A 57671-nucleotide genomic window follows, 5' to 3' on the forward strand; every position below is an offset into this window, starting at 1 on the left:
GAAAGAATCTTTGTTTTTCGAATGTATGGTCAGATTTGGCGTAATTTTCAAAATTCAACCCCTGCTTGAACAAACCGGGAACTGTCTCAGGCTTTTCCCCAAGGGATACCTTTGGTGCAGCCTGCCGGCAGGAATTGGTTCTTCCACCCAGGGCGAGGCTCTGGGCTGTGATATTTCAGGCTGAAAGCCTGTTACAACTTAGCTTGGGGCAATGCCCCAAGTCTACATGCGGAATCCTGCAAGCAGGCTGAAAGCCTGTGACAGTCTCTACGTCTTCTGATTTCAAAATAAATGTTTTGGACAGATATGATTTAAATCTCAAAATTGGTTTGGACAGATATGTTATGCGATATTAAAAAAGAATAGATTGCTGTTTTATGAACTTGAATGATAGTTGTACATTGTCCGGGAAAAGACTGAATAAATCAGATTGGTGTGATTATCAGAAAAATTGTGAGTGAGATTAAGTGATTCCTCGAATTTTATCCAATTACCATAAGAGAAGGTACTTATTAGACCATTGTTCAGCACTCCATGTGTAACAAACAGTTTTTCAGATGTGAATTTTTTTCACAAAGCCTGGAGTTTCAAATTCTTATAGAAAACCTCTCATTATTTGCTTATGATTAAGTCGTTTTTATTACGGTGCTTTCGCATTTCAAAAGGTTTGGGGTTACCGGGCGGCATTAAATTCAATAACCATAGTACACATTCTGATAGTTCTGAATCAGAACAGTTAAGGAGAGAATCTTTCGTGTTCCCATTCACAAATCAGTTAATGAAATACTACAGTTCATTAACACTTTTTCTAAGTATTTCTTTAGTCTTTATTTCATGTACGAATGGGGGAAAGATATATCCCCAGGCACCCATAGGTTTAACATGTGAGTTACTGCAGGCACCTGAAGAAGCCGTTATCACAGATGCGAACCCGGAATTTGGTTGGATTGTAAATGATTCACGAAATGGAGCAATGCAGTCTGCCTGGCAGGTATTGGTGAGTTCAGACAAGAATCTTATTCAGAATGACAACGGTGATATGTGGGATTCAGGCAAAACCGATTCAGATTTCTCAACAAATATTTCCTATGCCGGTAAACAATTGCAAGCTAACACAGCGTATTGGTGGAAGGTACGCACCTGGGATCAACATGGAGAGGTAAGTGCTTACAGCTCTCCACAAAGGTTTAATACAGGTGATTTTAATAACACAGATAGAAACTGGCCGGGTGAAAGCCTTTGGGATCAGGTGGAAGTAGATGGTGAGACGAAGTATGTCTTCGAGAACAGGCATCCGATACGATACCATGAGGTGAAGCCGGTATCGGTGGCCAGGAATTCATCAAACAACCATTTTATCCGCTTTGAAAAGGCAGCTTTCGGTGCACTTAAACTTACAATTGATTCTCCTGAAAATGCAGATACGCTTGTTGTGCATTTGGGAGAAGATAATACGGAAAACCAGGTAAACAGGGATCCGGGAGGATCAATCAGCTATAACCGCATCGAGGTTGCGCTTGAACCCGGTAAAGAAGATTATATTGTTGAGATTCCAAGATTTGTATCAAACTATCCAAACAGCCAGGTACTTGCTGATCATATGCCCGAAGTAACGGCCTTCCGATATGCAGAAATAGAAGGCCTGGAAGGTGATCTGAAGCCTGAACAGGTACGTCAGCTTGCATTGCTTTACCAATTTGATGATGAGGCATCTCATTTTAACTCATCAAGTGAAAACCTGAACCAAATATGGGAACTCAGCAAACATACGCTCAAAGTAACGCCCTTTATGGGTGTATATATTGATGGGGGTGCCCGTGAAAGGATGCCTTATGAGGCCGATGCCTATGTTCAGCAGATTAGTCATTATAGTGTAGACCGTGAATTTGCCATACAGCGTTATACGGCAAACTTTCTGATTTTCAATCCCAGCTGGCCTACAGAATGGCATCTGCATATGGTTCTTATGGCCTGGGCTGATTATATGGCAACCGGTAACGCAGAATTTCTGGAGAAATATTATGATGAACTCAGAAAGAAAACAATGCTCCCGCTGGCAAGAGAGGATGGATTAATCAGTACCCGCACAGGGTTGGTTACCGAAGAGTTCCTTTCAAGTATTCATTACCATGGTGATATTTTCAGGGATATTGTGGATTGGCCACAGGGTACTCCGGCAAATGAAACTGAGCTAAGGAGTGGGCACGGTAGTGTAACGTTAGCCGGAGAAACGGACCGTTACATTTTTTCAGACATTAATACTGTGGTTAATGCTTTTCACTACCGAAACCTTGTATTAATGGCCAAAATTGCCGGGGTATTAAACAACATAGAAGATGAAATATTTTTTAACGAAAGATCTGAACTTGTTAAAGAATCAATGAATGAAAAACTTCTGGATAAGAATACAGGTTTGTACAGGGATGGCGAGGGAGTAGATCATCATGCTTTTCATGCCAGTATGTTCCCTGTGGCTTTTGGTATAGCTCCGGAGGAAAATTATCCCCAACTACGAGATTTTTTGATCTCCAAAGGAATGGCCAGCAGCCCATATGGAGCTCCATATTTGTTTGATGCTCTTTATAAACTGGGGGCTGAGGATTATGCGTTTGAACTTCTGACCTCCGAAACGGACCGCAGCTGGATGAATATGATCCGCTTTGGTACCACGATTACATCTGAAGCATGGGATCTGAAGTATAAACAGAATATGACCTGGAACCATGCATGGGGTGCCTCTCCGGCATATATAATAACTCGGGGTTTATTTGGGATAGAACCGCTTGAGCCTGCATACAGGTCTGTACTTATAAAACCCCGGCCGGGAGCGCTCCAAAGCGCTGAAATTAAGAGTCCTACAATCAGGGGGCCTATACATGCAAAATTCAATAAGGAACCCGGAGTATTTCGTATGGAGCTTGTTATACCCGCAAACACAAATGCAAAGGTATTGCTACCCAAACCCGAGATAGAGGATTTTACGTTTCGATTAAATGGAAATGAAGTTCCTTTTACTATTGAAGAAGAATCAGTTTCAATTGATAATCTTCAAGCCGGCAATTATCTGCTGGAATTGCGATAAAATTCTCTAATAATTGGAATTAAAAAATACAATTGATAAAAGGATTTTTTGGATTGATCTCATATTCTAATTTGATAAAAAACCGCTTTCATCAGATAAAATTTTCGTTTATCGTTACAGTAATGATTTAAAACAATAACAGTAAAAAATTACTGAAAACCTTACTACCATGACCAAATTTACACGCCGTCAATTTATCAAAACTTCAGGAAGTGCAATTGCGGGAGCGAGCCTCGCTCCATTAGCGGGACTTAAAAATCTAACCGTTGCTCCATCAGATACCGTAAATGTGGCCCTGATTGGATGCCGATCCATGGGATTTGGTGATTTAACCAATGCTATTAATGTGGAGGGTGTAAATTGTATCGGATTGTGTGATGTAGACCAGAATGTTTTGGAGGACCGTGCCGCTGATGTTGAGCAGATGACAGGATCAACACCGCAATTATATGGTGATTACCGTAAACTACTCGAAAACCCTGATCTGGATGCTGTTATTATCGGTACACCGGATCACTGGCATTGCCTGCAAACAGTCCATGCACTTGAAGCCGGCAAGCATGTATATGTTGAAAAGCCTTTGGCCAACAATATTGCAGAAATTAATGTGATGAAAAAAGCTGCAAATTATTATGGGCACGTTGTCCAGGTGGGGCAGCAGCAAAGAAGTGGTGCCCACTGGCAACATGTGGTTGATCTTGTTCAATCCGGGCACCTTGGCAAAATTCGACAGGTAGATCTTTGGGGGAATTTTGGTTACGGAGTAGGCGCAAATCCGGTTGAAGACAGTCCCGTTCCTGAGGGCGTTGATTATGATATGTGGTTAGGTCCCGCACCGGATCGAGCATTCAATCAAAATAGATACCATGGATCTTGGAGATTTTTCTGGCATTATGGTGGCGGTGTACAGACCGATTGGGGGGTCCACCTGCTGGATATTGCACTCTGGGCGATGGAGATTGATGGAATGCCACACTCGGTTCACTCAATAGGGGGTATTTTTTCAGGAATGGACCGGGCTATAGAGATGGCCGATACGCAAACCACAACTTACGCATTCGATGATTTTAACATGGAATGGAAACACACCGGCGGACTGGAAATGGGCCCATACAACCGGCACTATGGAATAGCGTTTGTGGGAAATAAAGGCACGCTTGTTGTGAACCGTGATAGCTGGGAGATTATTCCTGTTGAGGGTGAAGATGATCAACCACTTGTTGAACGAGTTTCTGAACAGGGAGACAGCTCTTATCATGATATTCATGCGAAAAATTTCATCGAAAGCATCCGTGGTAATGAAACGGAAGCGGCTCCCATTGAAGCTGGTCATTTAGCTGCGATGTACGCTCACTTGGGTAACCTCTCCTACCAGACAGGTGATACACTTAAGTTTTATAATACCGGTCAGTTGGTTGATGAAAGCAAATATATGGATATCATCAAACCGGATTACAGAAATCCCTGGACATTTCCAAGTGTTTAAATCTTCTTCAGTTATCGGATGAGTGTTTAATTTTGTATTGCATAATTTACTATTATTACTCATCCGATGATTTTATCAATTGCCATTCACAATTATAAACAACAGTAAATCACTCTATGAATATTATACTTAAGCCCACGTTTATCACACTTGTTACAATAATTCTTTTCTTTGGAGTTGCAGCAGTTTCCTGTGCTCAAGACCAACAGATGGAACCGGAAGAGACAGAATTTTATGAACCTGAAGTGGAAAAAGTTGAACCGGGTGAAGATATTTTTATAGACCCTCCTGAGGATGCAATAATATTATTTGATGGATCTGACTTAGGCCAATGGGAATCCATAAACGGGGGCGAAGCAGAGTGGGAAATTGAAGATGACGGAGCAGTTACTGTTGTACCGGGAACCGGAAATATTCAAACCAAGGAATCTTTTGGAGATGTGCAGCTATATGTGGAATGGAGATCGCCCATGAATATGGAACACAGAGGCCAAGACAGAGGTAACAGTGGTATTTTCTTACAAAAAAGGTATGAATTGCAGGTTCTCGATGCATGGAATAATCCAACCTATATTAATGGTATGGCCGGAAGTATCTATAAGCAAACATCCCCTTTTGTGAATCCCGCAAAAAGGCCGGGCGAATGGGAATCTTACAATATTTCTTATAAAGCACCCAGGTTTAATGAAGATGGTACTCTGAATGAACCGGCTCGTATTACTGTAATTTGGAATGGAGTAGTCGTTCAAAACAACACAAAGATCTATGGGCCTACCGAATATATAGGTTATCCGGAGTACAGTGCTCATGGTGAAGCCCCGATCATGTTACAGGACCATAACTCAAAAGTAAGTTATCGAAATATCTGGATTCGTCCGCTAGACAATGAACAATTCAGTATCGAAGACCATATGGAGTAAGGAGTTTGGGGATATAAAAATCTATAAGCGTACGGATCCCGACAGCTGTCGGGAGAAGTTCCTTGAAGCGTTGTGAATAAAGGTTACAAGTGCATTGTTGAAGCTTGGTTCCTAATAAACCTCAAACGATTCAGAACCTTTGGTGATTTACTGTTTTTACTAACTCGGGAAGAATACAAAATCTAAATCCTGAATAATTGTGTCAAAACCGAACATTCAAATAGTCTACGGTATGAAACGTCTCTTTTCTATTACTCTTTTCCTCTCTCTTCTATTGATATGTAGTTCACTGGGATTTGCCCAGCAACAACCGGAGAATGTAATTTTTATTCTGAGTGATGACCACCGGTATGATTACATGGGATTTCATCCCGATAGTCCCGACTTTCTTGAAACACCCGCAATGGACCGTATGGCAGCAGAAGGTGCTCATCTTGCAAATGCGTTTGTAAGTACATCTCTTTGTTCTCCAAGTCGTGCTTCGATTCTGACGGGTCAGTATCCTTTTAGGCACCAGGTGGTCGATAACAGTAATGCAATGCCGGAAGGCACTCCGTTGGTTTCGCAGGCACTTCAACAGGCAGGATATCAAACCGGTTATTTTGGAAAATGGCATATTGGTAATGAGACTGCCGATCCGCAGCCCGGTTTTGACAAGTGGGTAAGTTTCCGCGGGCAAGGTGTTTATTATAACCCGACATTGAATATTGATGGTGAAGAAGGTAATTATGAAGGATATGTCACGGATTTGTTGACTGATTATACAATCGAATGGCTGGATGAAATTGATCGCGATCAGCCCTTTTTCGCGTATCTTTCACACAAAGCCGTTCACGCTGAATTTGAACCGGCAGAACGCCATGAGGGAATGTATGCGGATGCGGAGCTGGAGTTTCCTCAGTCCATGAAGTATATCGAAGAAAATTACGAGGGCAAACCGGATTGGGTAAAAGAACAGCGGTTTAGCTGGCATGGCGTGGATTATATGTACCACAATCGCGACGATCACCCTCAAAGCCTTGAAGAGATTATCACACGATACAGCGAATCCCTTTCAGCAGTTGATGAGAGTATTGCAAGGGTCATCAACTACCTTGAAGAGGAGGGACTTGCCGAAGAGACTCTTGTCATCTATATGGGAGACAACGGATTCATGCTTGGTGAGCATGGGTTGATTGACAAGCGGCAGGCATATGAAGAATCGATGCGTGTTCCGTTATTGGCATGGGCCCCGGGATTTATTGAACCGGGTACGGTGATCGAGGAAAATATCATGAATATTGATATGACACCAACCTTCCTGGATATAGCCGGTGGTTCGATGCCCGAGGGACATACAGTTGACGGTGAATCATTTTTACCATTTTTGGCCGGCGAGACGATTAATGACTGGCGAACCGCATTTGTTTATCAATACTTTTGGGAAGATGCATTTCCACAAACTCCAACAACCTATGCAATTCGGGGTGATCGGTACAAATATATCTACTACCATGGTTTATGGGATAAGAATGAGTTCTATGATTTAGAAACCGACCCCAATGAAATGCATAACCTGATTAATGCTCCTGAACACCAGGAACGCATTCGACAGATGAAAAACAGGATGTTTGATATCTTTGAAGAGAATGGCGCAACAGATGTTAAATTCAGGCGTCCGTCTCCTTTCCGTGCAGACGAGAAACTTATTCACGAAGATTAGGTTTAATATATCTACAGACTTACAGACTAGTATCATCAATTGTAAAAACGTACATCGCTATGTTCAAGAAATTGAATTCAACACGTTTAAACGAAATCGTGAGCCCTGACGTAGCCATTTTGCTCTTAAGAATTGGAGCTGCATGCCTGGTTATGACGCATGGAATTCCAAAACTCATGAGAATCCTGGATGGTAATTTTGGATTTAGTGATCCGATAGGGTTTGGTCCCACAGTGTCTCTTTTCCTAGTAGCATTTGCTGAAGGTATTTGTGCTATTTTTGTACTTCTGGGCCTTTGGACGAGGGTAGCACTTATTCCGCTCATTATTAATTTTATAGTGGTTGTTTTTGTTGCACATGCTAACGACCCATTTGGTGATAAAGAGTTAGGATTGTTCTTCCTAATAACATTTGTAACATTGTTTTTGACTGGAGCAGGGAAGTATTCTCTTGATGGCGGTCTCAGTAAGCGTAATAGGCGTTATTAATTTTAAATAATTGTTAATATTACAAGTTGTAAATATTCGGAAGACGAAGTGTGTCTCCCTTATCATCTACAATCTCTAAATCGTAACGAATGACAATTCGTGTTCCTATTGGTGCATGATAATAGATATACCATGCAGCCGCTTCAGAAATACCAATGCAACCATTAGAGTAAGCCTTACCCAGAGTTTCGATGTTAGTAGTAGGGTGGATAAGCTGCCCGTAGCGCATCCCATTAGTTTCTGTAACCAGCCATGGAATGTTGGGCAAATCTGTAAAAATTCCATCATCTCGCTGGGTTACAAAATATCTGTGATTGTTGGTCGGATTAATGAACTTGGGTTCTTTACTGTGCTCAACAATAGTTCCCACTCCTGTTCGAGTTCTAAGGTCTACAACTCCTTCAGCCATAGCCAGATATTTTCGTTCATTGCGACCTACTCTCACCGGAAATTCGTAGATAATACTATCCCTCTGTAGAACCCGTAGTTTAAATTCTGGTATATTGAGATCCAGGTGGATATTCTCAAAAAGATACTCCAGGCTGTCCACTGCAGCAGAATCAGGAATGATAAGTTGATCTCCCGGTTTAAAGATCAGTAATTCTTTTGGGTTAAGGTTAATGATCCCGTGATCCTTTAAATGGTAATAATCTGAGGCAGCAAGCGAATCGATTACCCAGGGGTTATTGCGTATAATCAAATGCTCTGAAACCTGATGAGCGAGAATGGAATTGTACCTCTCAACAATACTATCTACAACTTTAAAGTAGTCTTTGATTTTTACAGTTTCTTTGAAGGTATAAACAGGCAGAAAAATATCTGTAGTTATTTCCTCACGACTGTAATCAATGGAACCGGTTAAATTCCTTTCTCTGAAAGGAAGCAAAAACAGAATAGCGGTAAACGAAAGAATCAATATGTATCGAAAGAGTGACATAATTCAACTTTTCTTCTTAAGAATATCAACCTTATAAAGTATTATATCTTATTTATACAAAATTTTATGTACGATTTTTAAGTACAAATGTGTAATCAATTAGAAGAGTAGTTAATTTTCTTTGCAGTTGGCGCGCAAATAAATTTTTCTAAATATTTTGAAAGAATGGACGGTCAATATCAGAAAAAAAGGGTTGGTAAACAGCGTTTATCATCATATTTTTACTGATCTGAACTAAAGCCAAAATTTAGAATAAACAATAGCAGTTAGTGTACTGCTATTTTTATTTTAAAGAAGACCAAGATGAATTATGAAAAAAAATTATCTATCAAAAGAAGGATACGAAAAGTTAGATAAGGAATTAAGAGACCTGAAAACACGTGGCAGAAAAGAAATTGCTCAAGAAATTGCCGAAGCACGTGCAAAAGGTGATTTGAGTGAAAATGCTGAATATGATGCAGCAAAAGAGGCACAGGGCCACCTGGAGACAAAAATTGCAAAACTTGAGAATACGCTTGCCACATCAACTATTATTGAGAAAGATGATATCGACACATCAAAAGCATATCTCCTGTCGACTGTTACTATTCTTAACAAGAATACCGACAAAGAGATGAAATACACATTGGTTTCAAAAGATGAAGCTGATTTTAAACAAGGAAAAATTTCTGTGGATTCTCCCATAGGACAAGCTATTCTCGGAACAGAAGTTGGAGAAGAAATTACCGTGGATGTACCGGTAGGAACTTTAGAACTTGAAATACTAAACATTGAGCGTTGATAAATGAAAATAGGTGTGATTGGTACCGGCTATGTTGGCCTTGTAACAGGAACATGTTTTGCAGATAGCGGAAATGATGTTATCTGTGTGGATATTGATGAAAAGAAAGTTCAACGAATGCAAAATGGTGAAGTACCGATCTACGAGCCGGGTCTAAATCGCGTGTTCGACAGAGCCATTCGGGAAAAACGACTCCATTTTACAACCCGCATTGAGGAAGCATTTAAAGAGTCGGAAATTATTTTTCTTTGCTTGCCTACACCTCCCGGTGCAAACGGACAGGCCGATTTAAGTTTCGTGCTGGATGTTGCCAATGATTTGGGAGATTTATTTAATAAGTACCCCGGCTACAAAGTTATTGTTAATAAAAGCACTGTGCCTGTTGGAACTGCCGATAAGGTGAAAGAGAAGATCGCTCAAAAAACAGATACTGAGTTCGATGTTGTTTCCAATCCTGAATTTTTGCGTGAAGGTGCAGCTGTAGAAGATTTCATGAAACCCGAACGGGTTGTGGTTGGCACCACCAGTGAAAAGGCAGCGGATTTAATGACAACCCTTTATGAGCCGTTTGTTCGCAGCGGTAACCCGATCATCATAATGGATGAACGAAGCTCTGAACTGACCAAATATGCTGCCAATGCCATGTTAGCTACAAAAATTACTTTTATGAATGAGATAGCTAATGTGTGTGAAAAGGTAGGGGCCAATGTAGATAATGTTCGGCGTGGAATCGGTACCGACACACGAATTGGTAAGCGATTTCTTTTTGCAGGAATTGGTTACGGCGGGAGTTGTTTTCCGAAAGATGTTCAGGCGATTCATCACACGGCAGATGAATATGGATATGAGTTCAAGATTCTTGATTCAGTGATGAAAGTGAACGAATCTCAAAAAGTATCCATCGTAGATAAAATGAAACTCTACTACAATGGAAATTTAGAGGGAAAAACAGTGGGAATTTGGGGACTATCCTTCAAGCCCGAAACAGATGATATTCGTGAAGCTCCCTCCCTCTATATAACAGAACAATTGGCAAAAATGGGCGTTTCAATGAAAGCCTATGATCCGGAAGCGATAGAAACGTTTAAAGAAGCTTCATCAGACGAAACACTTTCAAAGATGCAATTTGTGGAAGATCGTGATAGTGTAATTGATGGAGTAGATGCGCTGATTATTTGTACGGAATGGAACGAATTCAGGCGTCCGGATATGGATCGATTTGCTGAGGTGATGAACGAACCGGTTATTTTTGATGGCCGGAACCTTTATGATCTAGACAGAGCCAGAGATGCTGGACTCACTTATATAAGTGTGGGACGCCCCAGTGTGAACATATAGCAGGATTTTATAATCAAGTCTTGCTTCAACTCAACTATACAGATTGTGGAAAAAAGAATACTTATAACCGGTGGAGCAGGGTTTTTAGGATCTCATTTGTGTGACAGATATCACAAAGATGGATGGGATGTAATCTGCATGGATAATCTTATCACAGGTGCAGAGAGTAATATAGCTCATCTTGTCGGTAAAGAGCGGTTTACTTTTGTAAAGTATGATGTTACCAACTATCTGTATGTAGATGGCCCGGTAGACTTGATCCTTCACTTTGCCTCTCCGGCATCACCTATAGATTATCTCGAGATGCCCATTCAAACTTTAAAAGTGGGCTCACTTGGTACTCATAAGGCACTTGGGCTGGCACGTGCGAAAAAAGCAAAATTTTTACTCGCATCCACCAGCGAAGTTTACGGTGATCCGCTAGAACATCCTCAAAAAGAAACCTATTGGGGGCATGTAAATCCTACCGGCCTGCGCGGAGTTTATGATGAAGCCAAACGTTTTGCTGAGGCAATGACAATGGCCTATCATCGCTATCATGATATTGACACCCGAATTGTTCGAATTTTCAATACGTACGGTTCAAGAATGCGTCTTAAAGATGGACGCGCACTACCAACTTTTTTCCGCCAGGCACTGCGAAATAAGCCACTTACCGTATTTGGAGACGGAAGCCAAACACGCTCATTTACTTATGTGGATGATTTAATCGAAGGTATTATCCGCCTGTCAGAAAGTGACGAAGTGGAACCTGTGAATATTGGCAATCCAGAAGAGGTATCAATCCTTGATTTTGCAAAAGAGATTATCGAAGTGACGGGCAGCAGTAGTGAGATTGAATACCGTGAACTCCCGGCAGATGATCCGCAGGTTCGCCAACCGGATATTTCGAAGGCAAAGCGGGTGTTGGATTGGGAGCCAAAAACCAACCGTAGAGACGGCCTTGAAAAAACAATGAAATATTTTAAAAAACAGGTTTTAAGGAATGGGTGACAAAAAGCTCATTGATCTTTATCCATATCGACTCCTGGAAAACAAAGTGGAGTTTTTGTTGTTAAAACGCGCGAAGGGAGAAAAATATGATGGTCAGTGGCGAATGATCGGAGGAAAGGTTGAGAAAGGGGAAACGCACTGGGAAGGTGCACTTCGAGAACTCGATGAGGAAACGGGATTGTATCCGGAAACATTTTGGACGATTCCCAGCCTGAATCATTTTTACGAATGGAATACTGATAAAATTTTACTGATCCCGGCTTTTGCAGCGGAAATAAGATCTTCCGATTCAGTAACTTTGAATAAGGAACATAGCACAGCAAAATGGTTTGATATTGTTGAAGCTACTGATCTGATAATCTGGCCGGAACAACGACGATTATTAAAACTATTGCACAACATTGTAACCTCCAATCAAATTCTTGACGATTGGCTCGTATCACAAAACTGATTCTATCGCTGTTACTTATCCTGCCGTTCATTTTCTTAAGCAGAAATGTTGAAGCACAGAGTGCAGGGTATGAGCTACTTCCCGCACCGGATGCCTGGTATAACGACGTGGATGGAATCCGGCTGGGACTCCGCATTAAAGGACAGGTTCCCGGTACATTTAATGATGGCCCACACCGACTGGATGCCGGAGTTTGGCTCGGAACATGGTTCCCGGATCTTCCGGTTTCCTATTACCTGTCTTTTACTGAACCGATTCCGAAATGGTCTGATTTTGGGAGCGAAGCCAGTGTTCAACTGCGAAGTTCAGTTCGAACTGGATATCATAATCATGGGGTGGCGTTTAATAAACGATGGCAGCAAGGTTTTGATGAGCGGCGATATCGAGAGTTGAGATTTTACCAATCCTATCAAAAAAGATTTGAAGATGAATATACTCCCTTTCCTTTTCTTTGGAGCGATGAGGATAAGTTCCTTTCAACATTAACACTTCGCCTACAGGATGATAATCCACTTGGATGGTTCCAGGTAGAAACGACGGGTAGCGTTCAATATCTGAATGATACCTATTCGGTCTTTTCGCTAACCGCTCTTCAAAATATTCCGATTAACGAAAACTGGGGATTTCGAATTCGGTCTTTTACCGGCCTTACTTCTGATCAGGCTGATCCTGAGTATCTTTTTCCTCTAAGCAGCAAACCAGCGATACACTGGATGGAAAATGGTATCACCCGGGCTAAGGGAACCATTCCGCAGCCATGGATGGATAGCGGTTATCTGCAGGTTTCCGGCGGAGCAAATCTGAGGGGATATACAAAACGGGAAATCAGCGGATTTGTAAATCTCGAGGATGAAGATATCAATATACCACTTGCAAAATCTATTACGGCAATCAATGCTGAATTTGATTACTGGAATCCAATTGGAATACTCTTCCAAAAAATTCCTTATGTATCAGACTTTTTGACCTTCAATTCCTACCTGTTTTTTGATGCAGGTACGGAACTTGGAACTGAATCAATGAATTCTGATAAATGGTTAGCAGACGCAGGTACCGGTTTTTCATTATCTTTAAATATACCCGATAACCTCGGGAAACCGCGTGGTTTTCTGATCCGCTTTGATATGCCGTTCTGGTTGTCTGATTCTGGTACAGAAGATGCATTTAAATTTAGGCACCTGTTTGGCATTGGTGGGGTTATCTCACTGTAAATCTGGTTTGCTATGAAACGGTCGTTTCTTTTTTTAATCTGCTTGTTCCTTACAAGCGCCTGTTCTTCAAGCCGATGGGTGGTTACGGATCAGAATTCCATAAATACAGGAAGTGACCCTGTTATTCTGAGTGAAAAGCATATATTACTTCTCGAAAAAGAGCCTACCGTCGATGATCCAGTGATCAGTTTTGGTACTTACTCAGTCGTAGAAAAACAATACGAAGAGAGGGTATTGGTTGAGCGTACTGTTCAGAAGTACAGGCCGAAATGGCAGTTTTTGTTGTTGGGCATCTCGGGTGCCGTTTTTGCAGTTACAGCCGGAAATACCGACTTGATTCTTCCCTCAGTATCTGTTGGTCAGCAGGTAGCGTTTAATATTGCTGCGGCAGTGTTAGGTGGTTTGTCTTTCACAAACATGGAACCGGTAGGAGATCCTATATATACAGGGGAGACACGCTTACAACGCAGAAGTGGTACGGAAGTGCTTAATGATACTACCCAAACAGAATCTTTTGAAGAGGATATGAATATCAGCCTTAACATCTTATACCAGGATGAGGAGGTATTTTCAGAATCGGATATAATACTGGAGAACGGTAGTTTCGATCTCAACCTTGCATCTTTTGTTGAATATATCGGCAGCGATGTTGACGATGAATCTTCACTGAGTGTTGAACTTGCCTATAACGGTTTTGAGTCGTCTTATACGATTCCGGTTATGGACTTTCTGGCTCCTTTTTTGAGGGTCACCGAACCGGTAGCAGTGATCCGAAATGCTCCAACTGTAAATGAGCTGAATGTGGTCACTGAAGTTGGAAATGGAAGTTCTCTTGAACTGATTGGTGAATACTCTGATCAGTGGTATCGTGTGAGGTTTGGTGGTTCAGAAGTATTTGTGTCTAAAAATGCCGGGGAAATTCAGTGGATGTCGGAAGCTCAGTCCGGTTCGCCTGATATATTTGAATTTGCAGAGGTGCCTTTTGGTGAGATTGACGTAGAGAATTCAGTTCCGGTACTCAAACCGAATAACCCGGATGATCGCGCAGTAATTCTCACAAATGGATTTTCTGAGGAGTCTGAACCTCGTCAGTATTTAGCGCGAGATCATGACCTGTTTCAGTTCTATATGAGGTATGCCCTTCAGATGGATAATGATCAAATCACTGAGATTGAGATGGATTCAACAGGAAATTGGCGGGATCAACTTTCTAATATATCGGCGATGGATTCCACGGGAACTCTCTTTATTTATCTATCAGGATCGGCTTTTATTGATGATTCGAACTCTCTTTATTTGAGCCGGGAACGAAAAGAGGAAGGTGAATCTGAATTGGAATCTGAAATCCTTGATACATTTGAGGAATTGGAACCGTCGTCCCTGGTGCTGTTTGCTGATCTCGAGTTTATCATAAATGACTCAAATAACGGACTAAACAGTGACAAAAGTTATCAACTTGCTTTGCAGAATTTTTCAAATACTCTATTGAGAAGAATTCCGAATAGTGCTGTCGTTTTTAGTCACCGCCCGGGTCAGCAGTCCTCACTTTATATTGGTGGTGATACTGAGAATAAGCGTCATCACATCTTTCCATATTTCCTGGCCGATGCTCTAAAGAAAAGAAATGTAGAACTCTCTGAAATTGTCAGACACCTCGAGAACAATGTGGATTATACCTCAAGAAGGCTGCATGACCGCCCCCAGGAGATCCAGGTATTTGGTAATCTGACGATAGATGTCGTAGAATGATGGCTGGCTGGATCTATATCGTTCTATCTACGATATCATCCGTATTAATTGCTCATTTTTTTAAAATTTCGGAAGGTAGAAAGCTGAATACAATTCGTGTAATTACAGTCAACTACTTGATTGCCTTTCCATCTGCTTTTCTTCTTTATGGGAGTCAAGATCGGGCGGATGTTCTATTAAACGAGATGGTTGTTCCTGTATTAATGGCTGTTGTGGTGGGAGTTGTATTTATTTTCAATTTCTTCATCTACAGTAAATCTGTGAACTTGAATGGGGTTGGAATCAGTATTGCAGCGATGAGAATCTCGCTGATAGTTCCTGTTATGATCTCCACCATATGGTACCTGGAGCTGTTAACGCTAAACCAGTGGTTCGGTCTGTTGCTGGTTTTTGTTGTTTTGTATCTACTTCTGCCAAATAAAAAATCCCTTTTAAAAGGTTCATTGAGTGCCGGTTGGCTGTTGCCATTACTGTTTCTATGTACGGGGATTGGAGATGGGTCGCTAAAAATTTATGAGTCGGAATTCAATCAAATCCTGTCTAAAGGAGAGTTTATGGGATTGGTTTTTCTGACCGCATTTTTAGTTGGGGTAATAACAGTTATTTACAAAAGGAAATGGCAATTCAAAAAAATGGAAATTTTTATCGGAGCCTGCATTGGCATTCCAAACATGTTGTCTGCTGTTTTTGTAATCGAAGCACTGGAACGGATGAATGGTGCAGTTGTATATAGCTTGGTAAATGTATTGTCAGTGATAGGCGGTACATTTCTTGGGGTCGTATTTTGGGGAGATCGATTTACGAAAATGCAATGGCTGGGTATTGTATTGACAATCAGTTCAATTTTATTACTTCTCTAATGTAAGATGAGTACAATAAATCAGATAAGATATTTATCAGAATCTAATAAACACACAGTAAACCGTATAAGCATTGAACGTGCCAGGGCATGAAATTAATGGCTTGTTTATGCAACAAACGAGTCCATTCAGTTAGCTTTCAGTAAAGATTCTCAATATTATTTTTGAAAAGTCACATTGAAAAAAAATAAGAATGAAAACATACCAAACAATCAGCAAGTTTTATACGGAGAGATTTTTAAGGAACAAGTTTGAGGTTTCTTGATTGCAAATCTATTTATTAGTTCAATAAGCTTTGGTATTTCGTTACAAATCATATCATATTAACAATCAAATGGTAATTTAGCATCAAAAAAAATGAGCATAATTTCAGACATACGATCGAAAGCAAAAAGCCTTGGTAGACGAGTACTGCTGCCGGAAGCTGAACAAGACATTAGAGTGATACGGGCTGCAAACATTATCCGGGAAAATGGCCTTGCAACCCCAGTTCTTATTGGGAACGACAATAATATTTATGAACTTGCAGAGAAGCATGATGTAAAGATATCGGATAAAATTTCGGTTCTACCTGTTAACGATTACCAGTCAGAACAAGAGAAAACTCATTTTTTTAAAGAAAAATTGGCACACAAGAATCCTACGGAAGAACAGGTTCAGGCTCTTTGCCGAGACCCACTCTTTACTGCAGGCTGGTTGTTGGAAAAGGGAGAAGCCGATACCGTTATAGCGGGTTCAATTGCGTCAACACCTGATGTAATTCGAGCCGCGTTGAGAACAGTGGGGGTGGCGAGCGGTTCTTCTATCATATCCAGTACCTTTTTAATGGAGATGCCCAACGGTAAAGTATTTACATACGCAGACTGTGGCGTAGTGCCTTATCCCGATTCAAAACAGCTTGCTTCCATTGCTCTTGATTCAGGTAAAACACATCAACTTTTGACAGGTGTAGAGCCACGAATTGCATTTCTATCCTTTTCAACGAAGGGAAGTGCCCAACATGAACGGGTTGATCTTGTCAGAGAAGCTTTTGAATTAGCCCGTAAACAGAACGAAACCTGGGATATGGATGGAGAACTTCAGTTTGATGCAGCGTATATGTCAGAAATCGCCCATCGTAAAGCTCCCGATTCACCTCTTGCAGGCAGGACGAACGTATTTATTTTTCCAAACCTGGATGCCGGCAATATCGCCTATAAAATAACGGAAAGATTGGCAGGTGCAGTAGCTACAGGGCCCATTTTACAAGGTTTATCGAAACCTTACCTGGACCTTTCAAGGGGATGCTCGGTAGATGACATTGTAAATGCAGCTTCTGTTGGAGCTCTCTTGAGCACAAAATAACTGAAATTTACAATTAGATAATCTAAAGATCTTTTTAATGTGATATAGATTCTTAAATGTAGAATCTATTGCGTTGATAACCTCTTTCAATTGGTATTTCAGACGGGGATGTCCTTTCTTTAAAATTAGTTAAGAAAATTTTATTGCAGAATTGATTTTGCTTATATTGATTAAGTCCAAATAAAGAGTTCAAATCGAATTTGCTGTGAACTACCGACAGTTTTCAGTTGTTCTACCTTTCAAATGAGAAGATAAATCACAGAGTAAATACTTATGAGCGAGACAAAAGCTTTAGAATCCATGATTGGCGAGGAGTACAAGTATGGATTCACCACGGATGTTGAATATGAAGAGTTTCCAACCGGACTTAATGAGGACGTTGTTCGTCTAATTTCAGAAAAGAAAGAGGAACCGGAATGGATGTTAGAGTTTCGGTTAAAGGCATATCGTGCATGGACGGAGATGGAGGAACCGGATTGGTTTAATGCTACATATGAAAGTCCTAAGTTTGATGATCTTCAATATTATTCAGCACCAAAAAAGAAGCCTAAATTAAATAGTTTAGATGAAGTTGATCCAAACATTCGGGAGACGTATGAGAAACTCGGAATCCCCCTGGAAGAGCAGAAAATGCTCTCAGGTGTGGCTGTTGATGCCGTTTTTGATAGTGTCTCGATCTTTACGTCATTTAAAGAGAAGTTGGCTGAAGCAGGTGTAATTTTCTGTTCTATATCAGAAGCAGTAAAAGAGCATCCTGAATTAGTGAAAAAATATATGGGCTCAGTTGTACCGGCACGCGATAATTTCTATGCCGCATTAAACTCAGCAGTGTTTTCAGACGGATCGTTTTGCTACGTACCGAAGGATACAATCTGCCCAATGGAGCTGTCCACGTATTTCCGAATCAACAATATGAATTCAGGCCAGTTTGAACGGACATTGATCATTGCTGAAGACAACAGCCATGTAAGTTATCTTGAGGGCTGTACTGCCCCCATGTATGATGAGCACCAACTTCATGCTGCTGTTGTTGAACTTGTAGCTATGGAAAATGCCGAAATTAAATACTCCACCATCCAAAACTGGTACTCCGGTGATGAAGATGGAAAAGGCGGAATTTATAACTTTGTAACTAAACGAGGAGCTTGCCGCGGAGATAATTCAAAAATCTCATGGACGCAGCTCGAAACCGGTTCAGCGGTAACTTTGAAATACCCAAGTGTAATTTTGCAGGGTGATAATTCCGTTGGAGAATTTTTCTCCGTTGCTGTAACAAATAAAAGACAGCAGGCCGATACAGGTACGAAGATGATTCACATCGGGAAAAACACGAAAAGTACTATTATATCGAAAGGAATTTCAGCTGGCAGATCTGATAACAGTTATCGTGGTGAGGTTAAAATCAGCAAAAAAGCGGATAAAGCACGGAATTATTCACAATGCGATTCTATGTTGATTGGCCAAACATGTGGTGCACATACTTTCCCATACATTGAATCTTCTAACCCAACAGCAAAAGTTGAACACGAAGCAACTACCTCCCGTGTAGGCGAAGATCAAATTTTCTACTTGCAACAACGAGGAATCAGTGAAGATGATGCCATTTCGCTCATTGTGAATGGATTCTGTAAAGAAGTGCTCAAAGAACTGCCGATGGAGTTCGCAGTAGAAGCAAATAAACTGCTCGGCATCAAACTCGAAGGTAGTGTTGGGTAATAAGTAGCGATATTGAGTCATGCTGAACTTGATTCAGCATCTCCAACCTTTTTGGCAACAGGAGATTCCGGGTCAAGCCCGGAATGACGAAAATGAAATCAGCTATTGCAAAACGATTTTAAAACAAAACATAAAACGAATAAAAACAAGTGTTAGAACTAAAGAATTTACATGTTGAAGTTGAGGAAGATGGAACAGAGATCCTCAAAGGAGTAAACCTGACAATTAATAAAGGAGAAATCCATGCTATCATGGGCCCGAATGGGAGCGGCAAAAGTACGCTTGCCAAAGCTGTATCGGGGCATCCGGAATACGAAGTTACTGAAGGTGATATCCTTTTTAACGGTGAGAGTATTTTAGAGATGGATCCTGACGAAAGAGCTCATGCAGGTGTATTTCTTGCGTTTCAGTACCCGGTAGAAGTTCCAGGTGTTACCAATACCACACTGCTTCGGGAATCATACAATACGATCGCGGCATCACGCGGACGAGAAGAACTAGATCCGCTCCAGTTCGATGATTATATCCGCGAAAAACTTGATCTGGTAGAAATGAAACCCGATTTCCTGGAGCGAAGTGTAAATACAGGATTCTCAGGCGGGGAGAAGAAACGAAATGAGATTTTCCAGATGGCAGTACTTGAACCGGCATTGGCACTTCTCGATGAAACCGACTCTGGGCTTGACATTGACGCACTTAAAGTTGTGGCTAATGGAATTAACAAACTTCATGGTGATGATGATGCTGTTGTTCTTATTACACACTACCAGCGCCTGCTGAACTACATTGTACCTGATTTTGTGCATGTAATGATTGGCGGTAAGATTGTTAAATCCGGCGATAAAGGCCTTGCGTTAACTCTTGAAGATCAAGGGTATGATTGGTTAGAAGCACATGCAACTGTAAATGGTGAGGCGAAGTAATGGCACTACCTACAAAAGTAGAACCATCGATTTTACATCAACTTGCGAAAGGAGTTGCTGAGAATGGCGAGACGAAGTGGAAGGATCTCCGTGAGAAAAGCCTTGAAGAACTGAATACGACCGCATTTCCTCATAAAAAAATTGAGGAGTGGAGATTCACGGATCTACGACCTATTACACGTACAGATTTTGTAAATCTCGACGAAGCCGGAACACTTCCTGCAACGAATATAGAACAGTATTTTATCCCTGAGTCGGACAGGAGCCGGTTGGTTTTCATCAATGGGAAATTTCATGAGAAGTATTCATCCATTGGCGGGTTGGGTAAAGGAGTAACAGTCGGAAATCTTTCTGATCACTCTGAGGATGAAACTGTTAAGGAATATCTGAACCAGTTGGTAAATTACGAAAAAGATCTATTTGTACCATACAATGGATTGATGTTTGAAGACGGAGCTTACATCCACCTCGAAAAAGGCGCGAAAGCGGAAGCCCCCATCCAGGTATTGAATATCTATACAGATGCAAAAGAACCATATGTCACTACTCCGCGAATGTTGGTTGTGGCTGAGGAAGAATCAGATGTAACGATTGTTGAAGATCATATTGGTCTTTCTGAGAACAGGTATATGACGATACCGGTTTCTGAAGTGAAGGTGAAAAAGGGTGCGCATATTCATCATGTACGTATTCAACGCGACAGCAGAGATGCCATTCATGTCGCAAGGCCGATTGCATATGTGGAGAAAAATTCTGAATACCACGCCTACACTATTACCTTGGGCGGAAAACTCACACGGAATGAACCACGGGTTATTCAGGAAGATGAAGAAGTAGATTTCACCTTGGATGGGCTTGTGTTAATTGACGGTGATCAAGTTGCGGATACGCACTCAGTAATGGATCACCGGTTCTCGCATGCTGAGAGCCACCAGTTGCATAAAGTTGTGGTGAATGGTAATGCACACAGCATTTTCAATGGAAAGATTTTTGTAAGGCGTGATGCTCAAAAAATCGACTCATTCCAGGAAAACAGAAACCTACTTCTTTCGTTAGATGGATTGGTGAATGCAAAACCTCAGTTAGAGATTTTTGCTGATGATGTTCTCTGCTCACACGGAGCAACCGTTGGTCAACTCGATCCTGAAGAAGTATTTTACCTGCAAAGCCGCGGTATGACTGAAGAGAAGGCAAAAGAGGTTCTAACATACGCATTTGCACTTGAAACAATTGAAAATGTGAAAGTGGAATCGGTTCACAAACTTCTGATTGACGAAGTGTACCGATACACGAAAGCGAACAATGTAGAGAAGGTGTCTGCGTAGGGAGATCTCTCCGCCAGCTGGCGGAAGTATAACGAAGCGCAGCGAAGGCGAGGGGTGTACATCCCCCGAGTTCACACGACATTCGTCGTGCTCACTTTCCCCCTTCAAAGGGGGACTTAAACTAATAAAGCTTTAAAACATAATGCCACAGGCAGTAAAAGACATACCGGCAGTAGATTTTGATAAGATCAGGGATGACTTTCCCGTTCTTCAGCAAGAGATGAACGGGCATCCTTTGGTCTACCTGGATAATGCTGCATCCAGCCAGATGCCGAAAAAAGTGGCGGACCGGATTGATCATTACCACCGGTATGAGCACGCTAATGTGCATCGTGGGATTCATACACTGAGTCAGAAAGCTACTGATGCCTATGAAGAAGCACGGTGGAAAGTGCGGGATCTCATCAATGCTGAAAATCAACATGAGATCATCTACACAACCGGGACAACCGATTCATTGAATTTGGTTGTGAACAGTTATGGGTATAAAAACCTCTCCGAAGGTGATGAAATTATCCTGACAGAGATGGAACACCACGCGAACATTGTTCCCTGGCAGATGATGGCCAAGGAAACCGGTGCTGTGATAAAAGTGATACCGGTGACTGATTCCGGCGACCTGGATATGGAAGCTTATAAAGCGCTATTGAACGATCGTACAAAAATTGTATCAGTCGTTCATGTTTCAAATGCGCTTGGAACGACCAATCCCGTGAAAGAGATTGCTGCCCTTGCTCATGAATATGACGCTGTTTGTGTTGTTGACGGTGCTCAAGCCGTACCTCACAAAAGCATTGATGTCCGGGATTTAGACGTCGATTTCTACGCTTTATCTGCTCATAAAATGTGCGGACCTACAGGGTTCGGAATCCTTTACGGGAAAAAGCATCTGCTTGATGAGATGCCTCCATACCGTGGTGGCGGTGATATGATTGATAAAGTGAGTTTTGAAGAGACAACTTATAACGTGGTTCCTTTTCGGTTTGAAGCCGGTACACCACCGATTGCAGCCTCCATCGGTTTTAGCGCTGCGATTGACTATCTATCAAACATTGGTATGGAACTGATTGAGGAACGAGAATATGAGCTGGTAGAATATGCTGTAGAAAAGGTTTCGGGAATTGATGGGTTGAGACTGATTGGAAAATCGGATACTCGTGCTTCAGTCGTATCGTTTGTTTTTGATGATATCCATGCATCCGATATCGGAACCATTCTCGATAAAAGAGGGATCGCTGTGAGAACGGGCCATCACTGTGCTCAACCTATACTTCGTAGATTTGAAGTCCCGGCAACAACACGGGCATCGATCTCGTTTTATAACACGAAAGAGGATATTGACCGACTCGTGGATGGAATTGAATATGCAAAGACATTTTTTGAATAAAACATACACATTATGCCAAAGATTAAAGAAATAGAACGTACACCGAATCCAGATGCAATGCGATTTGTTCTCGCGGAACCACTCACGAATGGCGTCACCCGTTCATTCGAAAACAGTGGAGAAGCTGAAGGAGATGAATTGGCAAGCGCATTGTTTAAGATCGATCATGTGATCAATGTATACTATGTAGATCGCTATGTAACCGTTACACAAGACGGTAATGCTGTTTGGTCTGAACTTTTGAGGAAACTCGCACCACCAATCCGACAGTCAAAAGCCCAGGAAAATGTCGAGGAAGATGATGAAGTTCATGCAACCAAAGAGGTTCAGGAATCAGATGATCCGCGTTTGATCCAAATCAACCAGTTGCTGGATGAACAGGTTCGTCCCTACTTACTGGCTGATGGCGGTGGTTTGAAAATTCTTGGGCTTGATGGAAATCGCCTGAAAGTTCACTACCAGGGAGCTTGTGGAACCTGTCCTACTGCTACTTCAGGTACACTTTACGCCATCGAAAGCATGGTGAAGAGAATTGACCCTGAAATCCAGGTAATCTCTGTTTAATTGAAGTTTGAGTTGACTTAAGACTTGAAGGAAATTCAACTATGTCGATAACAATAAGTGAAAGTGCGGCTGAGCGCATTCAACGAATTCGTGAGGAGCAACATATTGCATCAGATGCACCATTGCGTGTATCCGTTGTAAGTGGTGGTTGCTCCGGTCTGACGTATGATCTTGATTTTGATTCACAAGATAATCCTGAAGATGGAGATAAAACTTTTGAAGATCACGGGGTCAAAATTGTCGTAGATATGCGAAGTTTCTTATATCTCTCGGGCACGGAACTGGATTATTCAGAAGGACTGAGCGGGCAGGGATTCCATTTTCACAATCCTAACGCTTCGAGAAGTTGTTCGTGCGGAGAATCATTTTCTCTTTAATAATTAGTAGTAAGTATTGAGTATTAAGTAGTGAGATGGTTTGGTTTATAAATACAAAAAAATAAACCTGAGGATAGCGCGAGCCTCTTGCTCGTGTTTCTAATTAGCGCATCCCGACCCTTCGGGGCGCCATCAGAACCACTTTTACTCAACTATTTATTCTGAATCGAATCTCAGTACTCAATACTTCCTACTCAATACTACTCATATGTCAGAAATTGTCAACAAAATTAAGCAATCCAAACTTGAGACCATAGACCTTGAAAAGCTTGCAGCTGACGTAAAAGTCTATGAGCTTGATCTCAAAGATTTCCTCTTTAAAGAGATGATTTTGAAGGAGGCTGAATTTCGAGAGAAAATGGAGGCCCATGATTGGAGTCAGTATGAAGACGGTTATTTGACAGTCTACTGCTCAACAGATGCCATCATCCCCAAATGGGCGTATATGCTCGTTGTTCAGCATGCAAAGGATCATACCAAAGATGTTTTATCCGGAACAAAGAGGGAAGCACTGAGCCAGATTTTCAGGCAAAAAATGGATCAAACCGATTGGCAACAATATGAAGACCGGTTTGTACTTTTGAAAGGATGCAGTAAAATGGATGTACCCCCCGATGTCTACATGTATGCCACAAAAAAACTGATGCCTCATGTCAAGAAACTGATGTACGGTGAAGCATGCTCTAACGTGCCAATCTATCGAAAAAAGAGATCTTAATTGAATTTAAAGATGGGAAATGACACTCCTGTAAAACACGCTATCGTCACTGGTGCATCAAGAGGAATTGGTTCTGAAATCGCTAAAAAGCTTCTCCAAAAGGGATTTAAAGTAACGGGAACAGCGAGAAAATCGGAGTTTTCGACCGATCTCTCATCAAACAAAAACTTTTCTGGTATTCATGTTGATTTGGGAGATGAGGAGGATATTAAATCTCAGCTCAAACCACTTTTTTCAGAAACTGGCGGAGTAGATGTTCTGATTAACAATGCAGGCATTTCTGTGGATTCTGACTTTTCTGATGATGATCAGAAGTGGCTGGAAGTCTGGGATCGAACGTTGGATGTAAATCTTCGATCCTCAGCGCTCTTGAGTAAATGGTTTGTGAACTCACACATTGAAAATGAGACAAATGGCGTTCTGATTAACATCGCATCCCGGGCGGCTTATCGCGGAGATACGCAAGAGTTTGCAGCATATGCAGCATCCAAAGCGGGAATGGTAGCGTTTACAAAAAGCATTGCGAGAAATTTCAGTAAGAAAGGAATAAGCGCATACTCAATCGCTCCCGGATTTATAGATACAGATATGGCCTCCGAGGCGAAAGCAATTCATGGCGAAGACTATCTCACCCAGGGCTCCGCATTTGGTGAAATAACCAGTCCCCAAGAAGTCGCTGATCTTGTAGCTTTTCTTGCAAAAGGTGATGTTCCACATATGTCGGGCCAGACGTTTCATATCAATGGCGGCTCATACATGATTTGATTTGTGAGAAATGGGGATTTGGGATATACTAATTCATTATTCTAATTTATTTCTTTAAAAGTCATCGGGTCAGTGTACTGGAATAAGAACAAATATTTGGCTTAAATACTCATCCGATGACTGAAACTCTGCTGTCATGAAAAAAAATACTTTGTCTGCTACTTTTTTTCTCATGCTATTGATTGGATTTTTTTCTCAATCTTTCGCTCAAAAGAAATATGAAATTCACGTCTCAGCCGGTGCTTTTGACCGGTCGGAAACTGTTGTTTCTTTTTATTTTCCTGACTCAGTAGAGCCTGGTGTTTATCATTTAGTAAGTAGTTCAGGTGATCGTCCAATTTTGCAGGTGGATGACTCCAACAGAGGTTGGTTTATGTTGCATAAACTGGCTTCAGGTGAATCGAGAGAATATGAATTGACTGCGACTCCGATCAAATCAGAAAATCATGTCTCAAACAAAATAGATTCAACTCAGATCACTTTTTTGTCTAATGGCAGAAGGGTTTTGTCATATTATCACGGGGATAATAATCCCACAGAGTTAGATGAAAGATATAAACGCGGTGGTTATATTCACCCGGTGTATTCGCCAAACGGTACTGTGCTTACGGCTCATTTGAATCCACTTCATCCTCATCAATCGGGAATTTGGTCGGCGTGGACCAAGACAGAATTCGAAGGCAGGACTCCCGACTTCTGGAATATTCACAACAATACAGGACGGGTTGATCAGGCTGATTCTCTGCGAGATGCATGGAAAGGCCCGGTACATGCAGGCTTCCACAATAGGCATTTCTTCAAAGATCTCTCAGCTCCTGATCCTGTCATTACAGTCAACGAGGAATGGAATCTGTATGTCTATAGAGCTCCTGAAGATCATTCGTATCAAATATTTGATATAGTTTCGACGCAAAGTGTGAATACCGGTAAACCGTTGATCTTGCCTGAATATCATTATGGCGGTATTGGATTCAGAGGAAACAGACAGTGGGATGACCCGGAGAATACGACTTTTTTAACGTCAGATGGATTAGGGAGAGAAGGAAATACCACCCGGCCAAAATGGACGCATGTAGGCGGGGTCGTTGATGGCGAATTAGCCGGAATTACAGTGATGGACCACCCCGAGAATTTTCGGTATCCTCAACCTGTTCGAATTCATCCGGAAGAGCCCTATTTCGTATATGCCCCAATGCAGCTTGGAGAGATGCGAATCGAACCGGGTTCACCCTACAGTACCCGTTACCGATATGTAACGTATGATGGTATGCCTGATCCTGAGAAGCTTACTCGGCTTTGGAATGATTACGCTTACCCGCCGGGGGTTACAGTTAAAGTGAAGTAACAAAGCTCCCTTATAGAGAGGGGACAGATCATAGAACGTTGAGCAGCGGTCTCAATAGGGGGTGTTCAAGTCTGTGAAGGCATCGAATCATGTAAACCCACCCATCGTCAAATCTCTGAACGAGATTTAACTTTTCTCCTCCCAAGAGGGGAAATACACTACTCATCAACCCGTTCAATGACCATCTCTTCATCTCCGGTTTTAATTTTTTTTCCAGCATAACGGCTGGCGAAGAAGGAGACGATAAGGGTCGCAATCAGCCCGATAAGAGTTACCGCGATATTAACACGAACAACCTGTTTTTGAAGATCGTAAATAGCCATAATTACAATCGATTTGGCTGAATCTTCCTTATATCGAATAGGTATGATTTCAGAATCCATGATCACCTGGGCAAACTGAACAGGGAGTGACAGTTGCTGTTCAATTGTTTCGCCATCGGCGGGAGTGAATTGCAGAACTACATATCCGTTAGTTTGAGCCGCAATCTGTTTTACATCGAAGTCAGTGACTTTCGCCACGTAACTTTCTCCATTGTTATAAGTTGACTGGATTCCAAAATATGTATACACCTGGTAACCGGATTGAAAAAGAAAATAAACCGGTAATAACCAGATCAAAAAAATGAAGTAGTATTTATTCATTCGGCGTCATTAAATTTGTTTTATTTGCCACAGAAACACAGAAAGGTGGATTCACTGTTTAAGAAATTCTCTGTGTCTCAGTGGCAGTTATTTTGTTGGTAGAAAAATAAGCATCTATCAAATTACTCATTTTGATTTTCAACAACTTTATACATCTGATCGATCATAGCCGGATCATAAATCATTCGCTGCATAAAATCCTGGTGCATCTGACTTCCCGATGCATGAAACCAAAAACCGATGGGAAGTTGATCGAGATATAAAGCCTGGACCGATGTATCGCCCGTGTAGGCTGAAGTGCCAAAGTCGATTCCGTTCATCAGTCCCATACGGTTATCATAGATCGCCCCATAGCGAAGAAAATCTTGATCAATCCTCGGCTGATTATCCATCGGCCAGTCCAGATAGTTTTTTACAGTTTGACTTACTGAATCATTAATCAATGAATCCTGAACTATTTTTTGTAGAGTACCTGTCATCTCTTTTGCAGTTGTCTTTGGAAAAAGACGCATGGCATCACGCTCTTCCATGAAAGTGTTGCCTAGTCGATTATCTTCCAGATAGCTTTGAACGGTGGTTCGAAAATCTGAGTCGTCCAGGTAAGATGATGACAATTCAATTACATGATCTTTCCACTTTTCTGATTTTCGATTTCTCCAATGATCAATGAGTTCTTGATTTTCCATCCCGGACAAGCCGGGAGAGATCGCCTGGTAGAGTCCGGAATAAGGCAGAGGCATTTCAGTTGAACTCAATTCAAGCCTTTCCATCAAATCATTCCAATCAAATTGACCTACATTCCACCAGAGATAATCTGCAAGGGCCAAATCCCCAAATTCAGCTAAAAGCGCCAGTGAGTTTTGAAGTGTAATTGAGCCATCCTGTATCCATCCTCGTTCTTCAGCTGCGGTAAGTGCTTGTGCATGGATCGATTCTTCTACTTCCGGCAGTTGGTATCTGGATATTTGCTCCCATTCAATGTATTCACCAGGGTTCAAAGCTCCCGAATCAAACTGTTCAGCGTAAGCAATCAGTATAAAAATGTTTGCCGTTGTTCCCATGATCCGAGGTTCACTTTCCCGGTAGTAGAGCGATGAGTCAGGGTGGTTCACTACGATACTTGCTATTGATGAATACTCTGGCGTTTCACCAATAAACTCAGATAAACCTTTCAGGGATCCTGTATTGGAAACCCATTCAGTTCCCTCCATCATACCTTTTCGGTTCTCAAAAAAGGTGTTAAATGCATCCCAGTTCCAGCCAATTACAAACCCAAAGAGTACCAGGGCTGTTAATATAAAGGCACTAAGAAATTTTAGTATTCTCATTCTTAATCAGATAAAAAAGATTGAACTTGTAAGAGGCGGTAATAAAAATTATTGGGATCTCTCATATACACAAACGCATGATACTGCTGACGGTTGCTTGTGAACTGTTCATCAAAGTGGAGATCATTAATTTCGTTCCCATCTACTAACACATATTTGTATTTATACTCTCCCTCTTTGATGATTTGGTTTGCCTCCCATCGTCGGGTATCATCATCGTATTGTAGTTTGTTATTGGAACTGACCGCCCAATTGTTGAAATCACCCAAAAGGTGAAGAGATTCTGTAGAATCAGGTTTGCTTTCCGGTTCAAACCGAAAGACTACATTTCCATATCCTGCTCTGAGATTCATATCGGGATCACCAAAGGGTCCCAACCTGTCGAGATTGATAAAACCTGAGGCTCCAAAACCCTCTGCATCATCTCGAAGAATCAGTCGAGGGGGGATTTCGTTTGGAAATGCTTCGAATACATTATTATCACTTTGGGATAGTTCATCAAGGGTAAGAGTTCGAAATTCGTAGTCGCCGATAAATGCTTCATCAGAACTCAATTCAAATTGTACATGGTCTGGGGCTGAAAAATCCAACTCATCGGCCTGTTTGGTTCGGCCCCAGAAGCGATTTTGTGCAAAATAGAACTCAAGATCGAATTGAGGCTGATCTACAAAATCAGGCAGATTGAATTGGCTTACCGGCCTGTGCAGGCGTCTTAGATTTTGACGCGGAACCGACAGTTGTACTACTGAAGATGTGATGGATCCCTCGTTCTCGTAAACAAAAAATGGGAGTGTCATTACAAGAAAGCCGGTATCCGCATCTTCGATCTTAACCAGGTAGTTCCCGCTTTTAGTGATTTGAAATTGTTCGGTTGGAAATGTAAATGAATATTGCCTGTAGGATGGACGATTGTTCTGGCTCACTTTACCGCTGTTCAAAGTTAAATTAAAGAAGCCATTCACATAACGTTCCGGTGGTAAACTTGATCGACTCCAGTCGGGGTTGTGATGTGTTAATGAAACTCTGAACTGTTTTGAATCGAAAGTGAGATGTTCAAACCGAAGTAGCAGTTGATCGTTACTCTCCAGGTTCAATATGGGAGCTGAAGCAGGATTTCCAAGACGATGAAACTGAATGGTCCGGATGGATTCATCAGCCACGATCTGGGCGTGAATGTTAAACAGGTTTTCCGGTTCAGCAGGCTGAGTTTGACCATTTTGAGATGAACCGGCAAATGAACCACAACCGGTAAAACTAACCAAAAAAATCAAACCAAGGATGGTAAAAAATTTTTCTGAGTAATAAATACGGGGAATTTTAAAAACGTTGAACATATTTCTTCTACGCTTTACTGTGCCTGTCTGGCGAAGATAGCACAGGCAGGCTCAACATGACGTTATTTTGAGTACAATGAGAAGAAAAGACGAATGAAGACGAAAACAAGACACCCTTTTTAAAAATTTTATTACAGATAATATTGCCCTTCGAAAACAAATGTGGCAGGTCCTTCCAGTTTGATATTTGTGTATGATTCATTCCTTTTGTTGAACGAAAAATGAACCATTAGAGTGCCTCCTTTTACTTGCACGTGATATTTGAAATTGCCATTCTCTGCCTGCTGAAGATGATGCCATGCCAGTGCGGAAGCGATGGCCCCAGTACCACATGCCAGGGTTAGATTTTCAACTCCCCGTTCATACGTTTGAAGATTTAGGGTTTCATTGTCTGTTCCTGAAATAAAATTTACATTTGTTCCAATGGGTTGAAAATCAGGATGATTACGTAAAAAACGTCCCTGGTTAATAAGGGTTTGCTCGTTTTCAAGTTCGTTTGGTTGAACGGTACAAACCACATGCTCTGTATTGGTGTATACATTGAGAAGAGCTTCATCGGCAACCGTTAGTTCCTGCACGGACGTTTCGAGCGGAAATTCGATAACTATACTCTGATCTTTAACATTTGCTTTGTACACCTTGTTGTGTACACGGAATGTAAATTTTTTTGGTGAACCGAGAGTCTCAGCGAAAGCTGAGAAACAACGAGCCCCGTTTCCACACATGCCCGCGTCACTGCCATCGGGATTTTTGTAGAGCATCACCAAATCAGCTTTTTTGGTTTCGTCGAATTGAAGGGCTATGATTCCATCGGATCCAACGCCAAATTTCCGATTGCAGATAGCCGGTGCTAATTGAGCAAGCTCTTGCTCAGTCAGTTTCAGGGTGCGGTTGTCGAAGAGAACAAAATCATTCCCCGCTCCATGCATCTTTGTAAAATTTAAGGATGAAATATTCATGGTATTAATTAATCAGTGCCGGTAGATGTTTCCAACTGCTCTCGCTGTCAATTGCCGGATCGAGCCCGCGCATTAAACGGGTAAACCTTAGTGATAATGCAGTGCCTATATATTTAAACTGCACATTTTGGTAAAGCAACCCTTTTAGCTGTTGAATGTTGTCGATCATCTCCTCCAACCGTGCTTCTGTCATAGAGGTACAAAACTTTTTGATTACATCAAGCTGATCAATATTTGTAATTAAAGATTCATTTTCTGTCTCCCGGTACACAGTAATATCACGGAGTAACTGCTCGAGAGTGTTGCAAAGTGCGATCTGGTTTTCCTTGTTCAGATTTTTATTCCAATTATTGATCAAATTTAGCAATTCCGGAACATCCTGGGTGTATGAAAATCTCAGAAACTCAACCGATTCATTTCGAATTTGTTGAAGTGTTTCGATATCTAAAAAACGGCAGGTTGAATAATTTCCGCCTGAAAGACGTGCAAGCAGTTCAGCATCATTCTTATCAACACCATCATGATTGATGAGCCCCTCAGCAACTTCATACTTTGATAATGGATGGAGACGGATCTGCTGGCACCGTGAAATGATCGTCGGTAAAAGCTGATCGGGTTGAGAGGCCGTTAAAATAAAGAGAATATTGCCGGATGGTTCTTCCAATAATTTCAAGAATGCATTTGCGGTCTCTTTTCGCATCGTATCTACATTCGTCAATACAATGACTGTTCGCCGTCCCTCATTTGGTTTGTATACAGACTTTGGTCGAATCTCATTGTGATAATAATCAATCGGGTAAAACGCCCGCCTGTTTTTGGATGATTCGGCATCATTCAAAGCCGGCCTGAGAGTAAAATCAACAATTTCATAGGGGTCTTTCGCAAGAAGCTCAAGCCGGGACTGTAGTTCATCACTCCCCACAGTAGATGGAAGCGGGATAAATACATGAATATCGGGATGCGTAAACCAGCTCGACTTTTTGGAAATGGTTAAATCTTTCAAATCCGTCAAATGGTTTACACCATTTACTACTTCGGCAAGGGCAAGAGAAAAAGCTGTTTTGCCTGACCCATCAGGCCCGGTAATCAGGTAGGAGTGTGCAAGTCGGTCAGAAAGCAAAATTCGTTCGATCTGGTGTTTCGCTTTTTCCTGTCCAACGAGCCTTCGGTCGCCAAAAGAGATATGTTCATTGATGATGTTCATCTATTCATCCCAGATGTAATCAAAAAGTAAAATTCCTGCCGTGATAGTTACTCCGCAGTAACCAATCAGTGCGGTTAAGTCATTTAAAGCGTCAGCGGTTGGCCCTTCAATCAAGGCAAATCTTGTAACTCTCGTTAAGATAAGAAGAAGTGGTACAACAAGCGGAATGCAAAGTACAGAAAAGAGTGCCCCTTTCCGGTCGGCCTGAGCAATCATAGCCGAAGTAAGTGTTGTAATGGCCGATAATCCGCCTGCTCCGAAGAAAATTGCACATAAGAAATAAAGATGGCTCTGAATTGATAAATCCATCATAATCAGGTAGAAAAAGAACGTAAACAGGTGAAGAATCAGCAGAAAGAGGAAGTTGTATATCAGCTTGCCGAGGTATACTTCTGTTGCGTTGGCATGCAGCTGCAGGAAAGCCCATGTTTTCTTTTCAGCTTCCTGTACGAAAGATCGGGTCATTCCAGCCATAGAGGCAAAAAGAATGATGATCCACACCAACCCGCTTTTTGGAGTTGGGTCCATCTGCTGAGCCCTGAGTGTGAATAAAATCAGCAGGAGGGAGGCACCGGTAAACGCAAGAATGGTATTGAGAGCATATTTGGTACGAAGCTCCTGGGTGATCTCTTTTTTTAATATTGCTGCAGCAGATTGAATCATGAAACGGCTAAAAAGATTAGATAGAAAAGTACTAAAAAAGGAGGCCTCAAGAAATGGGAAATGTAGATTGTAGGTGGTTAGTTGTCAGTGGTTAGTATGTTTCCTGAATAACTTAAGATGAATCCAAAAATCTCGACTAACAGAACATGAAAATAACGAACAACAAACAACTGACAACAGGCGTAACAATCGATAGATTAATCATAAAACGGAATTCAGTATTTAACATTTTTCATTCTTACCTTTGTGTGAAGCAGTAAAGGCACGTACCTTCCACTCTTAACCAAAAAATGTGATTTGAACGACTTTTATGAATATCTATTCACTCATTAACACATCAACAATTTTGGCAGATTTTGAGATTGACAATAAAGAAGAACTTCTCCATAAAATGGTTGATGTTCTGAAAGAAGAGGTCAATGATAAACAACTGGAGGATATTAGGGACGCTGTCTTTGAGAGGGAAAAAATTATGTCCACCGGTGTGGGTAAGAGTCTTGCCATACCGCATGGAAAAGTTGAATCCATAGAAAAGAATTATGCCAGTTTTGCTGTTCTAAAAGAACCCATTGAGTATGATTCTATCGATGATCAACCGGTAAATATGGCTTTTCTACTGGTTGGGCCTGCAGGTGAAAATCGACTGCACATTAAACTGTTGAGCAGGATTTCACGTTTAATGAACAGTACATCTTTCCGGGAAACACTATCCGAATGCAAAACAGCCGATGAGATTTATGATGCATTTCATAAAGAAGAAGTTAAATATTTTGGTAACTGAGATTTTGGTGTTCATACCCGTTTCAACAATGTCCCGATGTCTCTCCTTTGATATCATTCTGAATGATTGATCGTACTTCATATTTACTTATGAAAACCCGTACAGCTTTGTTCGGTTTGATAACTTGTCTGTTACTCCTCTTTTTTTCTGCGGATGCAAATGCCCAGATCTCTGAACCCATTCTGAATTTGATTGAAAATAACAGGGCTGAGAATGCTTTGTGGGTGGTTCAGGTGCGAGACTCAAGCGGATCTGTATTGGAGAGTTATAATGCTGATAAGATTATTCGGCCGGCATCCAACCTTAAACTAATCAGTTCCGGCGCATATTTAGAGTTTCTTGGGGCTGACTATAAATTCAGAACAAGATTATATGGCGAAGGTGAACAAGCAGGAGATACCTGGTCGGGCGACATGGTTGTACAGGGATCGGGTGATCCGTCAATCAGTGGTGAGTTTTACCAGGATAACCCGCTGTTTTTGTTTGAGAAGTGGGCTGACCTGCTTATTGATAAGGGCATTCAGAAGATTGACGGAAATCTAATCGGCCACACCGGCCTCTTTGATGATATTCCCTACCCCGAAGGTTGGGAGTGGAGCGATCTGTCGTTTTATTATGCTCCCGAGATTAGTGCGCTGTCATTCAACGGAAATGTGGTAAACCTGGAAGTAGTTGCGGATGGACCCGTTGGCTCGGCACCGGAAATTCAATGGTTTCCATTTAACACTCCCTATGTTGAATTTATAAATGAACAGCAGATCACCCCGAGGGGCAGCAAATACGATGAGTCCTATCGCCGGGTTCTTGGAACCAACACCATAATCCTTCGAAGTACACTTCCACAGGGGTATTACGAAACCGAACCTCTCTCAATCCTGGAACCGGCGTACTATTTTATGGATACCTTTAAGCGGTATCTGGTAGAAAGGGGAGTTGAGGTGACGGGACAGATTTTTATAGATCATAATTACGAATTTTACAGTGAAAATGGATTACAGCTCTTGGATGAACATCAGTCCGAACCACTCCATGAATTAATTCAATGGATGAACCGTGAGAGTGATAACTTTTATACGGAGATGTTTCTGAAAAAAGCCGTCACGGAGGTTTACGGTGTCCAGGGTTCTACTGATTTAGGACTGGAGATGATGAAGTCGTATATGCAAGAGATGGCGTTTGATACTAGTCAGGTGAGTCTCAAAGATGCATCGGGGATGGCACCGGCCACGCTTTTGAAGGCAAGTGACTTGAATCGATACCTTTTAAAGGTACAGGAGAAAGAGTATTTTCCATACTTATACGAATCACTCTCTGTGGGTGGAAGAAACGGAACCCTGAGTTACAGGTTCAACAATAGTCCCGTATGGGGAAATTTTAATGGGAAAACCGGTTTTGTAACAGGAGTCCGGTCCCTTTCGGGTTACCTGGAAACAGAATCAGGACAGCGTCTGATCGTATCTATTTTTACAAATAATTATACAGCAAAGACCTCGCATGTTGATTTAATTCATCAGCGAATCCTCGAATACCTTCATTCAGCATATTAAATATGAGCTCAAAGACTACCATCCTGATTACCGACGATGAGCAGAGCATCCGCAATGTCCTGAAGGAGATTCTTGAGTTTGAGGATTACGCAACTCTTGAAGCCGAAAATGGCGAAGAAGCCCTTGAAAAAGTTGAGAAAGAGCGGGTGGACCTCGTGATGCTGGACATTAAAATGAAGGGAATGGACGGTATTGAAGTATTAGAGAAACTGAAAAAAACTAAACCCGAGATTCCGGTGATCATGATTTCCGGGCACGGCACGATTAAGATCGCCGTGGAAGCCACAAAGAATGGTGCGTTTGATTTCCTTGAAAAACCACCAGACCTAAACCGGCTATTGACAAGCGTTCGCAATGCTTTAAAAAGCGGCGAGCTGATCCAGGAGAACAGAGAAATTCGAAAAGAACTACATGGTAATACGGAGATAATCGGTGAGAGCCCGGCGATCCTTAAAGTGAAAAAGATGATTGAAAAGGTGGCCGCCAGCAACAGCCGTGTTTTGATTACTGGTGAGAATGGAACAGGGAAGGAGTTGGTAGCCCGCGCGATTCATGAAAAAAGTAAACGGTCGTCAAAGAAATTTGTGGATGTAAACTGTGCAGCGATACCTCCGGATCTGCTGGAAAGCGAACTGTTTGGTCATGAGAAAGGAGCATTTACCGGTGCATCCTCCCAGCGAATCGGGAAGTTTGAACAAGCCGACGGCGGAACATTGTTTCTTGATGAGATCGGTGATATGAGTGCGGACTCCCAGGCAAAAGTACTCAGAGCACTCCAGGAAAACCAGATTACCCGCGTGGGCGGATCGGAACGAATTGATGTTGACGTTCGAGTACTGTCGGCGACGAACCAGGATCTGCAAGAGCAGATTGAACACGGCAATTTTCGGGAAGACCTGTTTCACCGCCTGAATGTTATTCCCATACATCTGCCTCCACTGCGCGAGAGAAAGGATGATATCTCAATTTTAGCAAAGTGGTTTTTACAGCAGTTGTCTGAGCGGGAGATTGTATTTGCAGGCAAATCTTTTTCTGATGAGGCACTCGAACTGCTGGAAAAACAGTCGTGGTCGGGAAATATCCGGGAATTGCAAAACGTAGTTGAACGCCTTGCCCTTTTATCGACTGATGATGAAATATCTCCCGAGGATGTTGAACAGTTAGTTATCCAAAAAAAGAAGCAGAAGAATATGCTGGATGACATGCTGGATCAAACCGATAATTTCCATGAATACAAAGAGGAAGCCGAGCGAATGTTTTTGCTCAAAAAACTTGAAAAATACGACTGGAATGTGTCCGCTACCGCCGAGGCAATTGACATTCAAAGAAGTCACATCTATAACAAGATGAAGAAATACGATATTGAAAGATAGTCTTTTGTTTGTTGCTGGTTGTTAGTGGTTCGTTGAATAGCTAAACCACTAACCACTAACAACAGACAACTAACTACGAACAAAATACGATCTATGTCAGCCAAAATTATTGACGGAAGAAAAGTTGCAGATGAAACCATGTCCATCATCAAAGAGGATGTGGAAAACTGGGTAAAAGCAGGTAATCGACGTCCTTTTTTAAAGGTGGTGCAGGTGGGAACTGATCCTGCCTCCTCCACATATATAGGTGCAAAAACCCGCGCCTGTAAAAAAGTTGGAATTGATACAGACACCAAACATCTGCCGGATACCGTCTCAGCGAAAGAGTTAAAAGCCACAATCCGTTCATTTAACAAAGATGATTCAATCGATGGGCTTTTGGTTCAGCTTCCGTTGCCATCTCATCTCTCTTCGCATGATGTAATTGAGAGTATTGATCATCGCAAAGATGTTGATGGCTTTCACCCGATGAATGTGGGGCGATTGACGGTCGATCAGCCTACATTCCGATCGTGCACCCCCGCCGGAATTTTTGAGCTTTTCAAATACTACAGCATCCCGGTGAAGAGCAAACATGCGGTTGTTGTAGGAGCCAGTAATATAGTGGGTTCCCCGATGGCCATTATGCTCTCCAGAGAGAATGCATCCGGTAAAGCAACGACAACCATTTGTCATAAATTTACCCGCGATCTGACCAGCCATACGATCTCTGCAGATATACTCGTTGTAGCAGCGGGTCAACCTGAATTGATCAAGCCGGAGATGGTTAAGGAAGGAGCCGTTGTAATTGATGTGGGTATCAATCGTATTGCCGATGAGACATCAGAAAAAGGCTATAAACTGGTAGGCGATTGCGATTTTGAGGGCCTCAAAAAGAAAGTCAGTTGGATCACACCCGTTCCCGGAGGAGTGGGGCCCATGACAGTGGCTATGTTAATGAAAAACACATTACTGGCAGCCAAAAAATCGATCTACCCGGATGAGTAAACCCCATCAGACGGTTGTTTTTTCCATCCGATGGGTAGATAAATATCATGTGACCCTTCAGACCGCTTAAAGCGTTCAGACGTGATAGCATTCACGATTAAAAAAACAAGAAATAAAGTTATATTTAAGGATATAAGCTTTAAAAAAATTGCTCAAAATTTTCATTCATCTTACCAATATCTTAATTCAAATCTTATGAACAAACTATTAACATCAGTCGCTGTTGTGATCTGTTTATTCATGTTTACAGCGTGCGGCGAAGAGGAATCAATGACAGAAAATCCATTATTTACACCAAGTACACTCCCATTCGAGGCTCCAAATTTTGATGAAATATCTGAAGAGCATTACCGGCCGGCTTTTGAAGAGGGCATGGAACGTGAGCTTGCTCAGATGGACTCCATCGCATCAAACCCGGAACCTCCAACGTTTGAGAATACAATCGTTGCGATGGAAAAAAGCGGTCGATTGCTTGAGCGGACTGAGTCGGTATTTTATAATCTTACATCTGCTCATACCAACGATCAGATACAGGAGATTCAATCTGAAATGGCACCAAAACTGGCCTCCCACAGCGATAATATCTACCTGAATGCAGACCTGTTTGAAAGGGTACAGACCCTCTATGATCAGCGTGATGAGCTTGATCTTGACGAATCTTCCCTGAAACTTCTTGAAGATACATACAGGGATTTTGTTAGAGCCGGTGCACAGTTGACAGAAGAAGAGCAGCAGCGAATGAGGGAAATCAATGAACGAACTTCAACGCTTACAACCCAATTCCAGGATAATTTGTTAAAGCTGACGCAGGAACGGGCTGTTCTTGTTGATGATGTGGAAGAGCTCGACGGGTTGAGCGAGGACCGAATTGCCGCAGCAAAAGAAGCTGCCGAAGAGCGAGGACATGAGGGCCAATACCTTCTCTCGATTACAAATACTACCCGCGTACCGATTTTGAAAAGCCTGATTAACCGCGACCTGCGTGAACGGGTTTGGAAAGCATCAGCCTTTCGCGGAATTGGAGAGGACGGTGGGATCGATAATCGGCCTCTGGTTTTAGAACTTGTTGAACTGCGGGCCGAACGCGCCGCACTGCTTGGATATGACGACCATGCATCTTACAGGCATGATCCACAAACGGCCGAAAACCCAGAAAATGTGTTGGATATGCTAACCGACCTGATTCCCGCTGTGATTGCAAACACCGAACAGGAGGCTTCAAAGATCACTGAGATGATGCGGGAAGACGGCGTTGAGGGCGAACTCCAACCATGGGACTGGGAATATTACGCAGAGAAAGTTCGTCAGGCTGAGTACGACATTGACGAGGCGGAAGTCCGTCCCTACTTCGAGCTGGACCGTGTACTGAAAGATGGTGTTTTCTTTACAATGAATCAGCTCTTTGGAATTAGATTCGAGGAACGGTTTGATTTACCCGTTTACCACGAAGATGTTCGCATATTTGACGTGCTTGATGAAGACGGTTCACAAATCGGCCTGTTTTATGCCGATTACTTTACCCGCGATTCGAAGAGAGGGGGTGCATGGATGAATTCATTTGTCTCCCAATCACATCTGCTGGATAAAAAACCGGTGATTGTTAACGTAATGAATATTCCTCCCCCGGCAGAGGGTGAGCCGGCGCTTATCAGTTTTGACAATGTAAGCACGATGTTCCACGAGATGGGACACGCGGTTCACGGACTGTTTTCGGACGTTAAATATCCTTCGCAAAGTGGAACATCTGTACCGAGAGATTTTGTAGAATTCCCGTCAACTTTTGAAGAGGACTGGGCGGTATTGCCGGAAGTCCTTGAGAATTACGCTGTACACCATGAAACGGGTGAGCGAATTCCTCAGGATCTATTGGATAAAGTAATTGCGGCCCGAAATTTCAACCAGGGCTTTGATACGCAGGAATATTTGGCAGCAACAATGGTTGATCTTGAATGGCATCTGCTGGATACAACTGAGATTCCAAACGATGTGGTTGAATTTGAAGATGAGTCGCTTGCCAAATACGACCTGGATATGCAAGCCGTGCCTCCCCGCTACAAATCACCCTATTTTGCACATATTTTTGCAGGCGGATACTCTGCCAATTACTATGCATATATCTGGAGTGAAATTCTGGCTGCCGATGCATTTGCTTACATGAGGGAAAGCGGTGGACTGACAAGAGAAAATGGAGATCGATTTCGTGAATATATCCTCTCCAAAGGCGGCAGCCGAGATGCCATGGATCTGTACGAAACTTACAGAAACGGCGAACCGGATGTTGTTCATCTGCTCCGAAGAAGAGGTTTAACGGCAGAGAATTAAATGTTCACCCATAGAATGGGCAAGATCAGTCAAAGACTGATCGAGGGAGGATGACCCTCAGATTTTTCAATATTAAACTCATTCCCAAATCCGCGAAGTTTCGAAAACTTCGCGGATTTTTTTTAGTTAAAACCCACCTTTTTTTCATTAGCATCTCTCACTACAGTTTTTTATTTATGGGGATTGAAAATTATCTCCTTAAACAAATCGATGGTCTGCTAAGCATGAATCGAAGTGTATTTTTGCTCATTTTTATTAGCTTCATTATTCACAACGGTTGTACAGGTCCCAATTCAACCGAAACGGAACGGCCTAATATTATTTTTGTGATGACGGATGATCACGGGTACCAGGCGATCAGTGCCTATGGTTCCAATCTGATTGATACACCGAATATCGACCGGTTGGCGAACGAGGGGATGCTGTTCCGAAGAGCATATGTTTCCAACTCCATCTGTGCACCCAGTCGTGCTGCTATTCTCACCGGGAAGCATAGCCATATCAATGGACACATCAACAATGGGAGTGTTTTTGATTCAACACAGGTTACCTTTCCAAAATTACTACAGGAAGAGGGATATGAAACGGCGATTGTTGGAAAATGGCACCTGAAATCTGAACCCACAGGCTTTGATTTTTGGAAAGTATTACCGGGACAGGGGCATTATTACAACCCCGATTTCCGAACCCCTGAAGGCATGATTCAAGAGGAGGGACACTCAACGGAATTGATTACTGATACAGCCATCGAATATCTCGATTCAATTCGTGACCGGGAAAAACCTTTTATGTTGATGTACCAATTAAAGGCACCGCACCGGCAGTGGTGGCCATCGGCCGAAGATATTGGCGTATATACAGATCATGATTTTGAAGAACCGGAAAGCCTGTTTGATGATTATGAAAATCGAGGCACAGCGGCAAAAGAAGCGGAGATGAGAATAGCAGATCATATGGGACTCACATTGGATAATAAAATCCATCCGGATTCATTAGCGAAAACCGGAATTGAAGAGTTTAGCCCGAATATCTATCCGCGTATTTATCTGGATGTGTACAGTCGTTTGACTGATGAGCAGAAAGAACGATGGGATGCCTATTATGGCCCCATCAACAAAGAGTTTGTGGAAAACACGCCGAAAGAGGATGAGCTGACGAGATGGAAATTCCGGCGTTATATGGAGGATTATTTGGGAGTCGTTCGAAGTGTAGACCGAAATTTGGGGAGGCTGTTGGAGTACCTGGATGAGAACGGGCTCACTGACAACACAATGATCGTCTACACATCGGACCAGGGATTCTATCTCGGCGAACATGGTTGGTTTGATAAGCGATTTATGTATGAAGAATCTTTCCGAACTCCGCTCATCATCCGATATCCGTCAGTGATTCAGTCGGGATCAGAAAACAGTGACCTGGTTCAGAACATCGATTTTGCTCCAACGATTTTAGATGTGGCCGGGGTGCAAATCCCGGGCGAAATCCAGGGAGAAAGTTTAACGCCGCTCTTTGCGGGAAATAATACAGAATGGAGAGATCAGCTTTATTACCATTACTACGAGTATCCGGCTGAACATGCGGTGAAGCGGCACTACGGGATTCGGACGAATCGCTATAAACTCATCCACTTCTACTATGATATTGATGAATGGGAACTATATGATCTTGAAAATGACCCGCAGGAGATGATGAATCTCTACAATGATCCTGATTATGCAGAAATAAAAGATAGCTTGCATCTAGAATTGGAAGACCTGAGAGAACACTACCGGGATTCGGACGAGCTGACCAATCAATTCCTGCAACGAGATCTGGCTGAGGAGTAGTTCTTAATTATCGTCAGTTCGGGATAACAATGAATAAACTCATCTGCCGCAGGTGTTAAGCGAAGCGTCCTCGGTCAAAGAAGCCAGCTGGCGTTGTTGACTCACTTGTGGCACTGCATTGTATCAGCCGGAAGTCATTTGCCCATGACATCTTTTGCGAGCCAAGCGTCACGAATTCACTACCCGGATGAACGCTTCAAGGACCTGCGGACGCTTGAAGGTTCATAACTCATCTCTTTGGAAGTTTTGAATGAAGTGACATCTCTGGTCTACTGGCGGATTCATTTTTCTTGCAAAACAAATCCCGGATTATCTCAATTTATGCTCTGAAATGGCGGATTGAACACTTGCGCCAGTTTAGAGGATTTGATCCATATTTCTTATTAAGATATCCTCATCTTTAATATAATCATTTATAAAATGTATTAAATCATTCATAAAAAAATGATTTAAAAATATATAATTGAACTACAAAAATATATTATTTGTTTTATTACTAAATAGATAAAGTGGAATTAAATACAAACTAACATGTTGCATTTATTCAAAAATAATTTTTCAACCTTTGGGAAAATAGTGGTTGTACTGGCAGTATTTTTCCTGGCAGCTTGTTCAGGTCAGGGCTCCGGCGAGACGAACCGGATTTCGCAAGACGATACATCCTATGAGCAGTTGGATGATATTGAGATTACAAATGCTGTTGTTGATGAGTTAGCGATTACAAGAGGTATTGATGGAGATCTGCTCTCTGTTGAAACCAATGAAGGTATTGTAACACTTTCAGGTACCACGGATAACTTGTTGACGAAAGATCGTGCAACAAGTGTTGCGTCCACCATTAAAGGCGTTCGTTCCGTCGTAAACGATATTGAGGTTCAGAGTGATCGCCTGGATGTCTCGATTGCAGAAGATGTAGCCGATGCACTTCTTTCGGATCCCGCAACGGACTCGTGGGAAATTGAGTCGTCCGTAGAGGATGGAGTTGTAAATCTTACGGGCACTGTTGAATCCTGGAAAGAAAAAGAACTTGTAGCTACTGTTACGAAAGGTGTTGACGGTGTGATAGGCATCAATAATAACATAGATGTTGATTACGCTACCAATCGATCAGATGATGAAATACTTGGTGACGTTCAGGCTTCAATTGTCTGGAATAACCGGCTCGAAGACGGGCTCATCATTGTAGATGTGAACGATGGAGTGGTTGAACTCTCGGGAACGGTTGGAAGCCTGTTTGAGAAAAACCTGGCGAAAGATATTGCGCGCGTAGCCGGTGTAACAGATGTAAATGCTGCAGATCTCGAAGTAAAATCCTGGATGAGAGAAGAGATGGAGCGACAGGATTTCCTCGCCGATAAATCTGATGCAGATATTGAGAGGGCTGTGAATGACGCATTAGCCGTACATCCGCGAATTGACCCAGTAAATATTGAGGTTTCGGTTAACAACGGAATTGCAACGCTCACCGGAACCGTTGACAACCTGAAAACGGCACGGGCGGCAGCAGAGACGGCAAGCAATACCCGGGGCGTTATTGCGACCGAGCAGAATTTATCGGTTGATAACCAACTCGTAGTTACACCCGATGTGGACAGCACTGACGAAGAGGTTAGACAAGAAGTTGAGAATGCACTTGAGCGAGATCCGTTCGTGAGTGCAGCCGAGATCGACGTAGTTGCTGAAACCGGGATTGTAACATTGAGCGGAACGGCCGACAACTACTTTGAGAAATACCAGGCCGATGAAGTGGCTTCAACCGTGAACGGCGTCGTAGATATTATAAATGATATCAATGTTGACTACGAAGAGTTGACCTACGAACCAATGTTCTACGACTGGGATGTTGAACATCACGATTACGATTATGAACCGATTGTGATTGACGATGCCGATCTCGAGGAAGCCATTGAAAGTCAGCTGACCTGGTCGCCATATGTTAGCACCGTGAATGTAAATGTTGAAGTGCGAAACGGTGTGGCCACCCTGACAGGTACCGTATTGACGGAAACAGCTAAAGAGGAGGCGACTGAAGAAGCCTATGAAGCAGGTGCCCGGGAAGTTGTGAACAATCTTGAAACCAGCTAAATCAAAAAATTACTATTTGAGCCAAATGAGAAATGTCCGCTTGATTGCGGGCATTTTGTTTTTAAAACCGGTAAAGCTCACAAATGCAGAGTTATAGTTCAAGGAGAGTACATTGAAAGTTAAGAACTTCGCCTCCCGAGAGAGGAGTATTCTCCCTCCTCTTTCGTACAATAAATCCTCCAAAAAGGATATAGAATCGACTCATCTTTATTCACCCAATCACCGGCCCAGTCGAATCCATCTTTGCTGATGTTAGAAAACGTTAGGCGGTTAGTACTGAGAAAAGCTGCCCCTTCCATAATTACATTGTTCAGTTGGCTGAAAGATAACGGCATGAAGGAACGTTAGATTTACATTTAATTTGATAATGGATTTGCCGATTAATAAATTTTATCCACATAATAATTGTCCTATTTATCAACTGGTTCAAGAAATTATCAAGATAAATTCCTTGGGTAGAGTTCATCAGGGAGATCTTAGCGGCATTTTTGGGTGAGTAAAATTTAAGCCACCTCATAAACAACACTCGAAGGATTGTCAGTTCGTTGAGAGGCATCAAGCAGTTCTATTCCTACAATTTTTCCTTCTTTATCATAATCAATAATAATACCCGGCTTATCCTCGTCACTTTCAGCGATTTCGGAATCAGAGAATTTCAGATACATTGCATCTGCTTCTTTGTCGTATTTAATGTTCATATTTATCGATTTTGGAAGTTTTGTAGGCTGTAATGACAAATTAAGGATCTTTGCACGTATCCATGAAAACTCATAGTAAAATTTAGAATCTTTTTCATTCAATTCAGAATTTATATTGCCTTGATAGAGTCTGTCTGCTATAATGGAGATGGGAATTTTAACAAAGGTATCTGAACGGGATAGAGGATAAGTGACAGAATCAGGCTCAGTTCCAAAGAAAAAATTCGGTACATTTTTAGGAGTTTTCCTTCCCAGTGTTCTCACCGTACTGGGGCTGATCATGTATCTCCGGTTTGGTTGGGTGGTTGGAAACCTGGGCTTACCCTTAACCATTGTTACGGTTCTTCTCGCGAATGTCATTACATTTATTACCGGTCTGAGCGCCGCAGCGATTGCTACCAATATCAAAGTTGGAGTCGGCGGTGTGTACTACTTGATCTCAAGAAGTTTGGGACTGGAAACAGGCGGAGCGATCGGGATTGCATTTTATATCAGCCGTACGCTCAGTATCACATTTTATGCATTCGGCCTTTCTGAGTCGATTCTGATATTCTGGCCGGTGGAAACATGGGGTGCAATGCCGGGCTACGCCATCTCGGTTTTTACTGCCGGAATTATCATACTCATTACGTTTGCATCCGGGAAAAGTGCCGAACTGGTATTGAAGTTCCAGGTACCTATGCTGATCTTGGTTGTTCTATCCATTCTCTCGCTGATAGCCGGAGTATTCATGGGAGATTTGCGCATGCCGGAGTGGACTCCTGCGTATCGAACAGTAGCCCCGGAGGGTGGATTTTGGATAATATTTGCCGTGTTTTTTCCTGGGGTTACAGGATTTCTTGCCGGAATCGCGATGAGCGGGGATCTGAAAACGCCCGGTAAATCGATCAAGAATGGAACCATCAATTCGGTAATAACCGGTACGCTGGTCTATCTTCTCATACCCATTTTGATCTCTATAACAGCACTCCTGCCGTTTGATGACATTGCACAGGAAACATTCGGTCTTCGAACATGGACAGAGGCGGCTTTTCTTGGTGGTGTTTTCATCTACCCGGCTGCCTGGGGAGCCATTCTATCTTCGGCTATCGGCAGTGTGTTAAGCGGGCCGCGTGTGTTGCAGTCCCTCTCGATGGATGGTCTCGCCCCGAAATTTTTATCGCGTTTATCGAAAACCGGTCAGCCTACCATCGCTACCTGGTTTACGGGCGGAATAGCGCTGGCCGCCGTGGCTTTGGGAGATCTGAATACAGTAGCCAAATTTGTAACGGTTCTGTTCCTGACCCTTTATGTGGTGATTAATGTAGTTGCGGCGATCGAAAAACTGGTTGCCGAACCGTCGTACCGGCCGGCTGTGGATATCCCCTGGTATTGGTCACTAATCGGCGCATTTGGGGCATTATATGTTATGTACCTGATCAGCCCGGTCGCACTTGTGGCAGCACTGGGCCTGGAATTTGTATGCTATCTCTATTTCCAAAAGAAAGCGATTGAGCAGCAATGGGGCGATGTAAATGTTGGAATGTGGATGAAGGTTGCACGTTTCTCACTTTTGAGGATGAACAAGCACCGGGTGACATCGCGGAACTGGCGGCCGATTATCCTGCTTTTTGCAAAAAATATAAACGACCGGATCGAACTGGTGAACCTTGCAGCCGCCTTTGGGCAAAATCGCGGGATTTTTACCATCTCAAAGTTATTGTTCTCAGATGAAGCCCCATCACTCAGCGAACAGGAAAATTTAAAAGAGGAGATGGTGAATGAGGTCCGAAATCACGAACTGGAAGCATTTTGTGAAGTGAATGTAGTGGACTCATTAAAGCAGGGGATCCTGGAGGTATCAAAAGGCCACGGGATTGCAGGGTTAAAAACGAATACCGTGATGTTTGGATGGTCTGAAAATGAAGATGCGAATGTCAACCAGTTAAAGATTATTCGACAGCTTGCATCAGAGGGAAAGAATATAGTTCTGGCCAAGTTTAACGATCATAAAGCGTGGAAAGAAAAAAATCATCAGAGAATTGATATCTGGTGGGGCGGGCGAGATAACAATGGCGACCTGATGCTTATTCTTGCTTATATGCTGAAACTGAATAAAGAATGGGAGAAAGCGGAAATCAACATCCATGCCGTTGTCAATAACTCTATTGAGGGAGACAATTTGTACAAAGGAATTCGGGAATCACTCGATGAAGATCGAATTAAAGCGTCTGTGGATATTCTGATCAATAAAAAAGGCCGCAGATTTCCCGATCTGTTAAAAGAGAAAAGTGACGGTGCGGATATTGTCTTCTTAGGATTGAAGGAGACAGAAAAAGGAAAAGAGAGACAGCACATTGCCAAGATTAAAGAGCTGGCAGAAATTGGAAAAGTTGTAGTTTTTGCAGAGAACAACAGTATGGATGACACAATGCCGATCCTTTTGGAAAAATCCGGTGTCGATTGGGATTCGGAGGGTTGAGTCCATAGAGAGTAATCTCAGGTGTTTCGCCAAATAATTTGAATTCACTCCTCGTCTTAGCGCATACATGACTTCTCATTTAAATGAAATGCTTCTTCACAAAAAGCCGGCTCAGCCAAATCATCAAACCGCCAAAATAGAAAACAGTGATAATGGCAAAAAATGCATATGAAGTACCTTCAGTGACGTTTACAATACTCTGAAAAATCCAGTGGGTGGGTAGTAATCCAAAGAGATGGACAACATTCTCGGGAACAAAGAATGCAGCGAAGGGAAGAAGTACAATCATATTGAATGCTTTGATGTATATCATTCCCTGCATCCGGTTATCAACAACCGAGTTGATACCGAGGACATAAACCGGTACAACCATCGCTGCAAGTGCTGAAATCATTATGTTTGTACTTAAGCCAATCTCATAAAAGGGCTGAAGGGCGATCAGTCCCACATTGAAAAGGACAGTGATCAGATATGGAAAGATAAACCTGGATAGAAGAAACTGGTTTTCTGTGATTGGCGTAATTCCATAAAGGATTGAAACTCCGGTCTCTTTTTCCTCTATCAAAACCATGCTGTTGATGAAACAAAACATCTGTGTGTTTTCAATCACGCCGAGTACCAGAAAGAGTGGGAGATAGGGTACAAGTACGTCATAGCGATCTACCAGGCCGGGCAGAAACCAGATCATCAATCCGTAAAGTAAAATCGGTAGGAAAATAAACGAATAGAGTGAGGGATCCCGAAAGATCAGTTTAAAGTCAGTGACCGCTAATTTGAAGATTTTATTCATGACTGTTGATGGATAATTTTTGAGGTAAAGAACCGATAGGAACCGACATAAAAGATCGGAATCCAGATTAATAGAGAGAGGATAGAAACCCACGAGAGGTTAATGTTCGGGTTTAGAGAATCAGCAATCAGGTTTAAACCTCCCTGAATAGGAAATAGTTGGATGATGAAACCAAGATCAATTCCATTTAAATAGTGGAGCAGCGGTAGATTTACAATCGGCAGAAATACGGGGAATGACAGTAATGCGAATTTTAGAAAATCGTCGCTATATGCAAGTACCATAATTCCTAGCAAGACAGCAAGTATGGAGATGCCTAAAGCTCCAATACTAAATGCTACAAAATTAAAGGCAAATCCTTTTATGGAGATCACAAGACCTAACGAACAAAACAGGCCGATGACTGATAACGCTAACGTTTTGGAGAGGATATAGTGGTGTGTCTTAACCGGAGTAACAAAAATTGCCGGCAAAATTTGGTGCTTCATCTCCGTATAAATTGCCAGGGCAATAAAAAAGTAACCGATAACGGTCGGGTCGTTCAAGATTAGAGATACCAGCACTTTATCGATATAAGTAGATGAGCGCAGGAAGAATAGAAGAAGTCCATATATCAGTGTTACGATGATACTAATACTGATGATGTTGTTCTTTTGCAGTAAAATAAACTGCCACTTGAGCTGTTTTGCCAGTGTTTTCATCAAGTCAGTGTTTTACCCGTTACGTTTATAAATACCTCATCCAAAGTGGCCTCCATTGTATGAATTCGGCTCACTGCACCTTTCTTCAGAAACCCAATGAATTCCGGGTTATTTCCCAGGTCTGAAATTGAAAACTCTTGGGATTGACCATCTTTCAATTCTACTCTTACCGCTTCTTTTCCATACTGAGATTTCAGTGTCTCTGGTGAATCAGTGATCCGCAGTTCGCCTTCTACGATAAATGCCACGCGATCGCAGAGTTCATCGGCGGTATGCATGCTGTGAGTGGTAATAAAAATTGTCTTTCCTCTTTCTTGTAGATCGCTAATGTGATTTCGGATCATCTGTGCGTTTACTGGATCGAGGCCCGCAGTCGGTTCATCAAAAAATAGAATATCCGGATCATGCTGAATGGCGCGGATAAAATTCAACCTCATTTTCATACCTTTTGAATAGGTCTCTACCGGCTTGCTGATGGCATCTTGAAGCCCCACCATCTCAAAAAGATCGGTTCTATCTCTTTGTTTTCCAATCGGATAAAATGAACCAAACAGATCAAGGTTTTCGAGCCCGGTCAATTTCTGATAGTGATTCGGCAGCTCAAATCCCACGCCTATTTTTTCAAAGTAGGCGAGATCCCAATCATTCAAATCCTTCCCGTCGATTTTTACTTCGCCCGAGTAGTTTGAAAGTGTTTTATAGAGTACTTTTTGAGCCGTGCTTTTTCCCGCTCCCGAGGGTCCCAAAAATCCGAACAGTTCTCCCTGTTTGATCTCAAAACTAATCCCCTTCAGCGTCAAAGACTCATTTTTAGGATATTGAAATTTCAGGTTATTGACGAGTATCATGTTGACTCCTTGTCCAGCGCTCGTTGTAATATTTTGATATAATTATCCACCGTTTCCATCAGTTGATCCACCTTTCCTTCGTACACCGGTTTTCCTTTTTTAATACTTTCTTTTGGGTTGATATGGCCGGTAACCTCCATCTGTTCATTAATCGCTCTCCCATTTTTATAGAGGATAAACCCGATCGTTTTAATAGGAATATCATCGCGGAAAAGTCCTAATTCAACTTCATGTTTGGCCATCTGTTCAAACCCTGCAATGATGTTCGTTAACATCTCGTCATACAGTCCTTTCACGGAAGGGGAGTTGAGGTTATCTGCCAGACTGTGCAGAAAATGACTCTCCAGCGGGTTTTCGAGATCGAATTTTACTCCTTCTGAATAAAGCGAGCGAAAGTATCCCCAAAAGTCATTGAAGTTTTCACGTTTCAACTGACCGACATATTTCATCTTTACAGCCGAGCACTCCTCAATGAGATAAGTAAAAAGATCTAATTTGTCATCGAAATACTGGTACACGCTTCCTTTAGCAATTCCAAGCGATTTCACAACTGAACTGAGAGAAGCTTTATCGTACGGATGAATCGCAAATTCCCTTAGAAATGCATTTGTGATCTTCTCTTTCTTTTCTTCAGGCAGATTATGGAAGGTATCTTTTGGCATCGCAATATGATTGATGTGACTACCCAGTCATATTATGGAATTCGAATGTGACTCGCCAGTCAAAAATTAATTTAATGAAAGATTTTATGCACAGGCATTCATCAGTAAACAAAGATCTTTGAATTGAATTTATCGGAAGTCATTCAAATTCTTGATAAATTAAATTTATAAGTATGGAGAGTATGTGATGAAAAAAGAGAATGATGTAATAAGAAAGATATTTAAACGAAATCTGTGTTTGGCATTCCTTTTAATCATTTTGTCTTTTCAATTAGCAGAGGCCCAAATTGAAGGAATTTCTGAGGGTGATCGCGTAAAGGTTACTGCTCCTTCAGTTAAATCGGGAAATATCAAAGGTGCTATAATCACCCTGGAAGATTCGTTTTTAACGGTCTCGGAAAAGGATACAACATTTACTATTTCCTATGAAAGTATCCGAAGATTACAAGTATCTGAAGGCGAAAAATTAGCAATCGGTAAGGGAGCGCTTATTGGGGGATTGAGTGGTGCACTAACCGTTGGTATGATTAGTTTGGCAACGAACGAAACCTGTGATGAAGATGAATGGTGTATAATTGAATTCACAAATGCCGAAGCTTTTGGAATCGGAGCTTTAATTGGAGGATTAGGAGGAATGGCAGCCGGAGCATTGATCGGTGCATTTATTACTATCGATCGATGGGAAAAAGTACCGGTTACTTTATCCATGAATTCTTATCAATCAAGGTATCAGTTAACTGAAAACCGATCTATCCTGACCATACAATTTATTTTTTGATAATGATTATTCTGTGAGCATTATTTGTAATTGCTTTTTTAGAGTGTACAGAATAAAATTGGTTCAGAAAGTAGTGAAAGAAGATATAATTAACTCTGTGTCTCCCCGGCTAATCGGTTCATTCTAAAATCTCATATTCAACTGACTATCCGCATCCAGGTCGCGGAACTGGAGCTCATAGAGATGGCTGTACAGACCTTTTTGTTCGATTAGTTCGAGGTGTGTTCCCTCCTCTACAATTTCACCTTCATCTAAAACAAGAATGCGGTTTGCATGTTGAACGGTGGAGAGCCGGTGCGCAATCACAAATGTGGTTCGGTTTTGCATCAGGCGGTAGAGCGCTTCCTGGACCTGGGCTTCCGATTCTGAGTCAAGGGAAGAGGTCGCTTCATCCAGTAAAAGAATCGCCGGGTTTTTGAGGATAGCCCGCGCAATGGCCAGCCTTTGCCGCTGACCGCCACTCAGTTTTACACCTCGTTCGCCAATGGGTGTATCATATCCATGTTCTGTCTCGAGAATAAACTCATGAGCATTGGCATCTTTTGCAGCCCGGATCACTTCCTCATCCGTAGCATCCAGTTTACCATAAAGAATATTGTCTTTAATGCTGGTTCCAAACAGGTGAATCTCCTGCGGAACAATAGAGATCTTTTCACGGAGTGATTTTACCTTTAAGTCTCGAATATCCTGTCCGTCGATCAGGATTGAACCATCCTGGGGATCATAAAATCGCGGGAGCAAATTCAGGAGTGTAGTTTTTCCTGCGCCACTGGGGCCAACGAGTGCAATCGTTTCACCTGCTTTTCCTTCAAAAGAGATTCCTTTCAGCACATCTCGTCCGTCTTCATAAGCAAAATGGAGATTTTCAAGCGTAACCTGGCCTTTTACATTTTTCAGTGGCTTGGCTCCTGGTGAATCTTCTATTTCAGGAGTTTCATCCAACAGTTCAAAAATCCGTTCTGATGCACCCGCTGCTGAGTTTACTGCTGTATAAAGCCGAGAGGATTGGTTGATGGATCGTGAGATATTCAATGCATAGATGATGAAAGCTACCAGATCACCGGCGGTTAATCGTCCCGCGAGAACTTCCTGCCCGCCATACCAAAAGATGATAACCAATGTTGTCATAAACATGATTCCAACACCGGACCAAAAAAGCTGTGTGAGTACCACTTTTCGGCGAGCCGTTTTAAACAGTTTCTCGACGGCAGTTTGATATCGATCCACTTCGTAATCTTCGCGAACAAAAGCTTTTACCAGTCGAACCGCACTAAGGGCATCCTCAGCCACCGCTGTTGAATCAGCCAGTTCATCCTGGATCCCCCGGGAGAGTTCACGGATCTTTTTACCGAAATATCGCGTAGCGATAGTAACAACCGGAACCGTCAGGAAGATCACGGAACTGAGGCGCCAGTTAAGCATAATCATCAGCGAAACTGAACCGATCAGGGAAAATGTAATGGTAAGAAGTTGGGGCAGGGAATCGGTTAAAGCGGTTCGGATTGATCCCACATCATTCGTTAGGCGTGACGTGATTTCGCCCAAACGCCGTTCTGCAAAAAACCGAAATCCTAACCGGTGCAGGTGCTGATAGACTTTCTTCCGAAGATCGGTGATCACCCTTTCGCCAACCCACTCAAGGTGATAATTGCCGGTAAAAGAAAAGACAGCTTGAAGGATGAATAAGAAGAAGAGCCCAATAGCGAGCAAGTTCAGTAAATCGGCATCCCCGGATTCAAAAACGGCATCCAGCAGTTCACGTAGTCCCAGCGGTACGGTCAGCCAAATTGCAGAGGCGATAATGGTCGCCACTGTAGCTGCATAAAACCGGAAGCGGTAGGGTTTGCTTAGATCAAATATTTCCATCAAAGTCGTCCAGAGTGACTTGATGGATCGCTGTTGTACTTCTTTTTCTTCTTCTGGCATTGAATAAAATTATGGATTCTTGTAAAAGGGGATGGCGCAAGCGTCATCGCTCGTGGCACTTTAACTCGGGAGTGTTCTCAATGTCTATGACTAGCGCAAGTTTGTAACTTGTGCGATGAAGATCCAATTTGCAAACTTGAACCAGTTATTGACGCTTACGCCATCTCAATGTCTCAGGTTTTCAATTTTAATTATTCAAACCATTATGTTACAAATTTAATGCCAACAAGTTGAGATTTTTTGCGTTCAATTCATTATCTATCAGAAATAAAAAACGAATCTACTCAAGGTATGGATGGGGAACTCATCACGTGGATATTTTTAGTTGGCGGAATTCTACTTATGCTGCTTGAGGCGTTGATTCCGGGAGGCGTTACGTTCATCCTGGGATTCAGCGGGTTGGGTGTGGGTATACTCCGGTATCTCGGTTTTTTGGAGGATCCGTTTACTGCCACATTTACATGGCTGTTCTCCTCCATGGCGTTAACAATTCTGATTCGGCCTTTTATCAAAAAGTATTTCCCGGGGGAAACGTCTTTCAAGTTCGCTGATGAAGATTACGAGGCGATGGATCAAATTGTGGATGTAGTTGAACCGATCAACGAGTTTGACAACAATGGACGTATCCGATACCAGGGAATTTCATGGCAGGCAAGATCTATGGAAGGTAAGATTCCGACAGGTACAAAAGTTCGAATCAAGTATAGGGAAAATACAACTTGGATTGTGGAGCCGGTAGATTCGCTCGAACCCCAAAAAACTCAACTTAAAAATAAAAACAGGAATTAATATGTGGACAGTACTTTTAGTTATTATCGTACTCATGTATGTTATCTTCACGCGGTTATTCCAGATCGTGGAGTTTCGTGAAGAGGTGATTCAAGAGAGACTTGGTAAATACAAAAAAACACTTAAACCGGGATTTCATTTTTTGATCCCGTTTGTGGATCGTCCCGCCTACAGCCAGGAGATGCGCGAGCAGGTGATCGATGTTCCCAGCCAGACCTGTATCACAAAAGATAACATCGAGGTGACGGTGGACGGGCTAGTTTACCTGAAGGTTATGGATTCATACAAAGCCAGTTACGGGATTTCAAATTATCATGCGGCGGCGGTAAATCTTGCACAGACAACGATGCGGAGTGAAATCGGGAAAATTACACTTGATGATACGTTTTCCGAACGGGAGATGATGAATGAGAATATTGTCCGCGAAATTGACAAGGCTGCTGATCCCTGGGGTATAAAGGTACTTCGGTACGAGATCAAAAATATCCGTCCATCGAAAGAGATCATTGATACCATGGAGAAACAGATGGAGGCCGAGCGGGAGAAAAGAGCCGAAATCACGCATTCTGAAGGTCACAGGCAGGCGCGAATCAATGAATCGGAAGGGGAGCAGACCAGCCAGGTATTGGTTTCTGAGGCTGAACGACAGCGAAGAATTAATGAATCAAAAGGACGTGCACAGGAAATCGAACTGATAGCAGAAGCGACAGCGAAAGGTATCCGGCGGGTGGCAGAGGCGATACAACGCCCCGGCGGAGATATAGCTGTGAAGACAAAACTCGTGGAACAGTATATCAATCAGTTTGGCAAGATTATTAAAAGTACGAATGTTTCCGTTCTGCCAACGGAGACCGCTAACTTGAAAACCTTTTTTGAAGGTGTGAGTAAAGTGAGTGACCATACAAAATCGTCAACAAGCACTAAAGGAGGGAAATAATTATGGAGATTTTAAATACAATTAGTCAGCTGCTGTTGGCGATTTTTTCGGTTTATGTGATGTTCCAATTCGTACGAGCCATACGATTGGTGCCCAATCAATTCAATTTTATTGTAGAAAGGCTTGGAAATTATCATAAAACACTCGGCGCGGGTTTTCACGCTCTCGTACCTTTTATCGACAAGGTGGTTTACAAGCAGGATTTAAGAGAAGAAACGATTGAAGTGGAACCACAGGAATGTTTCACCAGGGATAATGTAAAGGTGGAAGTGGATGGGGTGATCTACATCAGCGTAATGGATCCGGTCAATGCCAGCTATGGTGTCACTGATTATCGCTATGCGGCCGTTCAGCTTGCGCAAACGACTACCCGGTCTGTGATCGGTATCATGGATCTTGACCAAACATTCGAAGAACGCGCCAAAATGAGCAAGGAAGTTGTAGAAGTACTGAGTGAGATGGAGCGCCCGTGGGGGATTAAGGTTCATCGCTACGAAATCAAAAATATCATGACGCCGAGAACCGTGCAAAAAGCAATGGAGCGGCAGATGACAGCTGAACGAGATCGTCGTGCGGTAATTGCAAAGTCAGAAGGTGTGAAAGGTGCAAATGTAAATGACGCAGAGGGGATGCGTACACAAATTATCAACATCTCTGAAGCTGAGATGCAGAAACGAATTAATGAAGCTGAGGGTACAGCACAGGAGATTGAAGCGATTGCAGAAGCTACCGCAAAATCAATAGAGCAGATTGCGGATGCACTGAGTCAGCCGAGCGGGAAAGAGGCGATGCAGCTACAACTTGCCGAAAAATATCTTGATGTTTTGGAAGGGCTCGGCCGGGATGAGAATGATATAATTCTGCCCAAAGATATTACCAATTACGATGCCTTGATGGAGGGTTTGTCGCTGGATAAGATGGTGTTAGGCTCTGATGCGACGGGGAAGAAAGAGTAAGAATCTCTAACAAGGGGTTATCGGATGAATAGATAATTCTCTAATTTGAATAGAAGGTGATAAGACTCATCCGATAACTTTAGGATTCTTGTACCGAAGATCATCTCCGGAACACAAGTTTGAAGCTCTGCTTCAAATCAAATGGATTGTGATAAACCAGGAATTTGGAAATGACTGGCAATGAATTCATTGATATTATGCTTCAATAAGTATTCTTCTTGATGGATTACTCAGAAATAAAAAGTCTTTTCCTGAAGTCGTTTATCGGCTTCTTAATTCTTACGGCTGTAATTGCCATTCTCACTGTTGTAAGTGGAGAAGTCGGAGATGTGCAGGCAAGAATTTTAGGAACTACATTTACCATATCTATTGCCAGCATCTGCGCAATGTCCTGTGCTGCTTTTCTTGAGAAAAGAAATTTCAAACCGGCGGGAATTAGCGGAATGGTCTTCTCGCTTTTAAGTGCAATTCTGATAATTACCGAGATTTGGGCGGAGATTGGGGGTGACCTCTATTTTGATATCACAATTGCAGCCGTTGTCTTTGCATTTTCATTTGCGCATTCATTACTTCTCTATTTACCCGTTTTGGCTGATGATAAGAGATGGGTTCAGCATACGACAGCCGTTACCATTACAATTCTGGGGGTACAGATTATAGCGGGAATATGGTTTGAGATTGATAATCAACTTTATTTCAGAACCATGACTGTGGTCGCCATTCTGGTAGGTCTTGAAACGCTTGTAATACCTATTTTGATGAAATTGAATGATAGAGTTTCTGATGAGAAAGAGATATTAACACTCGAAAAAATCGATGAAAATACCTACCAGGATGCATCAGGGAATAAGTATGATGTTCAAAAGAAAACAAATGAATTTTGAGTTTAATGACTGAGGTTCCGATTCAACAAAGAAAATGTGACTAGAAGCTTTCATTAATCAATCATCGTATGATTGATTGGCAAGTCTAGTGAATTGATGTTTGCTTAAAATTTATCTGATGAATCTCAAAATGATGACCCACCTATTTTGAATATCCAAAATAGTCGAAATCTTTTTTAAGAAGTGAATAAACGTTTTCAATTAACTCAGGTGTGAAAGAATTTGTTTTATTATTCTCACTTACATTGAGATGAACATTCAGGTTGGTATTTTTGAAATCCGGCATTTCTCCAGCCTTTAGACACATTTCATTAAGTTTGTCAATTAATAATGCGATGTCATTTTCAAAATTTTCAATCCTGCCTGTAAAATCAATGTTACAACCCTCTACAAAGTTATATTGTAATAAAGGTGTCAATCCTTCTCTGCTCCAATTTGTTAGGTTTTGCTGATGAAAATGGTGAGGCATGCCTTCCATTATCCAATCTCTAAAAGACAATTCCGTATAGGGTTTTAAACACAAATTTTTATGATATCGATACCAGGATTCAGTTCGGTCATAAGGATTTCGAGAAAAACAAAATACAAACAGATTTTCAAGGTCATATCTTTCTTTTAAGACCACTCCTCTTTGGTGATTTTCATGAATAAATTTTGAATTTGTATTGTCAAGATCTCTGTTTTTTCCGATATCAAGAACCTTTCTTATTGAATTGCTGCCATTCTTGGGAATCGAAATAAAAACCCCCACTCTCTTTGGATGATTTTGGAAGGCTGTCTTTAATAGCTTATTTATTTTTTTATGCACATTTAAAAAGGAAAACATCTTTGTCTGTTAGTGTTTATTATGTCTTTTTCATTGCCAAAATATGTAAAGCCGCTATAAAACTTGCAGAATAAATTTTCACTTTATATGATTATGGTTTTCAAATAGCTTTCCCGAAGAGTCTTATTGGAACGGAATCACATAGTTCTGCTTCTCAAAAAATATTAAGAATCCTGTTTTTGGAATTGCATTGGGTTTGAATACTTTTTTTTAAACCAACAAGAAAATTTAAAAATGCTTCAAATAACTTTTAGAGAATTTCTCCTTATCACAATTTGTTTTCTCCCGATCTTGCAATCCTGTGGAGAAGCCGACTTCCGGCAGGAACTTCCGGCAGAGGAAGGCACTCTATCCATAAACGGTACTGAAATTTACTACAATATCGTGGGGGAGGGGGAGCCGATTATTATTATTCACGGTGGGCCGGTGCTGGATCACGGGTATCTTGAATCCTCTTTTGAACCGCTTGCTCAAAATTATCAACTGCTATATTATGATCAAAGGCTTAGTGGCAGGTCATCTGCCAATGTGGATCGTTCAGGTATTACATTGGACAATTTCGTGGAAGATATCGAAGCTCTGCGTCAGGAGTTCCAATTTGATAATATACACTTGCTGGCGCATTCCTGGGGCGGTTTGCTGGCGATGAAGTATGCGATCAAGTACCCCTCGAACCTGAACTCACTGATATTGCTAAATTCTATGCCGGCGAATACAGAAGACTGGAGGCAGGAATCGCAAATGGTTGCCCGGAGAACATCGGTAGAAGACAGCCTGGAACGTCAGGAACTGATGAGTTCGGAGCTTTTTCAAAACGATCCTCCAAAAGCGATTGAACAACTTCTGATTATATCATTCCGGAATCAATTTGAAAATCCTTCACTTGCTGATAGCCTGGAC

52 protein-coding genes (1 of these 52 running past the window's edge) are annotated in these 57671 nt (G+C 42.1%); 37 read left to right on the forward strand and 15 right to left on the reverse strand.

Annotated features, from left to right (window positions below):
* The 6 genes from L6773_RS12580 to L6773_RS12605 all read left to right on the forward strand — a co-directional run.
* A partial coding sequence (locus tag L6773_RS12580; protein ID WP_237854779.1) for a hypothetical protein occupies positions 1-184 on the forward strand: 184 nt, incomplete at its 5' end.
* A 594-nt stretch (positions 185-778) separates the two neighbouring features.
* A complete protein-coding gene (locus L6773_RS12585; RefSeq protein ID WP_237854780.1) occupies positions 779-3082 on the forward strand; it encodes an alpha-L-rhamnosidase-related protein in 2304 nt (767 codons plus the stop codon).
* Between the two features lie 169 nt (positions 3083-3251).
* Positions 3252-4568: a Gfo/Idh/MocA family oxidoreductase gene (locus L6773_RS12590; protein ID WP_237854781.1), complete on the forward strand. Its 1317-nt coding sequence runs from the start codon at positions 3252-3254 to the stop codon at positions 4566-4568.
* Positions 4569-4684: 116 nt separating this feature from the next.
* Positions 4685-5488 (forward strand): 3-keto-disaccharide hydrolase, encoded by an 804-nt coding sequence (locus L6773_RS12595; protein WP_237854782.1) that lies wholly within the window; start codon positions 4685-4687, stop codon positions 5486-5488.
* A 232-nt stretch (positions 5489-5720) separates the two neighbouring features.
* Positions 5721-7190 (forward strand): sulfatase family protein, encoded by a 1470-nt coding sequence (locus L6773_RS12600; protein ID WP_237854783.1) that lies wholly within the window; start codon positions 5721-5723, stop codon positions 7188-7190.
* Between the two features lie 59 nt (positions 7191-7249).
* On the forward strand, positions 7250-7678 hold the full coding sequence (locus tag L6773_RS12605; protein ID WP_237854784.1) for a DoxX family protein: 429 nt from the start codon (positions 7250-7252) through the stop codon (positions 7676-7678).
* 19 nt (positions 7679-7697) lie between these two features.
* On the opposite strand, the gene L6773_RS12610 is transcribed toward L6773_RS12605, so the two are convergent.
* Positions 7698-8615, reverse strand: coding sequence for a L,D-transpeptidase (locus L6773_RS12610; RefSeq protein WP_237854785.1), 918 nt, complete (start codon positions 8613-8615; stop codon positions 7698-7700).
* 310 nt (positions 8616-8925) lie between these two features.
* Between L6773_RS12610 and greA the strand changes: the two genes are divergently transcribed.
* From greA to L6773_RS12695, 17 genes are all read left to right on the forward strand, one after another.
* The gene (greA, locus tag L6773_RS12615; RefSeq protein WP_237854786.1) at positions 8926-9396 is read left to right on the forward strand and encodes a transcription elongation factor GreA; all 471 of its coding nucleotides are present in this window, start codon (positions 8926-8928) and stop codon (positions 9394-9396) included.
* Positions 9397-9399: 3 nt separating this feature from the next.
* Positions 9400-10734 carry a UDP-glucose dehydrogenase family protein gene (locus tag L6773_RS12620; RefSeq protein ID WP_237854787.1) on the forward strand — a complete coding sequence of 445 codons (1335 nt, stop codon included), beginning with the start codon at positions 9400-9402 and terminating at the stop codon, positions 10732-10734.
* A 42-nt stretch (positions 10735-10776) separates the two neighbouring features.
* A complete protein-coding gene (locus tag L6773_RS12625; protein ID WP_369431573.1) occupies positions 10777-11727 on the forward strand; it encodes a UDP-glucuronic acid decarboxylase family protein in 951 nt (316 codons plus the stop codon).
* Entirely contained in the window at positions 11720-12178 is a 459-nt protein-coding gene (locus L6773_RS12630) for an NUDIX domain-containing protein (protein WP_237854789.1), read from the forward strand. The genes L6773_RS12625 and L6773_RS12630 overlap by 8 nt, the downstream gene beginning before the upstream one ends.
* Entirely contained in the window at positions 12157-13389 is a 1233-nt protein-coding gene (locus L6773_RS12635) for a hypothetical protein (RefSeq protein ID WP_237854790.1), read from the forward strand. The genes L6773_RS12630 and L6773_RS12635 overlap by 22 nt, the downstream gene beginning before the upstream one ends.
* A gap of 12 nt (positions 13390-13401) precedes the next feature.
* On the forward strand, positions 13402-15138 hold the full coding sequence (locus L6773_RS12640; RefSeq protein ID WP_237854791.1) for an SH3 domain-containing protein: 1737 nt from the start codon (positions 13402-13404) through the stop codon (positions 15136-15138).
* Positions 15135-15998, forward strand: a complete 864-nt coding sequence (locus L6773_RS12645) for an EamA family transporter (RefSeq protein ID WP_237854792.1) — start codon at positions 15135-15137, stop codon at positions 15996-15998. The genes L6773_RS12640 and L6773_RS12645 overlap by 4 nt, the downstream gene beginning before the upstream one ends.
* Before the next feature lie 357 nt (positions 15999-16355).
* Positions 16356-17342 carry a phosphotransacetylase gene (locus tag L6773_RS12650; RefSeq protein ID WP_237854793.1) on the forward strand — a complete coding sequence of 329 codons (987 nt, stop codon included), beginning with the start codon at positions 16356-16358 and terminating at the stop codon, positions 17340-17342.
* Between the two features lie 273 nt (positions 17343-17615).
* Positions 17616-19058, forward strand: a complete 1443-nt coding sequence (gene sufB, locus L6773_RS12655) for a Fe-S cluster assembly protein SufB (RefSeq protein ID WP_237854794.1) — start codon at positions 17616-17618, stop codon at positions 19056-19058.
* Positions 19059-19207: 149 nt separating this feature from the next.
* On the forward strand, positions 19208-19981 hold the full coding sequence (sufC, locus tag L6773_RS12660) for a Fe-S cluster assembly ATPase SufC (protein WP_237854795.1): 774 nt from the start codon (positions 19208-19210) through the stop codon (positions 19979-19981).
* Positions 19981-21306, forward strand: a complete 1326-nt coding sequence (gene sufD / locus L6773_RS12665; RefSeq protein ID WP_237854796.1) for a Fe-S cluster assembly protein SufD — start codon at positions 19981-19983, stop codon at positions 21304-21306. The genes sufC and sufD overlap by 1 nt, the downstream gene beginning before the upstream one ends.
* A 142-nt stretch (positions 21307-21448) precedes the next feature.
* The gene (locus L6773_RS12670; protein WP_237854797.1) at positions 21449-22693 is read left to right on the forward strand and encodes an aminotransferase class V-fold PLP-dependent enzyme; all 1245 of its coding nucleotides are present in this window, start codon (positions 21449-21451) and stop codon (positions 22691-22693) included.
* Positions 22694-22705: 12 nt separating this feature from the next.
* Complete coding sequence (locus tag L6773_RS12675; protein WP_237854798.1) at positions 22706-23257, forward strand: NifU family protein; 552 nt, start codon at positions 22706-22708, stop codon at positions 23255-23257.
* A gap of 41 nt (positions 23258-23298) precedes the next feature.
* Positions 23299-23634, forward strand: a complete 336-nt coding sequence (locus L6773_RS12680) for a HesB/IscA family protein (RefSeq protein ID WP_237854799.1) — start codon at positions 23299-23301, stop codon at positions 23632-23634.
* Positions 23635-23842: 208 nt separating this feature from the next.
* Positions 23843-24352: a DUF2480 family protein gene (locus tag L6773_RS12685; RefSeq protein ID WP_237854800.1), complete on the forward strand. Its 510-nt coding sequence runs from the start codon at positions 23843-23845 to the stop codon at positions 24350-24352.
* A gap of 12 nt (positions 24353-24364) precedes the next feature.
* Complete coding sequence (locus L6773_RS12690) at positions 24365-25117, forward strand: SDR family NAD(P)-dependent oxidoreductase (protein ID WP_237854801.1); 753 nt, start codon at positions 24365-24367, stop codon at positions 25115-25117.
* A 136-nt stretch (positions 25118-25253) separates the two neighbouring features.
* Positions 25254-26462 carry a DUF6807 domain-containing protein gene (locus L6773_RS12695; protein ID WP_237854802.1) on the forward strand — a complete coding sequence of 403 codons (1209 nt, stop codon included), beginning with the start codon at positions 25254-25256 and terminating at the stop codon, positions 26460-26462.
* Positions 26463-26620: 158 nt separating this feature from the next.
* Here the strand turns inward: L6773_RS12695 and L6773_RS12700 are convergent, their stop codons facing one another.
* From L6773_RS12700 to L6773_RS12725, 6 genes are all read right to left on the reverse strand, one after another.
* On the reverse strand, positions 26621-27106 hold the full coding sequence (locus L6773_RS12700) for a hypothetical protein (protein ID WP_237854803.1): 486 nt from the start codon (positions 27104-27106) through the stop codon (positions 26621-26623).
* Positions 27107-27228: 122 nt separating this feature from the next.
* Positions 27229-28434: a hypothetical protein gene (locus L6773_RS12705; protein ID WP_237854804.1), complete on the reverse strand. Its 1206-nt coding sequence runs from the start codon at positions 28432-28434 to the stop codon at positions 27229-27231.
* 2 nt (positions 28435-28436) lie between these two features.
* Positions 28437-29768 (reverse strand): type IX secretion system plug protein, encoded by a 1332-nt coding sequence (locus L6773_RS12710; RefSeq protein WP_237854805.1) that lies wholly within the window; start codon positions 29766-29768, stop codon positions 28437-28439.
* Positions 29769-29899: 131 nt separating this feature from the next.
* Positions 29900-30727 carry a diaminopimelate epimerase gene (gene dapF, locus L6773_RS12715; RefSeq protein ID WP_237854806.1) on the reverse strand — a complete coding sequence of 276 codons (828 nt, stop codon included), beginning with the start codon at positions 30725-30727 and terminating at the stop codon, positions 29900-29902.
* A gap of 4 nt (positions 30728-30731) precedes the next feature.
* The gene (locus L6773_RS12720) at positions 30732-31931 is read right to left on the reverse strand and encodes a DNA polymerase III subunit (protein ID WP_237854807.1); all 1200 of its coding nucleotides are present in this window, start codon (positions 31929-31931) and stop codon (positions 30732-30734) included.
* A complete protein-coding gene (locus L6773_RS12725; RefSeq protein WP_237854808.1) occupies positions 31932-32594 on the reverse strand; it encodes a heme exporter protein CcmB in 663 nt (220 codons plus the stop codon).
* A 310-nt stretch (positions 32595-32904) separates the two neighbouring features.
* Between L6773_RS12725 and L6773_RS12730 the strand changes: the two genes are divergently transcribed.
* The 7 genes from L6773_RS12730 to L6773_RS12760 all read left to right on the forward strand — a co-directional run bounded on the left by L6773_RS12730 (position 32905) and on the right by L6773_RS12760 (position 43515).
* Positions 32905-33375, forward strand: coding sequence for a PTS sugar transporter subunit IIA (locus tag L6773_RS12730; protein WP_237854809.1), 471 nt, complete (start codon positions 32905-32907; stop codon positions 33373-33375).
* An 89-nt stretch (positions 33376-33464) separates the two neighbouring features.
* A complete protein-coding gene (dacB, locus tag L6773_RS12735) occupies positions 33465-34922 on the forward strand; it encodes a D-alanyl-D-alanine carboxypeptidase/D-alanyl-D-alanine endopeptidase (protein WP_237854810.1) in 1458 nt (485 codons plus the stop codon).
* A 2-nt stretch (positions 34923-34924) separates the two neighbouring features.
* Positions 34925-36295, forward strand: a complete 1371-nt coding sequence (locus tag L6773_RS12740) for a sigma-54-dependent transcriptional regulator (protein WP_237854811.1) — start codon at positions 34925-34927, stop codon at positions 36293-36295.
* A gap of 93 nt (positions 36296-36388) precedes the next feature.
* On the forward strand, positions 36389-37282 hold the full coding sequence (folD, locus tag L6773_RS12745) for a bifunctional methylenetetrahydrofolate dehydrogenase/methenyltetrahydrofolate cyclohydrolase FolD (RefSeq protein ID WP_237854812.1): 894 nt from the start codon (positions 36389-36391) through the stop codon (positions 37280-37282).
* Between the two features lie 195 nt (positions 37283-37477).
* Entirely contained in the window at positions 37478-39604 is a 2127-nt protein-coding gene (locus L6773_RS12750; RefSeq protein ID WP_237854813.1) for a M3 family metallopeptidase, read from the forward strand.
* Between the two features lie 224 nt (positions 39605-39828).
* A complete protein-coding gene (locus L6773_RS12755) occupies positions 39829-41430 on the forward strand; it encodes a sulfatase family protein (protein WP_237854814.1) in 1602 nt (533 codons plus the stop codon).
* 531 nt (positions 41431-41961) lie between these two features.
* Entirely contained in the window at positions 41962-43515 is a 1554-nt protein-coding gene (locus L6773_RS12760) for a BON domain-containing protein (RefSeq protein ID WP_237854815.1), read from the forward strand.
* 119 nt (positions 43516-43634) lie between these two features.
* Here the strand turns inward: L6773_RS12760 and L6773_RS12765 are convergent, their stop codons facing one another.
* On the reverse strand, positions 43635-43850 hold the full coding sequence (locus L6773_RS12765; protein ID WP_237854816.1) for a hypothetical protein: 216 nt from the start codon (positions 43848-43850) through the stop codon (positions 43635-43637).
* 168 nt (positions 43851-44018) lie between these two features.
* On the reverse strand, positions 44019-44213 hold the full coding sequence (locus tag L6773_RS12770) for a DUF2283 domain-containing protein (RefSeq protein ID WP_237854817.1): 195 nt from the start codon (positions 44211-44213) through the stop codon (positions 44019-44021).
* A 190-nt stretch (positions 44214-44403) separates the two neighbouring features.
* Between L6773_RS12770 and L6773_RS12775 the strand changes: the two genes are divergently transcribed.
* Positions 44404-46674 (forward strand): APC family permease, encoded by a 2271-nt coding sequence (locus tag L6773_RS12775; RefSeq protein WP_237854818.1) that lies wholly within the window; start codon positions 44404-44406, stop codon positions 46672-46674.
* A 79-nt stretch (positions 46675-46753) separates the two neighbouring features.
* On the opposite strand, the gene L6773_RS12780 is transcribed toward L6773_RS12775, so the two are convergent.
* Genes L6773_RS12780 through L6773_RS12795 form a run of 4 tightly spaced genes read right to left on the reverse strand, consistent with a single transcriptional unit; the run spans position 46754 to position 49675 of the window.
* On the reverse strand, positions 46754-47464 hold the full coding sequence (locus tag L6773_RS12780) for an Rv2686c family ABC transporter permease subunit (RefSeq protein ID WP_237854819.1): 711 nt from the start codon (positions 47462-47464) through the stop codon (positions 46754-46756).
* Positions 47461-48165, reverse strand: a complete 705-nt coding sequence (locus tag L6773_RS12785; RefSeq protein WP_237854820.1) for a fluoroquinolone export ABC transporter permease subunit — start codon at positions 48163-48165, stop codon at positions 47461-47463. Before L6773_RS12785 ends, L6773_RS12780 begins: the two co-directional genes overlap by 4 nt.
* Positions 48165-49013, reverse strand: coding sequence for an ABC transporter ATP-binding protein (locus tag L6773_RS12790; protein ID WP_237854821.1), 849 nt, complete (start codon positions 49011-49013; stop codon positions 48165-48167). Before L6773_RS12790 ends, L6773_RS12785 begins: the two co-directional genes overlap by 1 nt.
* Entirely contained in the window at positions 49010-49675 is a 666-nt protein-coding gene (locus L6773_RS12795) for a TetR/AcrR family transcriptional regulator (RefSeq protein ID WP_237854822.1), read from the reverse strand. Before L6773_RS12795 ends, L6773_RS12790 begins: the two co-directional genes overlap by 4 nt.
* Before the next feature lie 238 nt (positions 49676-49913).
* Here L6773_RS12795 and L6773_RS12800 point away from each other — a divergent pair, with 238 nt between their 5' ends.
* Positions 49914-50453, forward strand: coding sequence for a hypothetical protein (locus L6773_RS12800; RefSeq protein ID WP_237854823.1), 540 nt, complete (start codon positions 49914-49916; stop codon positions 50451-50453).
* A gap of 123 nt (positions 50454-50576) precedes the next feature.
* Here the strand turns inward: L6773_RS12800 and L6773_RS12805 are convergent, their stop codons facing one another.
* Positions 50577-52379 carry an ABC transporter ATP-binding protein gene (locus L6773_RS12805; RefSeq protein ID WP_237854824.1) on the reverse strand — a complete coding sequence of 601 codons (1803 nt, stop codon included), beginning with the start codon at positions 52377-52379 and terminating at the stop codon, positions 50577-50579.
* A gap of 291 nt (positions 52380-52670) precedes the next feature.
* Between L6773_RS12805 and L6773_RS12810 the strand changes: the two genes are divergently transcribed.
* The 4 genes from L6773_RS12810 to L6773_RS12825 all read left to right on the forward strand — a co-directional run bounded on the left by L6773_RS12810 (position 52671) and on the right by L6773_RS12825 (position 55945).
* Positions 52671-53168 (forward strand): NfeD family protein, encoded by a 498-nt coding sequence (locus L6773_RS12810; RefSeq protein ID WP_237854825.1) that lies wholly within the window; start codon positions 52671-52673, stop codon positions 53166-53168.
* 1 nt (position 53169) lies between these two features.
* Positions 53170-54105, forward strand: a complete 936-nt coding sequence (locus L6773_RS12815) for an SPFH domain-containing protein (RefSeq protein WP_237854826.1) — start codon at positions 53170-53172, stop codon at positions 54103-54105.
* Positions 54106-54107: 2 nt separating this feature from the next.
* On the forward strand, positions 54108-55061 hold the full coding sequence (locus L6773_RS12820) for an SPFH domain-containing protein (RefSeq protein ID WP_237854827.1): 954 nt from the start codon (positions 54108-54110) through the stop codon (positions 55059-55061).
* A 221-nt stretch (positions 55062-55282) separates the two neighbouring features.
* Entirely contained in the window at positions 55283-55945 is a 663-nt protein-coding gene (locus L6773_RS12825) for a hypothetical protein (protein ID WP_237854828.1), read from the forward strand.
* Between the two features lie 142 nt (positions 55946-56087).
* Here the strand turns inward: L6773_RS12825 and L6773_RS12830 are convergent, their stop codons facing one another.
* Positions 56088-56771 (reverse strand): sulfotransferase family 2 domain-containing protein, encoded by a 684-nt coding sequence (locus tag L6773_RS12830; RefSeq protein WP_237854829.1) that lies wholly within the window; start codon positions 56769-56771, stop codon positions 56088-56090.
* 234 nt (positions 56772-57005) lie between these two features.
* Between L6773_RS12830 and L6773_RS12835 the strand changes: the two genes are divergently transcribed.
* Positions 57006-57671, forward strand: partial view of an alpha/beta fold hydrolase gene (locus tag L6773_RS12835; RefSeq protein WP_237854830.1) — the 5' portion only. 285 nt of this gene lie beyond the right edge of the window; 666 of the gene's 951 nt are visible here — the first part of the coding sequence; its start codon is at positions 57006-57008; the stop codon falls past the right edge of the window.

Origin of the sequence: Rhodohalobacter sulfatireducens (assembly GCF_022012475.1) — a bacterium.
GTDB classification, from domain to species: domain Bacteria; phylum Bacteroidota; class Rhodothermia; order Balneolales; family Balneolaceae; genus Rhodohalobacter; species Rhodohalobacter sulfatireducens.

Bases quoted from the DNA above. Each gene is read 5' to 3' on its own strand.
- L6773_RS12585 (WP_237854780.1), top strand. From the start codon at position 779: ATGAAATACTACAGTTCATTAACACTTTTTCTAAGTATTTCTTTAGTC.
- L6773_RS12590 (WP_237854781.1), top strand. From the start codon at position 3,252: ATGACCAAATTTACACGCCGTCAATTTATCAAAACTTCAGGAAGTGCA.
- L6773_RS12595 (WP_237854782.1), top strand. From the start codon at position 4,685: ATGAATATTATACTTAAGCCCACGTTTATCACACTTGTTACAATAATT.
- L6773_RS12600 (WP_237854783.1), top strand. From the start codon at position 5,721: ATGAAACGTCTCTTTTCTATTACTCTTTTCCTCTCTCTTCTATTGATA.
- L6773_RS12605 (WP_237854784.1), top strand. From the start codon at position 7,250: ATGTTCAAGAAATTGAATTCAACACGTTTAAACGAAATCGTGAGCCCT.
- L6773_RS12610 (WP_237854785.1), bottom strand. From the start codon at position 8,615: ATGTCACTCTTTCGATACATATTGATTCTTTCGTTTACCGCTATTCTG.
- greA (WP_237854786.1), top strand. From the start codon at position 8,926: ATGAAAAAAAATTATCTATCAAAAGAAGGATACGAAAAGTTAGATAAG.
- L6773_RS12620 (WP_237854787.1), top strand. From the start codon at position 9,400: ATGAAAATAGGTGTGATTGGTACCGGCTATGTTGGCCTTGTAACAGGA.
- L6773_RS12630 (WP_237854789.1), top strand. From the start codon at position 11,720: ATGGGTGACAAAAAGCTCATTGATCTTTATCCATATCGACTCCTGGAA.
- L6773_RS12640 (WP_237854791.1), top strand. From the start codon at position 13,402: ATGAAACGGTCGTTTCTTTTTTTAATCTGCTTGTTCCTTACAAGCGCC.
- L6773_RS12645 (WP_237854792.1), top strand. From the start codon at position 15,135: ATGATGGCTGGCTGGATCTATATCGTTCTATCTACGATATCATCCGTA.
- L6773_RS12650 (WP_237854793.1), top strand. From the start codon at position 16,356: ATGAGCATAATTTCAGACATACGATCGAAAGCAAAAAGCCTTGGTAGA.
- sufB (WP_237854794.1), top strand. From the start codon at position 17,616: ATGAGCGAGACAAAAGCTTTAGAATCCATGATTGGCGAGGAGTACAAG.
- sufD (WP_237854796.1), top strand. From the start codon at position 19,981: ATGGCACTACCTACAAAAGTAGAACCATCGATTTTACATCAACTTGCG.
- L6773_RS12670 (WP_237854797.1), top strand. From the start codon at position 21,449: ATGCCACAGGCAGTAAAAGACATACCGGCAGTAGATTTTGATAAGATC.
- L6773_RS12675 (WP_237854798.1), top strand. From the start codon at position 22,706: ATGCCAAAGATTAAAGAAATAGAACGTACACCGAATCCAGATGCAATG.
- L6773_RS12680 (WP_237854799.1), top strand. From the start codon at position 23,299: ATGTCGATAACAATAAGTGAAAGTGCGGCTGAGCGCATTCAACGAATT.
- L6773_RS12685 (WP_237854800.1), top strand. From the start codon at position 23,843: ATGTCAGAAATTGTCAACAAAATTAAGCAATCCAAACTTGAGACCATA.
- L6773_RS12690 (WP_237854801.1), top strand. From the start codon at position 24,365: ATGGGAAATGACACTCCTGTAAAACACGCTATCGTCACTGGTGCATCA.
- L6773_RS12695 (WP_237854802.1), top strand. From the start codon at position 25,254: ATGAAAAAAAATACTTTGTCTGCTACTTTTTTTCTCATGCTATTGATT.
- L6773_RS12700 (WP_237854803.1), bottom strand. From the start codon at position 27,106: ATGAATAAATACTACTTCATTTTTTTGATCTGGTTATTACCGGTTTAT.
- L6773_RS12705 (WP_237854804.1), bottom strand. From the start codon at position 28,434: ATGAGAATACTAAAATTTCTTAGTGCCTTTATATTAACAGCCCTGGTA.
- L6773_RS12710 (WP_237854805.1), bottom strand. From the start codon at position 29,768: ATGTTCAACGTTTTTAAAATTCCCCGTATTTATTACTCAGAAAAATTT.
- dapF (WP_237854806.1), bottom strand. From the start codon at position 30,727: ATGAATATTTCATCCTTAAATTTTACAAAGATGCATGGAGCGGGGAAT.
- L6773_RS12720 (WP_237854807.1), bottom strand. From the start codon at position 31,931: ATGAACATCATCAATGAACATATCTCTTTTGGCGACCGAAGGCTCGTT.
- L6773_RS12725 (WP_237854808.1), bottom strand. From the start codon at position 32,594: ATGATTCAATCTGCTGCAGCAATATTAAAAAAAGAGATCACCCAGGAG.
- L6773_RS12730 (WP_237854809.1), top strand. From the start codon at position 32,905: ATGAATATCTATTCACTCATTAACACATCAACAATTTTGGCAGATTTT.
- dacB (WP_237854810.1), top strand. From the start codon at position 33,465: ATGAAAACCCGTACAGCTTTGTTCGGTTTGATAACTTGTCTGTTACTC.
- L6773_RS12740 (WP_237854811.1), top strand. From the start codon at position 34,925: ATGAGCTCAAAGACTACCATCCTGATTACCGACGATGAGCAGAGCATC.
- folD (WP_237854812.1), top strand. From the start codon at position 36,389: ATGTCAGCCAAAATTATTGACGGAAGAAAAGTTGCAGATGAAACCATG.
- L6773_RS12750 (WP_237854813.1), top strand. From the start codon at position 37,478: ATGAACAAACTATTAACATCAGTCGCTGTTGTGATCTGTTTATTCATG.
- L6773_RS12755 (WP_237854814.1), top strand. From the start codon at position 39,829: ATGAATCGAAGTGTATTTTTGCTCATTTTTATTAGCTTCATTATTCAC.
- L6773_RS12760 (WP_237854815.1), top strand. From the start codon at position 41,962: ATGTTGCATTTATTCAAAAATAATTTTTCAACCTTTGGGAAAATAGTG.
- L6773_RS12765 (WP_237854816.1), bottom strand. From the start codon at position 43,850: ATGCCGTTATCTTTCAGCCAACTGAACAATGTAATTATGGAAGGGGCA.
- L6773_RS12770 (WP_237854817.1), bottom strand. From the start codon at position 44,213: ATGAACATTAAATACGACAAAGAAGCAGATGCAATGTATCTGAAATTC.
- L6773_RS12780 (WP_237854819.1), bottom strand. From the start codon at position 47,464: ATGAATAAAATCTTCAAATTAGCGGTCACTGACTTTAAACTGATCTTT.
- L6773_RS12785 (WP_237854820.1), bottom strand. From the start codon at position 48,165: ATGAAAACACTGGCAAAACAGCTCAAGTGGCAGTTTATTTTACTGCAA.
- L6773_RS12790 (WP_237854821.1), bottom strand. From the start codon at position 49,013: ATGATACTCGTCAATAACCTGAAATTTCAATATCCTAAAAATGAGTCT.
- L6773_RS12795 (WP_237854822.1), bottom strand. From the start codon at position 49,675: ATGCCAAAAGATACCTTCCATAATCTGCCTGAAGAAAAGAAAGAGAAG.
- L6773_RS12805 (WP_237854824.1), bottom strand. From the start codon at position 52,379: ATGCCAGAAGAAGAAAAAGAAGTACAACAGCGATCCATCAAGTCACTC.
- L6773_RS12810 (WP_237854825.1), top strand. From the start codon at position 52,671: ATGGATGGGGAACTCATCACGTGGATATTTTTAGTTGGCGGAATTCTA.
- L6773_RS12815 (WP_237854826.1), top strand. From the start codon at position 53,170: ATGTGGACAGTACTTTTAGTTATTATCGTACTCATGTATGTTATCTTC.
- L6773_RS12820 (WP_237854827.1), top strand. From the start codon at position 54,108: ATGGAGATTTTAAATACAATTAGTCAGCTGCTGTTGGCGATTTTTTCG.
- L6773_RS12825 (WP_237854828.1), top strand. From the start codon at position 55,283: ATGGATTACTCAGAAATAAAAAGTCTTTTCCTGAAGTCGTTTATCGGC.
- L6773_RS12830 (WP_237854829.1), bottom strand. From the start codon at position 56,771: ATGTTTTCCTTTTTAAATGTGCATAAAAAAATAAATAAGCTATTAAAG.